The sequence below is a fragment of the Haloferax sp. Q22 genome (assembly GCF_001482285.1).
In the GTDB taxonomy this organism is placed as follows: domain Archaea; phylum Halobacteriota; class Halobacteria; order Halobacteriales; family Haloferacaceae; genus Haloferax.
The window spans coordinates 1-57671 of the sequence record NZ_LOEP01000004.1 but is presented as its reverse complement, the minus strand read 5'-3'; the positions used below and the strand labels follow the sequence as shown (position 1 = coordinate 57671).

The 57671-nt window shown below is 63.1% G+C and carries 53 protein-coding genes and 1 tRNA gene (1 of these 54 running past the window's edge); 23 read left to right on the top strand and 31 right to left on the bottom strand.

Translation table 11 applies throughout. From position 1 onward, the window contains the following. Positions 1-1205 carry the 5' portion of a DUF2070 family protein gene (locus tag AM590_RS00880; RefSeq protein WP_058825804.1) on the bottom strand. It extends 709 nt beyond the left edge of the window, so 1205 of the gene's 1914 nt are visible here — the first part of the coding sequence; the start codon lies at positions 1203-1205; the stop codon falls past the left edge of the window. Here AM590_RS00880 and AM590_RS20290 point away from each other — a divergent pair. Then, positions 1195-1404, top strand: coding sequence for a hypothetical protein (locus AM590_RS20290; RefSeq protein WP_157575399.1), 210 nt, complete (start codon positions 1195-1197; stop codon positions 1402-1404). The two genes, AM590_RS00880 and AM590_RS20290, sit on opposite strands and share 11 nt — an antisense overlap. Positions 1405-1411: 7 nt before the next feature. On the opposite strand, the gene AM590_RS00875 is transcribed toward AM590_RS20290, so the two are convergent. Both AM590_RS00875 and AM590_RS00870 read right to left on the bottom strand, forming a co-directional pair. Next, entirely contained in the window at positions 1412-1963 is a 552-nt protein-coding gene (locus AM590_RS00875; protein WP_058825803.1) for a GMP synthase subunit A, read from the bottom strand. A gap of 161 nt (positions 1964-2124) precedes the next feature. After that, positions 2125-2667 (bottom strand): hypothetical protein, encoded by a 543-nt coding sequence (locus tag AM590_RS00870; RefSeq protein WP_058825802.1) that lies wholly within the window; start codon positions 2665-2667, stop codon positions 2125-2127. Between the two features lie 101 nt (positions 2668-2768). On the opposite strand from AM590_RS00870, the gene AM590_RS00865 reads away from it, so the two are divergent. Together AM590_RS00865 and AM590_RS00860 are read left to right on the top strand one after the other, a co-directional pair. Continuing rightward, positions 2769-3116 (top strand): DUF192 domain-containing protein, encoded by a 348-nt coding sequence (locus AM590_RS00865; protein ID WP_058825801.1) that lies wholly within the window; start codon positions 2769-2771, stop codon positions 3114-3116. A gap of 252 nt (positions 3117-3368) precedes the next feature. After that, the gene (locus AM590_RS00860) at positions 3369-4907 is read left to right on the top strand and encodes a (R)-citramalate synthase (protein WP_058825800.1); all 1539 of its coding nucleotides are present in this window, start codon (positions 3369-3371) and stop codon (positions 4905-4907) included. Positions 4908-4987: 80 nt separating this feature from the next. On the opposite strand, the gene AM590_RS00855 is transcribed toward AM590_RS00860, so the two are convergent. Together AM590_RS00855 and AM590_RS20680 are read right to left on the bottom strand one after the other, a co-directional pair. Then, the gene (locus AM590_RS00855; protein ID WP_004972970.1) at positions 4988-5167 is read right to left on the bottom strand and encodes a hypothetical protein; all 180 of its coding nucleotides are present in this window, start codon (positions 5165-5167) and stop codon (positions 4988-4990) included. Between the two features lie 135 nt (positions 5168-5302). After that, the gene (locus AM590_RS20680; protein ID WP_172795728.1) at positions 5303-5452 is read right to left on the bottom strand and encodes a hypothetical protein; all 150 of its coding nucleotides are present in this window, start codon (positions 5450-5452) and stop codon (positions 5303-5305) included. Positions 5453-5555: 103 nt separating this feature from the next. Here AM590_RS20680 and bluB point away from each other — a divergent pair, with 103 nt between their 5' ends. Further along, complete coding sequence (bluB, locus tag AM590_RS00850) at positions 5556-6212, top strand: 5,6-dimethylbenzimidazole synthase (protein ID WP_058825799.1); 657 nt, start codon at positions 5556-5558, stop codon at positions 6210-6212. 402 nt (positions 6213-6614) lie between these two features. On the opposite strand, the gene AM590_RS00845 is transcribed toward bluB, so the two are convergent. After that, a tRNA-Ser gene (locus AM590_RS00845) sits at positions 6615-6699 on the bottom strand. 198 nt (positions 6700-6897) lie between these two features. On the opposite strand from AM590_RS00845, the gene AM590_RS00840 reads away from it, so the two are divergent. Further along, complete coding sequence (locus AM590_RS00840) at positions 6898-7848, top strand: MoxR family ATPase (RefSeq protein ID WP_058825798.1); 951 nt, start codon at positions 6898-6900, stop codon at positions 7846-7848. Positions 7849-7896: 48 nt separating this feature from the next. Here the strand turns inward: AM590_RS00840 and AM590_RS00835 are convergent, their stop codons facing one another. Genes AM590_RS00835 through AM590_RS00820 form a run of 4 tightly spaced genes read right to left on the bottom strand, consistent with a single transcriptional unit; the run spans position 7897 to position 11184 of the window. Next, positions 7897-8403: a hypothetical protein gene (locus AM590_RS00835; protein WP_058825797.1), complete on the bottom strand. Its 507-nt coding sequence runs from the start codon at positions 8401-8403 to the stop codon at positions 7897-7899. Next, positions 8391-9659 (bottom strand): DUF58 domain-containing protein, encoded by a 1269-nt coding sequence (locus AM590_RS00830; RefSeq protein WP_058825796.1) that lies wholly within the window; start codon positions 9657-9659, stop codon positions 8391-8393. The genes AM590_RS00835 and AM590_RS00830 overlap by 13 nt, the downstream gene beginning before the upstream one ends. Next, positions 9656-10228, bottom strand: coding sequence for a hypothetical protein (locus AM590_RS00825; RefSeq protein ID WP_058825795.1), 573 nt, complete (start codon positions 10226-10228; stop codon positions 9656-9658). Before AM590_RS00825 ends, AM590_RS00830 begins: the two co-directional genes overlap by 4 nt. Next, positions 10225-11184: a DUF4129 domain-containing protein gene (locus AM590_RS00820; RefSeq protein ID WP_058825794.1), complete on the bottom strand. Its 960-nt coding sequence runs from the start codon at positions 11182-11184 to the stop codon at positions 10225-10227. The genes AM590_RS00825 and AM590_RS00820 overlap by 4 nt, the downstream gene beginning before the upstream one ends. A 730-nt stretch (positions 11185-11914) precedes the next feature. Here AM590_RS00820 and AM590_RS00815 point away from each other — a divergent pair. From AM590_RS00815 to AM590_RS00805, 3 genes are all read left to right on the top strand, one after another. After that, the gene (locus AM590_RS00815) at positions 11915-13141 is read left to right on the top strand and encodes an orc1/cdc6 family replication initiation protein (protein WP_058568498.1); all 1227 of its coding nucleotides are present in this window, start codon (positions 11915-11917) and stop codon (positions 13139-13141) included. Between the two features lie 116 nt (positions 13142-13257). Next, a complete protein-coding gene (locus AM590_RS00810) occupies positions 13258-14712 on the top strand; it encodes an ATPase domain-containing protein (protein ID WP_058825793.1) in 1455 nt (484 codons plus the stop codon). Next, positions 14709-17318 carry a PAS domain S-box protein gene (locus AM590_RS00805; RefSeq protein ID WP_058825792.1) on the top strand — a complete coding sequence of 870 codons (2610 nt, stop codon included), beginning with the start codon at positions 14709-14711 and terminating at the stop codon, positions 17316-17318. The genes AM590_RS00810 and AM590_RS00805 overlap by 4 nt, the downstream gene beginning before the upstream one ends. A gap of 23 nt (positions 17319-17341) precedes the next feature. Here the strand turns inward: AM590_RS00805 and AM590_RS00800 are convergent, their stop codons facing one another. Further along, positions 17342-17755 (bottom strand): hypothetical protein, encoded by a 414-nt coding sequence (locus AM590_RS00800; RefSeq protein WP_058825791.1) that lies wholly within the window; start codon positions 17753-17755, stop codon positions 17342-17344. Positions 17756-17761: 6 nt separating this feature from the next. After that, the gene (locus AM590_RS00795) at positions 17762-18697 is read right to left on the bottom strand and encodes an ABC transporter permease (protein ID WP_058825790.1); all 936 of its coding nucleotides are present in this window, start codon (positions 18695-18697) and stop codon (positions 17762-17764) included. 253 nt (positions 18698-18950) lie between these two features. Between AM590_RS00795 and AM590_RS00790 the strand changes: the two genes are divergently transcribed. After that, complete coding sequence (locus AM590_RS00790) at positions 18951-20183, top strand: RNA-guided endonuclease TnpB family protein (RefSeq protein ID WP_058825789.1); 1233 nt, start codon at positions 18951-18953, stop codon at positions 20181-20183. Positions 20184-20296: 113 nt separating this feature from the next. Here the strand turns inward: AM590_RS00790 and AM590_RS00785 are convergent, their stop codons facing one another. The 3 genes from AM590_RS00785 to AM590_RS00775 form a co-directional block, all read right to left on the bottom strand. Further along, positions 20297-21316: an ABC transporter permease gene (locus AM590_RS00785; protein WP_058825788.1), complete on the bottom strand. Its 1020-nt coding sequence runs from the start codon at positions 21314-21316 to the stop codon at positions 20297-20299. Positions 21317-21340: 24 nt separating this feature from the next. Beyond that, positions 21341-23065, bottom strand: a complete 1725-nt coding sequence (locus AM590_RS00780; RefSeq protein WP_058825787.1) for an ABC transporter substrate-binding protein — start codon at positions 23063-23065, stop codon at positions 21341-21343. Between the two features lie 148 nt (positions 23066-23213). After that, positions 23214-25916 (bottom strand): ABC transporter ATP-binding protein, encoded by a 2703-nt coding sequence (locus AM590_RS00775; protein WP_058825786.1) that lies wholly within the window; start codon positions 25914-25916, stop codon positions 23214-23216. Between the two features lie 167 nt (positions 25917-26083). Between AM590_RS00775 and AM590_RS00770 the strand changes: the two genes are divergently transcribed. Continuing rightward, positions 26084-26593, top strand: a complete 510-nt coding sequence (locus tag AM590_RS00770) for a hypothetical protein (RefSeq protein WP_058568506.1) — start codon at positions 26084-26086, stop codon at positions 26591-26593. A gap of 55 nt (positions 26594-26648) precedes the next feature. On the opposite strand, the gene AM590_RS00765 is transcribed toward AM590_RS00770, so the two are convergent. Continuing rightward, positions 26649-28034 (bottom strand): FAD-binding oxidoreductase, encoded by a 1386-nt coding sequence (locus AM590_RS00765; protein ID WP_253805805.1) that lies wholly within the window; start codon positions 28032-28034, stop codon positions 26649-26651. 163 nt (positions 28035-28197) lie between these two features. On the opposite strand from AM590_RS00765, the gene AM590_RS00760 reads away from it, so the two are divergent. Continuing rightward, the gene (locus AM590_RS00760) at positions 28198-29466 is read left to right on the top strand and encodes an RNA-guided endonuclease TnpB family protein (RefSeq protein ID WP_058825785.1); all 1269 of its coding nucleotides are present in this window, start codon (positions 28198-28200) and stop codon (positions 29464-29466) included. Positions 29467-29584: 118 nt separating this feature from the next. On the opposite strand, the gene AM590_RS00755 is transcribed toward AM590_RS00760, so the two are convergent. Next, on the bottom strand, positions 29585-29806 hold the full coding sequence (locus AM590_RS00755; protein WP_058825784.1) for a hypothetical protein: 222 nt from the start codon (positions 29804-29806) through the stop codon (positions 29585-29587). Between the two features lie 203 nt (positions 29807-30009). Between AM590_RS00755 and AM590_RS00750 the strand changes: the two genes are divergently transcribed. Next, complete coding sequence (locus AM590_RS00750) at positions 30010-30834, top strand: winged helix-turn-helix domain-containing protein (RefSeq protein ID WP_058825783.1); 825 nt, start codon at positions 30010-30012, stop codon at positions 30832-30834. A 138-nt stretch (positions 30835-30972) separates the two neighbouring features. Further along, positions 30973-31284 (top strand): YdhR family protein, encoded by a 312-nt coding sequence (locus tag AM590_RS00745; protein WP_058568510.1) that lies wholly within the window; start codon positions 30973-30975, stop codon positions 31282-31284. A gap of 169 nt (positions 31285-31453) precedes the next feature. Here AM590_RS00745 and AM590_RS00740 read toward each other — a convergent pair whose 3' ends face one another. The 4 genes from AM590_RS00740 to AM590_RS00725 form a co-directional block, all read right to left on the bottom strand. After that, positions 31454-31849 carry a type II toxin-antitoxin system VapC family toxin gene (locus tag AM590_RS00740; RefSeq protein WP_058825782.1) on the bottom strand — a complete coding sequence of 132 codons (396 nt, stop codon included), beginning with the start codon at positions 31847-31849 and terminating at the stop codon, positions 31454-31456. After that, positions 31846-32046, bottom strand: a complete 201-nt coding sequence (locus tag AM590_RS00735; protein ID WP_058825781.1) for an antitoxin VapB family protein — start codon at positions 32044-32046, stop codon at positions 31846-31848. The genes AM590_RS00740 and AM590_RS00735 overlap by 4 nt, the downstream gene beginning before the upstream one ends. A gap of 185 nt (positions 32047-32231) precedes the next feature. Beyond that, entirely contained in the window at positions 32232-32705 is a 474-nt protein-coding gene (locus AM590_RS00730; protein ID WP_058825780.1) for a zinc ribbon domain-containing protein, read from the bottom strand. Positions 32706-32802: 97 nt separating this feature from the next. Continuing rightward, a complete protein-coding gene (locus AM590_RS00725; RefSeq protein ID WP_058825779.1) occupies positions 32803-33261 on the bottom strand; it encodes a MoaD/ThiS family protein in 459 nt (152 codons plus the stop codon). A 132-nt stretch (positions 33262-33393) separates the two neighbouring features. Here AM590_RS00725 and AM590_RS00720 point away from each other — a divergent pair, with 132 nt between their 5' ends. Continuing rightward, positions 33394-34287 (top strand): UbiA family prenyltransferase, encoded by an 894-nt coding sequence (locus AM590_RS00720; RefSeq protein ID WP_058825778.1) that lies wholly within the window; start codon positions 33394-33396, stop codon positions 34285-34287. Between the two features lie 116 nt (positions 34288-34403). Next, positions 34404-36179, top strand: a complete 1776-nt coding sequence (locus AM590_RS00715; RefSeq protein ID WP_058825777.1) for a histidine kinase N-terminal 7TM domain-containing protein — start codon at positions 34404-34406, stop codon at positions 36177-36179. 63 nt (positions 36180-36242) lie between these two features. Here AM590_RS00715 and AM590_RS00710 read toward each other — a convergent pair whose 3' ends face one another. Next, on the bottom strand, positions 36243-37364 hold the full coding sequence (locus tag AM590_RS00710; RefSeq protein WP_058825776.1) for a site-specific integrase: 1122 nt from the start codon (positions 37362-37364) through the stop codon (positions 36243-36245). A gap of 788 nt (positions 37365-38152) precedes the next feature. Between AM590_RS00710 and AM590_RS21350 the strand changes: the two genes are divergently transcribed. The 7 genes from AM590_RS21350 (at position 38153) to AM590_RS00675 (ending at position 47053) form a co-directional block, all read left to right on the top strand. Next, positions 38153-38590 (top strand): hypothetical protein, encoded by a 438-nt coding sequence (locus AM590_RS21350; protein WP_345775623.1) that lies wholly within the window; start codon positions 38153-38155, stop codon positions 38588-38590. Positions 38591-38642: 52 nt separating this feature from the next. After that, positions 38643-40283: a hypothetical protein gene (locus AM590_RS00700; RefSeq protein ID WP_157575398.1), complete on the top strand. Its 1641-nt coding sequence runs from the start codon at positions 38643-38645 to the stop codon at positions 40281-40283. Positions 40284-40346: 63 nt separating this feature from the next. Then, positions 40347-41459, top strand: coding sequence for a hypothetical protein (locus AM590_RS00695; RefSeq protein WP_058825773.1), 1113 nt, complete (start codon positions 40347-40349; stop codon positions 41457-41459). After that, positions 41460-42557: a hypothetical protein gene (locus tag AM590_RS00690; protein ID WP_058825772.1), complete on the top strand. Its 1098-nt coding sequence runs from the start codon at positions 41460-41462 to the stop codon at positions 42555-42557. Next, entirely contained in the window at positions 42544-44598 is a 2055-nt protein-coding gene (locus AM590_RS00685) for a VirB4 family type IV secretion system protein (protein WP_253805804.1), read from the top strand. Before AM590_RS00690 ends, AM590_RS00685 begins: the two co-directional genes overlap by 14 nt. Positions 44599-45314: 716 nt before the next feature. Further along, positions 45315-46760 carry a lamin tail domain-containing protein gene (locus tag AM590_RS00680; RefSeq protein WP_058825770.1) on the top strand — a complete coding sequence of 482 codons (1446 nt, stop codon included), beginning with the start codon at positions 45315-45317 and terminating at the stop codon, positions 46758-46760. Beyond that, a complete protein-coding gene (locus AM590_RS00675) occupies positions 46757-47053 on the top strand; it encodes a DUF3006 domain-containing protein (RefSeq protein ID WP_058825769.1) in 297 nt (98 codons plus the stop codon). Before AM590_RS00680 ends, AM590_RS00675 begins: the two co-directional genes overlap by 4 nt. Positions 47054-47084: 31 nt before the next feature. On the opposite strand, the gene AM590_RS00670 is transcribed toward AM590_RS00675, so the two are convergent. From AM590_RS00670 to AM590_RS00645, 8 genes are all read right to left on the bottom strand, one after another. Beyond that, positions 47085-48014, bottom strand: a complete 930-nt coding sequence (locus AM590_RS00670) for a transcription initiation factor IIB family protein (protein ID WP_058825768.1) — start codon at positions 48012-48014, stop codon at positions 47085-47087. 112 nt (positions 48015-48126) lie between these two features. Next, the gene (locus tag AM590_RS00665) at positions 48127-48351 is read right to left on the bottom strand and encodes a hypothetical protein (protein ID WP_042662508.1); all 225 of its coding nucleotides are present in this window, start codon (positions 48349-48351) and stop codon (positions 48127-48129) included. 48 nt (positions 48352-48399) lie between these two features. Further along, positions 48400-48876 (bottom strand): SWIM zinc finger family protein, encoded by a 477-nt coding sequence (locus AM590_RS00660; RefSeq protein WP_042662507.1) that lies wholly within the window; start codon positions 48874-48876, stop codon positions 48400-48402. A 213-nt stretch (positions 48877-49089) separates the two neighbouring features. Next, the gene (locus AM590_RS00655; protein WP_082256278.1) at positions 49090-49962 is read right to left on the bottom strand and encodes an ImmA/IrrE family metallo-endopeptidase; all 873 of its coding nucleotides are present in this window, start codon (positions 49960-49962) and stop codon (positions 49090-49092) included. 176 nt (positions 49963-50138) lie between these two features. After that, positions 50139-50765: a metal-dependent hydrolase gene (locus AM590_RS19655; RefSeq protein WP_082256276.1), complete on the bottom strand. Its 627-nt coding sequence runs from the start codon at positions 50763-50765 to the stop codon at positions 50139-50141. A 63-nt stretch (positions 50766-50828) separates the two neighbouring features. Continuing rightward, a complete protein-coding gene (locus AM590_RS20285) occupies positions 50829-51629 on the bottom strand; it encodes a hypothetical protein (protein ID WP_157575397.1) in 801 nt (266 codons plus the stop codon). Beyond that, positions 51626-54094 carry a tubulin-like doman-containing protein gene (locus AM590_RS00650; protein ID WP_042662503.1) on the bottom strand — a complete coding sequence of 823 codons (2469 nt, stop codon included), beginning with the start codon at positions 54092-54094 and terminating at the stop codon, positions 51626-51628. Before AM590_RS00650 ends, AM590_RS20285 begins: the two co-directional genes overlap by 4 nt. Positions 54095-54270: 176 nt before the next feature. After that, complete coding sequence (locus AM590_RS00645; RefSeq protein ID WP_042662502.1) at positions 54271-54771, bottom strand: hypothetical protein; 501 nt, start codon at positions 54769-54771, stop codon at positions 54271-54273. A gap of 287 nt (positions 54772-55058) precedes the next feature. Between AM590_RS00645 and AM590_RS20280 the strand changes: the two genes are divergently transcribed. Next, on the top strand, positions 55059-56813 hold the full coding sequence (locus tag AM590_RS20280) for a hypothetical protein (RefSeq protein ID WP_157575396.1): 1755 nt from the start codon (positions 55059-55061) through the stop codon (positions 56811-56813). Between the two features lie 22 nt (positions 56814-56835). Here the strand turns inward: AM590_RS20280 and AM590_RS19650 are convergent, their stop codons facing one another. Then, a complete protein-coding gene (locus AM590_RS19650; RefSeq protein ID WP_216635661.1) occupies positions 56836-57366 on the bottom strand; it encodes a M48 family metalloprotease in 531 nt (176 codons plus the stop codon). Positions 57367-57671 lie beyond the last annotated feature (305 nt).

Genomic DNA, 57671 nt, shown 5'->3' with positions numbered 1-57671 from the left:
TACTCCACGTCGTCGGCGAACTGCGGGGCGTACGTCGACACGAGGAGCGCGTCGTCGCCGAAGCGCTGGCCGAGCATCTTCGCGTCGCCGGACTGCACGCGAACGCTTTCTGTCACGTCCGGGCTGTACTCGATGCGCTCGTAGGCGTCGTCGGCCGCGTCGAGGACCACGTCGACCTCGCGCTCGGTCACGAGGTTGAAGTCGTGGCCGGCGGTCGCGTGTGGCGGGAACGCAAGGCCCTCGGCGCGTCGGGCGACGCGTTCGGGGAAGTTGCCGCCGCCGATTTCGCCCATCGGCCCGGGATGAATCATCGGCAGGACGAACCGGGCTTTCTCGGTGCCGTCCTCGCGCTCGAACGAGAGCACGGTGACGGGGACGATGGCCTCCTGGCCGAGCTGTTCGAAGAAGTCCTCCAGCTCGCGGGTCCCCTCGGCGATGTGGCCGATGAAGCCGCGGATGAAGTCGAGGACGGACACGCCGAGGCTCCGCCGCCACGGGCGGTCGACGATGCGGAGGAAGACGTAGACGCCGAGCGCGTACATCACGCAGGTGATAGCGAGGAGTTGGAAGTGACTCAGCGCGATGGCCGACAGCTCCGGCGGGGCCCGGTCGGGGCGGGCGAGATAGGGCATCAGATAGGCGTCGAGGATGGGGCCACCTACCTCGAAGAATCTGAGCGTCCCGCTGTAGACAAACAGGAGCACGGCGGACGTGAGCGTCTGGATGCTCGCCGGGACCGCCGCGATGAGCAGCGACGACCGTGAGACGGCCATCACGATGAGCAGGCGGAAGGCGAACACCGACGCGAGGGCGACCACGAGCGCGTCGAAGATGAACGTCTGGCCGAGGCCCGTGAAGACGGAGACGATGGCGGCTCCGGTGAGGAACGTGACGATAATCACCTCGCCGGCGAGTGCGAGGAGCGACGAGCGGTTGTGCGTCAGCTTCCCGCCGACGAACCGGTCGACGCCGGTGGTCCCGAACGCCGCGACGACAGTTGGAATCCCGATGAAGAAGATGCCTTCCCAAGCGTCTCTGCCGAGGAAGAAGATGCCCCGCCACGAGCCGGCGAGGTCCCCGGAGTCGAACGCCCCGATACCCGCCATCGCGGCGACGAGCAGGGCGAACCCGAGACTCGTGTACCAGCTGGGCGCGCGGAAGATGAACCGCGAGAGCCCAGCGAGGTCGCTCTGGGTGGAGGTCATTTCCCGAACAGACAGAACGGAGGCCGGTAAATGTCTCGGCTTGCTTCCGAGGAACGACCGTGAGAGACCGCGTCGTGTCGCCGGGATGCGATTTTCCGCCGCGGCGACGGAGAGAAAAAGGGGTGTCGCCGTGGCGAACGCGGTCGCGGTTGCGGTCGAAGGCGACCGACTGCTCGCAGTTGTCGAGTACCGCTCGTAGTCGTCGATTACCGCTCGCAGATGTCGATGAAGTTCTCGAAGACTTCCTCGCCCTCGGCGGTGTGGGCGACCTCGGGGTGCCACTGGACGCCGTAGAGGTCGCGGTCGGCGTCGCTCATGGCCTCGATGGTACACACGTCGCTCGTGGCGGTGTGGGTGAAGCCCTCGGGGACCTCCTTGACCTCGTCGGCGTGGCTGGCCCAGACGCGGGACTCGGGGGCGAGCGAGCCGATGAGCGGGTCGTTCTCGTCGAGGATTTCCACGTCCACGTCGGCGTAGCCGCCGTAGTCGCCGGAGCCGACGCGACCGTCGAGTTCTTCGGCGAGAATCTGCATGCCGAGACAGATGCCCAAGACGGGCACGTCGAGGTCGAGGTAGTCGGGACTGCGGCCGATGCGTTCCATGTCGGGGCCGCCGGAGAGGACGATGCCGTCCGCGTCGATGTCCGCGGGGTCGGTGTCGTTGTCGACGAGTTCGGTGTCGACGCCGAGGTCGCGGAGCGCGCGCCGTTCGAGGTGGGTGAACTGCCCGTGGTTGTCGATGACGACGATGCGGGTCATGTCCCGGATTGGACCACCGTGCCTAAAAGTCAATCGAAGAGTGGTCGAGATACGCGTATCCGTGCATCATATTGGCACGTCGGGGACGGTTGGGCCGCGGGCGGTCGCTTCGGTGGTTGGGTGGGTTCGTCGCCGCTTGTCACCTCGTCCGCTCCCACGACTCACTCGTCGCCGGCGCGGTCCCGCGCCGTCTGAAACCCGAGTTCGTCGAGTTCCTTCGTCCGGCGACCCTCCCGCTCGGCGATGGCCTCGACGTCAGGCGAGGCGTCGTCGTCGATGCGGGCGAACGACTTGTGGACCTTCGTGTGACACCACCGGCACAGCGCGACCGTGATTTCGTGGGAGGGTTCGTCGCCGTCGCCGTCACCATCACCGCCGCGGCCGCCGTACGAGAGATGGTGTTCTTCGAGCAGTGGGCGAGCGGTCGAATCGTGGGCCATGCGGACCTCTTCGAGGCCGCAGCGGATGCACTCGCGGCCGTTCGTCGTCGACGCGTAGTGCGGGCAGTCGCGGAAGTCACAGCCCTCCGCGGCCGCGACGCACTCGTAGTCCGCTCGGGCGCGCTCGCGGGCGAACGCCGGGTCGCGGTCGGCGTACTCGCGGGCGAGGCGACACGCGCCGTCGCTCGTGAGGTGGTCGCAGCGACCGGCGTGGTCGTAAGGGTCGTCGACTCCCACGGGCGTGCCTGTCGGCGTCCGCTCCATGGAGCGCGTTCGGGGCGGGGCGGGCCTAAACGTTGCTCTCGACGGGAGACGGCCCGCTCACTCGGCGGTGGATTCATCACGCCCGCCGTCGAAGCCGGGGCGTGAGACTCGTTCACCGACAGAACGGAGCCCAATCGACGCTCGCGTCGAACGTCGAGACGGCCGATTCGTTTCTCTCGCAGGCGCGCGGGCTGATGTTCCGCGGCTCCGTGCCGGACGACTACGCCCTCGTGTTCCGGTTCGACGACGCCGACCGCCACAGCCTCCACATGGTGTTCGTCCCGTTCGACATCGACGCGCTCTGGCTCGTCGGCGACGAGGTGACGAAGAAAAAGCGGCTGTCGGCGTGGACGGGCATCGGCTTCGGCATGGCCGACACCATCATCGAACTCCCCGCGGGCGCGGCAGACGACGTAGACCCCGGCGACTTGGTCGAACTCTCGCAGTGAGGGTCAGCGAAACCGACCGGCTGCGACGCCGACACCGCTGACGATCCCCGCGCCGCCAAGTGAACGCGCTTCCAACGACGGCCCCGCCGAGACACCAATTTCTGTCGGAACCATCTCTTTTATACACTCGACGACATATGTGTTCAACTACTATGTCGGGACCTACCACACCGACGGAGGATAGAGTAAGTCGTCGTGAGACGGCTGGCTGTGAAATTCGACGGTTCTAACCTACAAGGACACGATTCTACCGTGAACGAACGATTCGGGAAGACCCCCGAGCTACGCACTTCTGACTCAGTACAGCTCTTAGACACCACGCTCCGCGACGGCGAGCAGGCCCCCGGCGTCTCGCTGACGCCGGCCCAGAAAGCCGACATCGCCCAGGCGCTCGACCGCGCGGAGGTCGATTACATCGAAGCCGGGAGCGCCTGCACCGGCCCCGGCGAGCGCGAGACGATAAAGCGCGTCACGTCGCTCGGCCTCGACGCGACGGTGACGAGTTTCGCCCGCGGCGTCAAGAACGACGTCGACCTCGCGCTCGACTGCGACGTGGACGGCATCACGCTCGTCGTGCCGGCGAGCGACCGACACGTCGAGTCGAAAGTCGGGACGACCCGTGAGGACGTCGTCGAGACCACCGACGAACTCGTCGCCTACGCCAAGGACCACGGCCTCTGGGTCGAGGTCATCGGCGAGGACGGCTCGCGGGCCGCCCCGGAGTTCCTCGAATCGCTCGCCCGCGCCAGCCACGACGCGGGTGCCGACCGCTTCTGTTTCGCCGACACGGTCGGCCACACGAGCCCCGAGCACACCTACGAAGTCGTCTCCCGGCTCGCCGAACTGGGCCCGACCTCGACGCACACCCACGACGACCTCGGCCTCGCGATGGCGAACGTCCACGCCAGCCTCGCCGCGGGCGCGGACCTCGTCCACACCACGGTCAACGGCATCGGCGAGCGCGCCGGCAACGTCGCGCTCGAAGAGGTCGCTATCGCGCTCGACCACTGCTACGACGTGGAGTCGGTGAAGCTCGACGAACTGTACGCACTCGCCCAGAAGGTCGCACAGGCCACGGGCGTCGCACTCCCGCCGAACAAGGCGGTCGTCGGCCAGAACGCGTTCACTCACGAGAGCGGCATCCACACCGATGGGACGCTCAAGGACGACGCGATGTACGAGCCGTACCCGCCGGAGACGGTCGGCCGCGAGCGCCGCCTCGTCCTCGGAAAGCACGCCGGCCGCGCCGGCGTCAAGGCCGCCCTCGACGAACACGGCGTCGACGCCACCGACGAGGAAGTCGCGGCCGTCGTCGAGCGCGTGAAGGAACTCGGCGACCGCGGCAAGCGCGTCACCGACGCCGACCTCCTCGCGTTCGCAGAAGACGTACAGGGCCGCGAGCGCGCCCGACAAGTCGAACTGCTCGACCTTACGGCCGCCTCCGGTGGCGGCACCCCGACCGCGAGCGTCCGCCTCCGCGTCGAGGGCGAGGAACGCGTCGCCTCGGGCACCGGGTCCGGTCCGGTCGACGCCGCGGTGAAAGCCGTCCGCGAGGCGCTCGGCCCCGACGCCGACGCCCAACTCGACGAGTACCACGTCGACGCCATCACCGGCGGCACCGACGCGGTCGTGACCGTCGAAGTGACGATGTCGCTCGGCGACCGAAGCGTCACCGTCGCGGCGTCGCACGCCGACATCACGCGGGCGAGCGTCCAGGCGATGGTGAACGCGCTCGACCGACTGCTCGCGCCGAATCACACGTCGCCGACGCCCGCGTCGGCCGACGACTGAGAAAACGACCCTGTCGCGTCCGCGTTCGCTCCCTTTCTCGCGGACGGCCGATTTCGCTCTGAGACCGCAGTCTCTCCGAGTTACTGCGTGTCTTTGGCGACGAGGTAGGTCCAGCCGCCCCGGCGCTCGAACCCGATAGCGGCGTCGCCGAGTTCCGTCTCCGCGAAGTCGGCGACGCGACCGGTCCGGACCGTCGTCACGTCGATGCGTCGCGTCCCGTCCCGTTCGCTCGTGTCCGCGCTTGCTACGTTCGCACTCATACTTGCGCTGACGCGGGCAGGGGATATGTATCGAATCCTAGGAGAGTGAAAGTGAAATCGAGGGACAGCACGACCCCGTGCGAAGTCCTCACGTATCACCTGTGACGGCGGCACTCACTTCACCCGTCAACTCGGTTAGTCGGGACCGGGGAGGACGAGAACGATGGTGACGACCACGACGAACGCTGCGCCGAAGTAGCCGGCAACCCGGTAACTCTCGATGAGCAAGAGCAAAAACAGGAGGGAGATGATGACGTCGAGTTTGTATTTGTGTGTGGAGTCCATACGGCCCCCATTCGTGTCTGATTAGTAACTATTTTGGTTGGCAAAGTGTGAGCCGTCGGGCGTATCAGAACCGATTTACAAGCCAGTCTGGACTATCGAAACGATGGTTGCATTCACGGAGCGCGAGCGGGCGGGTGTGTACAAGTCGATATACGCGCGGCGGGACATCCGACGGTTCGGCGACGACCCGGTGTCCGAGGAGACGCTGACACGACTGCTCGACGCCGCGCATCACGCCCCGAGCGTCGGCTTCTCGCAACCGTGGGACTTCGTGGTCGTCGAGGACGACGAGACGAAGACGGCCGTCGCGTCAATCGCGGAGCGAGCGATTGCGGCGGCCCGTGAGGGCTACCGGGAGCCCCGAAAATCGGAGTTCGGTCGGTTGAAGTTGGAGGGAATCACCGACGCGCCGGTGAACATCTGCGTCACGTGCGACCCAACGCGGGACGCGCCGCACGTCCTCGGACGCAACACGATGCAGGCGATGGACGCCTACTCGACGTGTCTCGCCGTGCAGAACCTCTGGCTGGCCGCGCGGGCCGAGGGGATCGGCGTCGGCTGGGTGTCGTTTCTCTACCCGCACGAGGTCCGCGAGGTGCTGGGCATTCCGCACCATGTCGAGCCGATTGCGTATCTCTGCGTCGGCTATCCCGAAGACGGCTTCCCTGAGGAGCCGGTGCTACAGCGAGACGGGTGGCGCGAGCGCATCGACACGAGCGAACTCGTTCACTGGGGACGGTGGGAGTCAGGGTCGGTTTGAAGAACAACGTTTGAACTCGGGAAGGCGTTCGTCCCGCGCCTCCGAACCCCACGGGCATCGTCAGCTATCGACGAAAATCGCTCCGAGACGGTGCAGAGAACAATAGCACGGTATAGCCGACGACTCCTCCGACGAGCAGCGCCACGACTGCGCCAGCCGGCCCCCCGAGCGAAAAGCCTTGGAGGGCGACGACACCGAATAGTACCACGCCGAGTGCGTTGAGCCGCTGTTCGAGTGAGTGTTCCATGCCCGGGTTCGTGGTGGAACTCTAACAATTCTACCGGTCAGAAATCTGGCAGAGTGGGGTTGGGTGACGAAATGTAACCCTAGGCCGTCGCAGGCACAGCCACGGAGTCGCGGCGCGACGAGACGCGCCGCTCAAAGTGTTGTGGCCGCGAGAAGCGCCGAGGGTGAGATTTGAACTCACGTGTCCGAATGGACAGTAGATTTCGAATCTACCGCCTTGGCCGGGCTAGGCTACCTCGGCTTCCATCGTTGTCTCTCTCGCGGATAGTTTAATCCGTTTCGATTTCCGAGGGCCGCGGCGAGGAGTCACACGGACGCAGTCGGCGAGTCTGTGGCCCAACTGCGTCCGGGCGGGACGGGCGGAGTCGACGACCGGCGAGCGACCGACTAGAGCGCCACCGACCAATGGGAATAAGTCGCACGCAGACCCGGGAGGTGTATGGACATCGACACGGCCAGCGAGACGTGCACCGAGGTGCTCGACGCCATCTCGGAGGCCGTCATCGCCGACCGAGCCTTCCTCGAAACCGTCCTGACGGGCGTCCTCGCCCGCGGTCACGTCCTCCTCGAAGACGTCCCGGGAACCGGAAAGACCCTCACCGCGCGGAGCGTCGCCACCGCGCTCGGGCTGTCGTTTTCCCGCGTGCAGTTCACCCCGGACCTGCTTCCCGCCGACGTGACCGGGACGAACATCTACGACGAACGCGAGCGGACCTTCGAATTCTCTCCGGGGCCCATCTTCGCGAACGTCGTCCTCGCCGACGAAATCAACCGCGCGCCGCCGAAGACGCAGGCCGCCCTCCTCGAAGCGATGGAAGAGGGGCAGGTGACCGTCGACGGCGAGACCCACCAGCTTCCGAAACCGTTCTTCGTCATCGCCACGCAGAACCCCGTCGAGCAGGAGGGGACGTTCACTCTCCCCGAGGCGCAGGTCGACCGATTCGTCGTGAAGTCGGCCATCGGCTACCCCGACCTCGACGGCGAGGTCGAACTCCTCCACCGGCGCGCCGGCCGGAGCGAACAGAGCCCGAGCGTCGAGCGCGTCCTCGACCGCGACACGGTCGCCGCCATCCGCCGCGCGCCCGAGTCGGTCCGCGTCGAGGACGACCTGCTCGAATACATGGCGAAGCTCGCGCGAGAGACGCGCACTGACCGCCGGGTCCGAATCGGCGTCTCGCCCCGCGGAACCCAGCGGCTGTTCGAGGCGACCCGCGCCCGCGCCGTCATCGAGGGCCGCGAGTTCGTCACGCCCGACGACGTGAAACGCGTCTCGCAGTCCGTGCTCGCCCACCGCCTCGTCTTGACGCCGGACGCGCGGGTCGAAGACGTGCGGAAATCGGACGTCGTCGACGACGTGCTCGGCCGGGTGACCGTGCCGACGCTGGAGTAGTCGGGAGCCGTGAGGTGGGAGACGGGAGATGCGAGGCGGGCGCGCCGCTCAGCGCGTGACGACCGTCACGAGCGCGACCACCCCGACCAACAGTAAGACGACGGCCGTAATGGGTTGGCCGCCGGCGGCCGCCCGGTCCGCGCCGTAGACGACGGCCGCGCCGACCGCGAGCACGACGAGCGTCGCCGCCGCGTGGACGAGTTCGAGCCGGAGCGTGTCGGTCTCGCGGCCGAGGTGTTCGCCGACTGACCGCGCGTTCTCCGCGAGGTCCCACGCGAGTATCGACCCGAGCGCGGTGAGGAGGAGCGCCTCCGTTCCAGCCCCGCTCGCGCCCGCGAAGAGGAGCGAGAGGAAGAACAGCCCGCCCGCGGCGTCGACGATGCGACGCGAGCCCCGGAACAGTCCGGCGGCGAGCGCGACCGTCGCGACGAGACCGCCGACCGCCGCGGTCGACGTGGTGAACCCGAGCGTGAACGTCGTGAGCCCGGCGACCGACAGCGCCATCGCGGTCCCCGTCCGGGTCGGCTTGCGGGTGATTTCGCTCACCGCGACCACCCCGCTTCGGCCCGCGCGAGCGCGACGCCGAGCGGTTCGTCACCCCAGTCGAGGACGCGGACACCGCTCCGCCGGAGTTCGCGGAGCCGCAGGTCGCGCTCGATGCGCGCGAGTCGCGCCCCGACGGTCGATGTCGTCGTCGGGTCCGGGGAGACGACCGTCACGGCATGGCCGTAGGCCTCCAACCGGCGAGCGACCGAGACGCCGTAATCGTCTACGAGCGGCGAGCAGAAGATGACCTGCGCGTCGCTGGCGAGCCGACGCCGGAGTCGGCGGACGGCCACGGAGGGGAAGAAGGCCCCGTCTGGCGGCGTCGGCGCGAACGCCGGGTGGGTCGCGAACAGTCGTCGGGCGCGGGCGCGGTGGTCGGCGCCCGACGAGGGGGCGAGCCAGCACTCGTCGGGGCCGAACGCCGCGACGCCGACGCTGTCGCCGCTGTCGAGGAGCGCCGAGAAGGCGACGCTCGCGGCGTCCACGGAGCGCTCGACCGCGGTCTCCGCCTCGACGTCGGGGGCGACGTGCGCCTCCGGGCGGGTGTCGACGACGAGGACGACGGACGCCGCGCGCTCTTCTCTGAACTCCACGGTGGCGAGTTCGCCCGTTCGGGCGCGACGGTTCCAGTCGATGCGTCGAATCGGGTCGCCGTGGCGGTACTCGCGGATGGAGGCGAACTCCAGTCCCGACCCCGGCACGTCGGTCTCGACGCGGCCGGCGTACTTCGAGGTGAGGCCCCGAAGCGGCAGGTCGGCGGTCGCGGCGAGTTCGGGTTCACACCGGAGCGTCGTCTCGGCGCTGACCGTCTCGCGGGACTCGACGGCCCCGCTCGGGTCGCGGACGACGACGACCGTCTCGTCCCACGCGTGCTCGCCGCGGACGGCGGTGACGGTGTAGGTCGCGGTCGCGGTCGCCCCCGGTCGGAGCGCCGTCCCCAGTCGGGCGGGGCCGTCGGCGACGCCGAGTGCCGGCGGGACGCCGTCGACGATCCGGAGGTCGAACAGCGTCCGCGACCCCTCGTTTGTGACCCGAAGCGTGACTTCGACCTCGTCGTCGGGGTCGGGGGTCGCGTCCGAGAGGTCGCGCTCGACGCGAAGCGACACCTCGGGAATCGACGCGACCCGGACGTAGCCGAGCACGACGACGCCGAGGCCGGCCGCGAGGAGCAGCGACGGCTCGCGGGTGAACACGCCCGCGCCGGCCGCGACGAGGACGAGGCCGTCGAGGCCGGTCCAGCGTTCGGTGTCGAACCCGCGGCTCATCGGCGCTCACCCGCGGGACCGTCGCCGGTGCCGATTCGCTCTATCGCGGTGACGGTTCGCTCGGCGCGGTCGGTGAGCGACGACTGTCCCGACAGGAAGAGTCGGACGCGCTGGCGGAGCGGAAGCGAGACGGACGCGCCGAGAAAGCGCGCGGCGACCGGGTCGTCGGTCCAGCCGCCGGTGTCGAGGAGCGCGGCCGCTTCCTCGGGGTCGCGACCGTCGCGGGCGACGAGTGCCTGTGTCGCCCGCGCTTCGAGTCGGTCGACAACCCGCTTGCGGGCGGCCCAGCGAGTGCGCCGACCCGCCGCCGACACGAGGTCGTCGTCGAAGTCGGAGCCGGGTATCGGGACCGCGACTCTCGCCTCCGGGTCGCCGGTGACCGTGGTGTTCATCGGGGTTTCGCGGCGGTGCTGGACGTACCGAAGCCCCTGGAGCGCCGCGAGTGCCGCGACGAGACCGAGGAAGATATCCGTCAGTTCGAGGCCGAGCGAGACGCCGGCGACGACCGCGAAGCCCGCGGCCGTGGCGACGACGCCGACGAGCAAGAACAGCCGACGCGCGAGCGTCATCGGTCGTCCTCCGGTGCGTCGGCGTAGGTGGCTTCGATGTTCCTGAGCGCGTCGACTGCCCGGCGCTCGCGTTCCGGCGTCGCCTCGAAGCCGCCGTAGCGGACTTCCTCGAACAGCGTCGTCAGGTCGCCCACGTCGTCGCGGTCCATGCCCGCATCGACGGCCGAATCCGCGAACTCGGCGGGCGTCGCGGCGCGACGGTTCGGCACGTCGAGGAGCGCCGTCATCTCTCCCCACGCGCGGAACACTTCGTTTTCCACGTCGGCGTCACCGTCTTCGATGCGCTGGGCCGCGGCCCCGGCGGCCCGGCCGACGGCGGCGACGTTCGGTCCCTCCTCCTCGGCAGCCGGGTCGATTTCGTCGTCGGCCGCGGGCGAGTCGCCGGTCCCGGTGACGAGCAGGAAGACCGCGACGACGAGCGCGACCCCCAACAGGAGGCCGAACAGGAGCGTCGGCGGCGAGACGGCCTGTGCCGCACCGCCGTCGCCAAGGCTGCCGCCGCCGCCGGCGGGAAGAAACGACACGTTGCGCGCGGCAGCCGCGGCGCGAGACGAAAACGAGAACTCGCGGCGACAGGCGGTGAGGAGCGCGAACAGGAGGACGACCGGCGGGCCGACCGCCACGAAAATGGCGAGCGGCGGGAGCAGCGATCCGGTCTCTCGGTAGGCGTACGCGCCGAGGAGGACGAAGACGAGGGCGACCCCGGCGAGGATTCCGGGTGAGAGTAACCACGGGAGACACGGCGTCGGAATACTGAGACTGCCGGACGAATCACCGATCGGTCGGACGCCGGTCTCGTCTGTGTCACCAGCAACTGCGCCGCCGGTCTCACCGCCACCGAAACCGACTGGACCTCCGCTACTGACGACGGTCGAATCGATGGTGGCGGCGACGACCGAGAGGGCGACGACCGCGAGGAGGGCGAGTGCGAGTGCGCGGAGGGCGGAACGGTCCACGATGGTAGGTAACAGTATCCGGGGTAAAGACATTTCGAGGGACGAAGCGGTCGTCGGTGGGGCGAACGACGTTCGACCGACCGGACCAAGCGAGATTCCTGCTGGCTGCCCCGAAGATGACGCGGTCAGACAGGCCATCAGAACAGACCACCCGTGCAAGTGAACCAGCCGCGGGTACGGCGGACGAACGCCGGGGGTCACACCCACACACCACACTTGCAAGTGAATTGGTGGTGGGAAGGAGAGGCGGGGGAGACACACAGACACCACCGTTGCACGTGAAGCGTGGTGACGCCGAGAGGGGGTGCCATCGGCGGGCACTCGGAGAGAGCACGGGTGCAAGTGAACCTCGGTCGCGACTCGAACGTCGTCACCCACCACCGTTGCAGGTGATTTCTCCCGAGCTGGACCGTTTACGGGCCGTTCACGACAGAAACGTTTGACTACAAACTGCACCGCGGGCACCGAGACATGTCAACGGTTTAGTTGAACTCGCGCTCTGTTGTTCTACTAGCTACTCTCGTATCCTCCTATTCACTTGCAAAAGTGGTGTGTGTCTGTTCAAACTAGTTCACACGAACCATGATATGTGGTACCGTGACTTGATTAGAAGGCGACGATTCCGACCCGAACACGCCGCTCATTCCCCGACGACACCACCGCCGCAATTCACATGAATCAGATGAAATCGGGGTTTTAAATAAGGGGACGCTACAACGGACCGACGCTAATGCGCCGGTTCGAGCGAAAACAAAACGTCTTCACCAACAAGGACGCCCTCGGGGAGTCCTACAAGCCCGAGCGCATCGAGGAGCGCGACGACGAGATTTCGGAGTACATGGACGCGCTCCAACCGGTCGTCGACGGCTGGGAACCGAACAACGTCTTCCTGTACGGAAACACCGGCGTGGGGAAGACCGCGGTCACCGAGTTCCTCCTCGAGATGCTCCTCGAAGACGTCTCGCAGTACGACGACGTGGACCTCAGCGTCATCTCTATCAACTGCAAGACGCTCAACTCCTCGTACCAAGTTGCGGTCGAACTCGTCAACGAGCTTCGGCCGCCGGGTGCGGAGATTAGCTCGACCGGCTACCCCCAACAGACCGTCTTCAAAAAACTGTTTCAGGAGTTGGACGACGTGGGTGGGACGGTTCTCATCGTCCTCGACGAGGTGGACTCCATCGGCGACCGCGACGAACTCCTCTACGAACTCCCGCGGGCGCGCTCGAACGGCAAACTCGAAGACGCCAAGGTCGGCCTCATCGGCATCTCGAACGACTTCAAGTTCCACGACCAACTCGACCCGCGCGTACAAGACACACTCTGCGAGCGCGAACTCCACTTCCCGCCGTACCAAGCGCCCGAACTGCAGAACATCCTCGAATCGCGCGCTGAGGTCGCCATCGCAGAGGACGCCTGCGAGGAGGGCGTGCTCAACCTCTGTGCGGCGCTCGCCGCTCGCGACAGCGGGAGCGCGAGACAGGCGCTCGACCTCCTCCGACTGGCCGGCGAACACGCCGAGAACAAAGACGACGAGCGAATCACGCTCGACCACGTCGACATCGCCCGGCAGAAACTCGAACAGGAGCGCGTCGTCGAGGGGATGCGCGAACTCACAGAGAACGGTCATTTCGCGCTCCTCGCGGTCGTCTCGAAGGCCGCCCACGACGAGACGCCGTGTCGGATGCGCGACCTCTATCAGGAGTACCTCCGGCTGTGCAACTCCGCCGGTATCGACCCGCTCGCCCAGCGGTCGGTCCACAACCACCTCTCGGACCTCCGGATGCTCGGCATCCTGTCGGCGGAAGAGAACCGCACCGGCTCGCGCGGGAACTACTACAGCTACGCGCTCGACGTCCCCTTCGCCAGCGCGATGGAAGCGCTCTCGGACGTGCTCTCGCTCGACTCCGTCCTCGACGAGATTCGAAAGACCGCGACGCAGGCCGAAGCGGCCTGACGCCTACCGCACGCCACGGCCTTTCGCCCGCGTCCGCTTTCTGCGACGTGCTGTTCTGCGGCGTGGTTCCCTGAGCCTGAGGTGGTTTCTTGGTGTGGCAGAGAGATGTGGACACCATGACGAATTTCTCGCCACGACTCTCTACGGGAATCTCCGGGCTCGATGCAGTGCTGGACGGTGGGCTGGTCCCGAATCGGACCTACATGGTCCGTGGAGTCTCAGGTGCGGGGAAAACTATCGTCGGCTACCACTTCCTGACCGTGGGAATGGAAAACGATGAGAACGTGCTGTTCGTCTCGTTCGAGGAGTCGGCCGCTGACCTCCGGGCGAACGCCGAGACGCTCGGGTTCGATCTCTCCGCGGTGCCGACTCTCGACATGAGCCCGTCGCCCGAGGCGTTCTTCGACGACGGGGCCTACACGATGCTGTCGCCCAGCGAGGTCGAGGGGCAGTCGATGGCGACCGAGCTGCGGACCGCAATCGAGGAACACGACCCCGACAGAATCGTCATCGACCCGCTGAGCCAACTCGGTCGGCTCTCGTCGGACAGATACCAGTTCCGTCGGCTCGTCTCGTCGCTCCTGAGCTACCTCAAGCAGTCGGGGGCGACGACGGTGGTTACGAGCCAGCCGTCGAGCGACGACACCGACGAGACGCTCGCGTACCTCTGTGACGGGTCGCTGTCGCTCCTGCGGTCCGAGGAGGGACGGTCGGTTCGCGTCGAGAAGTTCCGCGGGTCGGACTCCCAGACGGGGCCGCACGCCATGCGAATCGACGGCGACCACGGCATACGCGTCTTCCCGCGCCTCGTTCCCGGGTCGCACCACCGCGAGTTCGCCATCGAACCGCTCTCGTCCGGCATCGACGACCTCGACACCCTGCTCGGCGGCGGCATCGAGCGCGGGAGCATCACGCTCATCAGCGGCCCGAGCGGCGTCGGGAAATCGACCACCGGAGCCGCGTTCGCGCGGGCGACCGCCGACCGCGGCGAGCGCGCCGCGGTCTACCTCTTCGAAGAGAGCAAATCGAGCTTCCGGCACCGCTCCAAGTCCATCGGCATCCCGATAGACGACCTCGTCGAGTCGGGGAACCTCCGACTCGACGAGGTGGAACCACTCTCGCTTTCGACCGACGAATTCGCCCACCGAGTCCGCGCCGAGGTCGAGGCGAACGGCACGGAGTTCGTGATGATAGACGGCACGGCCGGCTACCAACTCAGCCTCACCGACGAGCGAAGCGACATCCGCCGCGAACTCCACGCGCTGGCGCGGTACCTCAAGAACATGGGCGTTACCGTCGTGCTGACCGAGGAGGTACAGCAGGTCACCGGTGCGTTCCACGCCTCCGACAACCACGTGAGCTACCTCGCGGACAACATCCTGTTCATCCGGTACATCGAGGTGCGCGGCGAGATTCGCAAGGCCATCGGCGTCCTGAAAAAGCGGTTCGGCTCCTTCGAGCCGACGCTCCGGTCGTTCAAAATCGGGAGCGACGGCATCGTCGTCGGCGAACCGCTGGACGAACTCCGAGGCATCCTCACGGGGACGCCGACGTGGAACGAGGATGAGTGACCGTGAGCGAAGACGCGTCGCGGAACGACACACGTTCCGCCGGAGACGCGTCCGGGGACGAACGGATACTCCTCGCGGTCCGCGGCGCTCGCGACCGCGAGCTACTGGCTGAACTCCTCGACGCGTACGAGGTCATCGTCTGGGAACGCGGCCGCGAAAGCGGAGGCGAAGGCGGAGACGGAGACGAAGGTGCAGGCGAAGGCCCGCTCCCGGAGTTCGACCTCTGTATCGTCGACATGGCGACGTACTCGGTCGTCGCCGACGCGCTCGCCGAGCGCAAAGCCGACGCCGACGACCGGTTCGTACCGGTGTTGTTGACGGTCGCCCAAGACGAACAGGCCGTCGCCGCGCGACGACTCGAAGACGTTCCGGACGACGTGCTCGCGGTGCCCGCGCCGAAGGCGGTCATCCGGTCGCGGGTCGAATCGCTCCTCCAGACCCGGCGGCAGTCGCTCCAACTCGCGCTGTACCGCAGCGCGATGGACAGCGCGACCGTCGGCATCACCATCACCGAGGCCGACGGCGACCAACCGCTCACCTACGTCAACGATGCCTTCGAGGAGATGACCGGCTACGACCGCTCGGAGGCACTCGGTCGGAACTGCCGGTTCCTGCAGGGCGAAGAGACCGACTCGGAGCCGGTCGAGCTACTCCACGAGGCGATCGAAGCAGGGGAGAACGCCGCCGTCAGCCTCACCAACTACCGGAAGGACGGGACGCCGTTCTGGAACGAACTGAAGATATCGCCGGTGTACGAGGACGGCGACCTCACCCACTTCGTCGGGTTCCAGACCGACGCGACCGTCCGCCACGCGCTCAAGAACCAACTCGTCCACGAGACCCAAACGCTCAAACAGCTCTTCGAGACGAGTCCGGTTGGCATCGCGGTCCTCAACGAGGACGGGGTTATCGTGCGCGCCAACGAGGCGGCCCAGGAGGTACTCGGTCTCCAACGGTCGGTCGTGCTCGGACAGCCGTACGACGCACCCGAGTGGGACCTCGTCGACGGACGTGGAGAGCCGCTCGACCGCGATGACCTCCCCTTCGACCGCGTGAGAGAGACCGGCGAGACGGTCACGAACTTCGAACACGGTATCGGCGTCCCCGAGGAACGGCGGTGGCTCGTCGTCAACGTCGCCCCCCTGGACGGCAGTGATGGAGAGCGCGTCGGTTCGATTGCCGCCATCGAGGACGTGACAGCACAGAAGCAACAGGAGCGCGAGCGCGAGCGACTGCTCGACCTGTTCGACCAAAGCCAGAAGATCGCCTCAGTCGGCGCGTGGGAGGTCGACACCCACACCAATTCGGTGCTGTTCACGAGCGGGCTCGCGGAGCTTCTCGGCGTCGACTCGGGGGCGACGTTCGAACTCGCGGAAGCGTTTTCGTTCTACCATCCGGACGACGAGCCCACGGTCCGCGCGGCGTTCGAGCGCCTCGTCACGACCGGCGAAGAGCAGTCCGTCGAGTGCCGCCTGGAGACGATGGGCGGCGAGATGCGCTGGGTGAACGTTCGCGGCGTCGCGACGCAGGAGAGCGAACCCATCTACCGGGGGACCGTCCAAGACATCACCGAGCGAAAGGCCCGGTCGAGAGAGCTGGAACGCTACGAGCGAATCGTTGAGACGACCTCGGACCCGATTTACACGCTGGACGACAACCTCCGGTTCGTCCTCGCGAACAGCGCGACCGCCGACCTGCTGGGCCGCGACCCCGACGATCTCGTCGGCGAACACGTCTCGACTGTGTTCGGCGAACGCCACTCGCAAGCGCTCTTGGAGGCCATCGCGTCGCTTCTCGCGGGCGATAGCGCCGAAGAGACCATCGAGACGGTCGTCACCGACCGAAACGGTACCGAGCGGCAGTTTCAGACGACTATCGCGGCGAAGTCCTCCGAAGACGAGTTCGACGGTATCGTCTGTGTCGGCCGCGACGTGACCGAGCTCCAAGAGCGCGAACGGCGGCTGTCCGTCCTCGACCGCGTCGTCCGACACAACCTCCGGAACAAGATGAACATCGCGCAGGCGCATGCGACGATGGTGCTCGAACGCACCGACGACGACGGCGTGCGCGAGTCGGCGGCGGCCATCGAACGGGCGACGAGCGAACTGCTCTCGCTCGCCGAGACGGCCCGGAAGTTCAGCTCCGCGCTCGACCCCGATGTGACAGAGCGGGTGCAACCCCAGAACATCGCCGACTGCGTTCGCAACGTCGTCGAGGGCGCGCGCCTCAGCTACCCCGAGGCGGCTATCACCGTCGACGCGCCGGACGTCGCGAACGCGCAAGCCCACACGACGTTCGAACTCGCGGTGAACGAACTCGTCGACAACGCCGTCGTCTACGGCGGCGACGGCGTCGAAGTCGAGCTCTCGGTCTTCGAGGACGACGCCGCAGACCAGGTCGTCCTCCGCGTCACGGACAACGGGCCGGGAATTCCCCGGCTCGAACGCAAATCCATCATGACGGGACGAGAATCGCCCCTCCAACACACGAACGGCCTCGGACTCTGGTTCGTCCGCTGGGCGGTGACGAACAGCAACGGCTCGATGGATATCATTGACAACGAACCAAGCGGGACGGTCATCGAGCTGCGATTGCCGAACGTCTGAGTCGGCGGCTCCGCGCGGCCGGCTCAGATGACGGCGGCGCCGAACACGGAGACGGACGACCCGACCGCCGTCGCCCCGAGCATCACGCCGAGTCCGAACCCGAGAATCCGGGCCATCGCCCGGCGAGCGTCACGTTCTGTCCACCCCGTGCCGGTGTCGAGGTGGGTCTGCATCGATTCGATACCGCGGCCGAGCGCGACCGCCCCGGACCAGCCGAGGAGGCCGAACCCGAACGCGAGCGAGCCGAGCGCGAACGTCGTTTCGACGCTCCCCGCGAAGTCACCGACGACCAGCGTGGCGGCCAGCCAGACGGCGGCGACGAACGCGCCCGCGAGGGCCGCGGTGCCGACGAGGCGAACGCGAACCGCCGCCCGTTCGCGTATGGGGGGCGCGTCTGCGTCTGCGTCCGCGTCCGTCGGCTCCGGTGGCGCTGACACGGTCGATTAATCGACCGCTTCGCGCATCCGCGGGTCGAGCGCGTCGCGCATGCCGTCCCCGAGGAGGTTGAACCCCAGCACGGTGAGCGCGAGGAAGAACCCGGGGAAGAACGACCACCACCAGACGCCCGTGAGCAGGCCCTGACTCACACCGTTCGAGAGCATGAGCCCCCACGAGGGCGTGCCGGCCTCGGCACCGAAGCCGAGGAACGACAGCGCCGCGAGGTCGATGATCGCCAGCCCGAAGTTGAGCGTGCTCTGGACCGTGATAGGCGCGAGGCAGTTCGGCAGGACGTGCCGAATCAGCACGCGCGGGTCGGCCGCGCCGAGCGCGACCGTCGCGTCGATGTACTCGTTTTCGAGCACGGTCAGCGCGGCCCCGCGGACGACGCGGGCGAACCGCGGCGTGTAGACGAGCGTCAGCGCGGCGACCGCCCGCCACAGCCCGAGGTCGTCGGGGAAGATTGCGACGAGCGCCAGCGCGAGCAGGAGCGACGGGAACGCGAGCAGTACGTCCATCGTCCGCATGATGACGTTGTCGGTCACGTCGCCGTAGTAGGCCGCGACGATGCCGAGGCCGACGCCGAGGACGGTCGAGGCGGCCACCGTGACGGTGCCGAACAGCATCGCGTACCACGCGCCGTAGGCCACCCGCGGCAGGAGACTCCGGGCCTGTCCGTCGGTGCCGAACGGGAAGTCGAGACTCGGCGCGGCGCGGTTCGGGTTCGTCCCGAGTTGCGACTGCGTGATGACCTCGAGGTCCAAGAACAGCCGCGCGTACAGCGCGATGACCACCATCGCGACGATGATGGCGATACCGGCGAGCGCGAGGCGGTTCGACAGCAGTCGGGAGACGAACGGCGACGCAGTGAGGCGGTCGATGAGCCCGCGCTGGTCGACGTCCGCCGCCGTCTCGTTCGTGGTCGTGGTTTCCGTGCTCATCTTTTTGTAATTGACATAACCCGCTCAAAGGGGCATGTTCGGAACTTAGGTTCCTGTCTAACTATTACGTATCGTTGGTGTCTAGACACTTGGCACCTTCCAGCAGTAGTCCCTTCCATGTGAACCCCCTCTCGTCCTTTAATTCTGTTAGCCATTCGTGCTGTTCTTCGCTTACTTGTAGACGCACATCTTTTGGCATACATCTTTGTTGATTTTCGTGCACTTTATGTGCTTTGTTTTTGTAAGAATAACTGTGTCTTCCACGGTCACAAAAACACTGCAAGCCTCGCTCGCACCCCCGACAGGACACAAAGAGCAGCGGCTTCAGCGTACCGTGGCGACGTATCGCTGTGCCCTCTCCGAAGCATTCGAGAGTGGTGCAAACACGCAGACGGCAGTCAATGATGTAGTCACACCGTACACGCTCACCTCCTATGCGAAAGACGCGCTCAAGAGCTACGTCCCAAAACTCCGCCGGACGTACAACGCTTCGGAGTTGGGTGATGATCACCCTGTTCGATTCACAAACCGGGGGTTCCGGATCGACCACTCTGAAGATCGTAAACACGAGTTTTGCTGGCGTGTCCCCCAGGCTGGACGTAACAATGCCTTCTGGATCCCGCTTCGTATCAACCCTGCTCAGGAATCGCTCTGGGCTGACTTGCTTGATGGCCAAGTGTCCGTCGGGGAGTTCCGTCTGCAAGAACACCGTTCCAACTGGGTACTTCATGTCGCCGTTAAGTACGAGGTTATAGAGCCAGAGGTATCGGACGAATCGACGCCGGTCGGCTTCGACATCGGAGAGTCCAAACTCTTGACGGGCTGTGCCTGTCAGAATGGTACTCCAACTCAACCGTATATTTACGATGGCGGGCGGGCTCGACAGCTCCGCAAAGAGATGTTCACAACCCTCCGCCGTCTGCAAAAGCGAGATGCCGAGTGGCGCATTCAAGAGCGGTTTGACCACTACCAGAACTCGCTCACGGATATCGTCGAGAAAGCGTCTCGACAAGCTGTCGAGTACGCTCAAGGATTCGAGAATCCAGTTATTGTTCTCGAAGATCTCTCGTATATTCGCGAGCATCTGAACTACGGCAAGTGGATAAATCGCCGCCTCCATAACTGGGCGTTCGCGCGTCTCAGTGGACGTATCGAGGACAAGGCCCTCGACGCCGGAATTCCGGTCCGATTCGTGAACCCGGCGTTTACGTCCAAGACATGTCACGCTTGTGGCCACATCGGCTCGCGAAGTTCGCAGGCTGCATTCCAGTGCCAGAATCCAGAGTGCTGGGTGACGGAGTACCAAGCAGACATCAACGCGGCGGCTAACATTGCTAGCCGCCTCAACCCGTGGGGAGAGAGGTGTACACTGAAACCGCACGCCGATGACTCGCCACGGGATGGGAGTGCTTGTGACAGCACCACAGGACACCACGAGCAGAGTCGGAAACTCCGGCAGACGACGCTCGCGACGTTTCAGTCCTGAAACCTCTCTCAACGTGAGATTTCCCTTGTAGGGAGTCCCGCCCTCAAAACGGAAAGGTCGACTACACAAGACGTTCTGCGTCTTGTGAACGGCCTCTGGGGCGGGAGAGGATGTCACTGTTCGATCCTCGGGTCAAGGATGGAGTAGGTGATGTCGACGCCGAGGTTGACAAGCGTGAACAGGAACGCGAAGGTCAGGACCGTCCCCTGGACGATGGGGTAGTCGCCGACCTTGATGGCCTCGACCAGAAGCGTCCCGATGCCGCCGATGGCGAACACCGTCTCCGTGAGTACTGCGCCGCCGAGCAGGCCACCGAACTGGATGCCGATGACCGTGATGACGGGAATCATCGCGTTGCGGAAGCCGTGTTTCAGGACCGTAATCTTCGAGCCTTGGCCCTTCGCGCGGGCGGTTCGCATGTAGTCCTGCCGGATGACCTCCAGCATCGACGAGCGCATCATCCGAGAGATAAGCGCCATCGAGTAGACGCCGATGACCGACGCCGGGAGAATCATGTGTCGAACCGCGGAGACGAACATCTCCCAGTTGCCCGCGATGAGGGCGTCGACCGTGACGAGCCCCGTCACCCGGATAGCCTCGACGTTGTACAGCACCGAGATGCGGCCGCTCGTCGGGAGCCACCCGAGCACCTGCGCGAACAGCAAGATGAGAAGCGGGCCGCTCCAGAAGATGGGCACGCTGATGCCGGCTAGCGCGCCGATGCGGGTCAGGTGGTCCGTGATGCTGTCCTGCTTGACGGCGCTCAGGATGCCGAGCGGGATGCCCAGCGAGATACCGATGAGCTGGCCGTAGATGGCGAGTTCGAGCGTGACCGGCAGCTTGTTGGCGAGCACCTCGCGGACCGCGGTGTTCCGCTGGATGATGAAGGACTCACCGAACTGGAACTGCGCGGCGTCGAGGAGGAACCGCCCGTACTGCACCCATATGGGGTCGTTCAGGCCGAGACTCTCTTCGACCTGTCGGACGAACTCCTCGCTGGCGCGCTCGCCCGCGATGGTGAGCGCCGGGTCGCCCGGCGAGAGGTGCAGGATGGAGAAGACGAGCGACGCCACTCCCACCAACACGGGGACGAGCAACAGCAGCCGCTTGAGTACGAATCGTGTGGAAATCATGAAATCGAAAACGCGGTCAGTGCCTCAGTTCAGGCTGACCAGGTTGAGGTACGGACCGCTGATGGCGGCGATCTGGAACCCGCTGACGCGGTTGGAGACGCCGCGAAGCTCGTCCGCGTAGTCGAGATAGACCCACGGGGCCTCGTCGTGTGCGATCTGGTTCGCCTCGTTGTACAGCGACTCGCGCTCGGCCTCGTCGTAGGTGCTCTGGCCCTGTTCGACGAGGTCCATGTAGTCGCGGTTCGCCCACGCCGAGCGGTTACTGGTGTTGTAGCCTTCGGCGTCGAAGCTGACCCAGTCCTGTCCCTCCGTGAGTTCGCCTTCCTCTACCTGCGGGTGCAGGAGGACGTACATGAAGTTGTCCGGGTCGGCGTTGTCGGTGTACCAGCCGAGGAAACACGCGTCGTGGCGGCCCTGGGCGGTGTATTCGAGGAACGGCCCGAACGACTGCTGGTTGATGTCGACTTCGATGCCGACCTCGCCGAGGTTGGACGCGACGGTCTCGGCGGTCTGAATCGGCGACGGGTTGTAGCCGCGGGGGTTCTGGAACGTCGCCAGTTCGAACGAGAAGCCGTCACCGTAACCGGCCTCTTCGAGGAGGCGCTGGGCCTCCTCGGGGTCGTACGGGTACGGGTCGATGTCGTCGTTGTGACCGAGGACGTTCGGCGGAAGCGGCTGGCTCGCCTGCGTCGCGAAGCCCGAGTAGATCTCGTTGACGATGGCTTCGGTGTTGATGGCGTGGCTGACGGCCTGCCGGACGCGGCGGTCGCGGAACTCCTCGCGGCTCGCCATGTTGAACGCCATGTAGCCGATGTTGATACCCTCGGTGCGGACGAGGTTCGCGTTGCTGGCGTTTTCGACCTGGACGGACGACTGCGCGCCGAGTCCGTCGATGATGTCGAGTTCGCCCGACGCGAGCGACTGGGCGCGCGTCGAGTTCTGGCCGATGGTGACGAAGACGACCTCGTCCACGTTCGGCCCCTCGCCCCAGTATTCGGAGTTGGCTTCGAGGCGGATGAGCTCGTTCGCGTCGTCGAGGTTGCTCAGTTGGAACGGGCCCGTACCGACGGGGTTCGAACTGAGTTCCGTGCCGTACTCCTCGATTGCGGCGAGGGAGTGCACCGACGCCGCGAACATCGCCAGGTTACGCAGGAACGGCGCGTACGACTGGGTCAGCTGAATCGTCATCGAGTAGTCGCCGTCGACCTGAATCTCGTCGATCCACGAGCCGAGGGTGAACGGCCCGTACGCCGAGACGTAGTCGTCGCCGGCGTAGTACTCGTAGTCGCTGTCGACGAAGCGGCGATACGTCGCCACGAAGTCCTCCGCCGTGAACTCCTCGCCGTTGTGGAACATCACGCCCTCGCGGAGCGTGATGGAGGCCGACTGGCCCTCAAGGGAGTACTCGGTGGCGAGTCCCTGCGTCAGCGTGGACTGGCCCGGCTCGAAGTTGATGAGCGTGTCGTAGATCTGTTCGGTCACCTTCGCGACCTCGCCGCTCGTGCTGTTCTGGAAGTCGAGCGTCGGCGAGTGGCTGCCGCGACCGTAGCGGAGGGTCGACGTCGAACCGTCGTCTTCGGTCTCCGTCTGGGTCTGGTCAGTCTCGCCGTCACCGGTCGTCTCGCCCGACGTGGTGGTCGTGTCTTCGCCGCCACCGCCGGAACAACCTGCGAGTCCGGCCGTCGCCGCAGCGGTCCCTGCGGCCGTCAGGAACCGACGCCGCGAAAGTCCATTGCCATCTTGTGACATACGTGTACCTATCAATCGCCCCCTATAAAAATAACGAAGCGCTGAGCGCAGGAACGAGAGACGCCGTCGACCTATCCCGGTAAAAATACGAGACAATCAAAAAACGTCGGATCGGTGACGAGAGGCCCTATAGCCCCTGACGAGCCGCCTATTCGTCGATGAGATGACACGCTGCGGGGTGCGTCTGCTCGCCCAGCTTGGGGGCGTCGCGCTCGCAGACGCTCTCGAACCGCTCGCGGAGTAGCTCGTCCGCGGCGTCCCAGTCGTCGGCGACGACGCGTTCGAGCGCGCGGTCGACGACGCCCCGGAGTTCGGGCGACAGCGTGTGCGACAGGTGGGATTCGCGGAGTTCGTCCACGACGGCGTTTGCATCGGCGGTGCCGCCGTCGGTGCTCACCGTCGCTTCGGCGCTCGGGTCGCCCGCGTCCAGCGCCGCGTCGCGGGCGGTCTCGACGTCCAGCGACTCGCGTTCGACGCGCTGGCGGAGGTCCATCACCTCGCGGTAGGCCGCCTGCTCGATGTCGAGATCGTCCGGGGGGATGACCTGCGGACACCGCGTCCGGAAGTGACAGCCCGACGGCGGGTTGATGGGGCTCGGCACGTCGCCTTCGAGGATGATGCGGTCGTCGGTCTCGGCGGCCGGGTCGGGCTCCGGAATCGCCGACAGCAACGCCTGCGTGTAGGGGTGTCTCGGGTCGTCGAACAGCTCGTCGGTCGCTGCGACCTCCACGATTTCGCCGAGGTACATCACGGCGACGCGATCGGAGATGTGGCGAACCACGGAGAGGTCGTGGGCGATAAAGAGGTACGTCAGCCCGAAGCGCTCCTGGAGGTCTTCGAGCAGATTGAGAATCTGCGCCTGCACGGACACGTCGAGCGCCGAAACGGGTTCGTCGGCGACGATGAAGTCCGGGTCGACCGCGAGCGCGCGGGCGATGCCGACGCGCTGGCGCTGGCCGCCCGAGAGTTCGTGCGGGTAGCGGTCGTACTGGCCGACTTCGAGGCCGACCGCGTCGAGCAGTTGGTGGACGCGGCGACGGCGGCGCTCGCTGGTGGAGTCGCCCGGCGTGACGCGGACCGTGACGCCCGAGACGACGTCACCCTCGCGCTCGACTTCGACCTCGGCGCGGAGGCGCTCTTCGACGGCCACGTCGACCTCGCCGTCGGCGACCGTGACCGACACGGTGGCGGTGGCGACGCCGTTCGAGGAGCCGACGATGGCGTCGATTTCGTCGCTCGCGGTGACCGAGACGCGCTCGGCGTCGATGCCGGTCACGGTGACGTCGGCCTCGCCGCGCACGTCGGGGTCGGACACGGGCAGGTCGTGCACGTCGAGCGGCTCGCGGATGGTCTGGCCGACCGTCATCCGCGGGTCGAGCGACGACAGCGGGTCCTGGAAGATCATCTGCATGTCGCGGCGCATCGCGCGGAGTTCGTCGCTGTCGAGCCCCGAGAGGTCCGTCCCCGAGAAGACGACGCGTCCACCGGTCGGCGGCGTCAGATGCAAGAGGCTCCGCCCGGCCGTGGACTTCCCACAGCCCGACTCGCCGACCAGTCCGAGCGTCTCGCCCTCGTAGACGGTGAAGTCGATGCCGTCGACCGCCTTCACGCTCCGGTCGTCCGCCCCGAGGAAGCGGTCGAGGAGGCCGTCGGCCTGCTCGTAGTACTTCTGCATGCCCTCGACTTCGAGCAGCGGCGTGTCGGAGGGCTCGGTGCCCGCCGAGGCCTCGATGGCGTCGCCGCCGTACTCGTCGGTGTCGAAGTCGTCGAGGACGCACTTCGAGCGGTGGTCCACCGCGTCGCCGCCGTGTTGCTTGTACGGTATCTCGCCCGCGGTACACTCCGGTTGGGCCCACGGACATCGGGGCGCGAAGTGGCACCCTTCGGGCATGTCGATGAGGTCCGGCACGTTGCCCTCGATGGGCGTCAGGCGCTCTTTTTCCTCGCTCGGGAGCGATTCGAGGAGCGTGTACGTGTAGGGGTGTGAGGGGTTGTGGAAGATCTCCTCGACCGGCCCCTCCTCGACGATTTCGCCGGCGTACATGACCGCGACCCGGTCGCACGTCTCGGCGACGACGCCGAGGTCGTGGGTGATCATGAGCACCGACATGCCGAGGTCCGCCTGCAGGTCGTCGATGAGGTCGAGAATCTGCGCCTGAATGGTCACGTCGAGCGCGGTCGTCGGCTCGTCGGCGACGAGCACGCGTGGCTGGCAGGCGAGCGCGATAGCGATGAGGACGCGCTGGCGCATCCCGCCGGAGAACTCGTGGGGGTACTCGTCGACCCGCGCGCCGGGTTCGGGGATGCCGACCGATTCGAGCACCTCGATGGTCCGCTCGACGATTTCGTCGTCGATGTCGCGGCTGATGCGGGGGAGCAGTTCGCGGACCGCGTTGAACCACGAGTCCTTGCGGCGGCCGCCGTACTGGTGGAGTCGCAGGCTCTCTGCGACCTGCTCGCCCACCGTCAGCGAGGGGTTCAGCGAGGTCATCGGGTCCTGGAAAATCATCCCGAGTTCGCGCCCGCGGACGGCCCGCAGCGCCTCCTCGGGGGCGTCGACCAGATTGACCACGTCGCCGTCGACGAAGGCGGGGTTGTTGTACTCCTCGCGGAACTCGTCTGCGAGCCGGGCGCTTTCGAGTTCGACCGACCCCGAGACGATTTCCCCCGGGTCGTCGACGAGGCCCATCGCCGAGAGCGCCGTCACACTCTTTCCGGACCCGGACTCACCGACCAGCCCGACCGTCTCGCCCTCGCCGACCGTGAGGTCGAGGCCGTCGACGGCCTTGACGCGACCCCGGCCGGTCGAGAACTGGGTTCGAAGGTCCGAAAGAGAGAGTAGATTCCTCATTGAATGAGAAAGACCAGCATGGAGTGAAATACCTTTTCAATTTTTGCCAATTGATAGATAACGGTCATAATGGTCATTGGCCTGCGGTCGCCCGCGTGACGCGCGAAAGCGGGCGACGGCGGCGGGAGAAGCCAAAGTTTAGGTAGCGGACTCCGACACCATGCCGCATGGAAGAACATCCGCTCTCGGACGAGTCGGGCACGTGGGAGACGGTGGTCGAAGAGTGCGAGGCGCTCGCCGACGACTATCGGGAGCGAGACTGGACCGTCGTCGTCGCCCTCCCGGGTGACGTGGTCCCGGTCCCCGGGACGGGCGACGAAGTGGTCGAACACGTCGGCCTCGACGTGGTCGTCGGCGACGACGTGTACCCCGACCTCGAAGCCGCCGTCGAGGGCGCGACGTTCGACGAGTACGAGGCGTTCCGCGCGGTCACCGGCGGCCTCGTCTACCTCGCGCTCGTCGTCCGCGCCACCGACGACGAAGTCGCTGTCTGTCTCCCCTTGTACTACCGTCTCGCGGAGTCCGAACGCATGTTCTCGCTGCTCGACGCCGGCGAGACGATGCGCACGAAGGTCCACCCGCTCGACCCCGACAAGGGCGTCGAGTTCGTCCACGAGGACCCCGACCCGCTGCTGCCGCCGGACTGGGACGCCGACCTCTCGGACGAGTTCGCGTAATCGTCGCGTCGCCGACGGTCGAAGACGCTTTTTGGCGCACTGGAATTCGGCGCTGTCAGGCCTGTGGCGCGATATTCTGATTCACCCGGAACAGGTTCTCCGGGTCGTACCGGCGTTTCAGTTCGACCAACCGGTCGTAGTTGTCTCCGAAGGCGGCGCGAACGCGCTCGTTCCCCTCGCGGCTGAGGAAGTTCACGTAGACGCCGTCGGTGAGGTGGGGCGCTATCGCCGCGAAGAACGCCCGCGTCCACGCGATGTGTTCGTCGTCCTCGTCGGCGTCCGCCCACCGCGTGAAGATGTTGAACGAGTAGCTTGCGTCGCGGTGGGGGTACGCGGACGCGTCCGAGTCGGGGCGCGAAATCGCGCCTCCCAGATGCTCGATGACGATGGACGTGTACGGCGACGTCACCGCGTTCGCGTACTCGACGAGCGTCTCGATGGCCTCGTCGGAGAGCCCGGCCTCGCCGACGAACTGTGACTTCCAATAGTTCCGGTACCCCGGCGGGTACACGTCGTCGAAGAGTCCCTGAAACGCCGTGTACCGGCGCGGCTCGACGAGGTCGACAAGCGGCTCCCGAAACTCCCGGAGCGGCCGAATCGCCGGTTCGCCGTCCTCGGTGGGGCCCGCGTAGCACAGGTAGGCGGTGACGATTCGCTCGCCGCGGATGTCCGCCGGGACGAACGACGCGGACGGCGCGGTCCTGACCGAGGCGTAACAGCAGAGTTCTTCGGGGGCCGAGGCCGTGAACTCCCGGTGGAATCGCAAGAGGTCGCCGGCGGCCTCGAACGGATAGACCAGCACCCCCGCGAGGACCATCGGCCCGACCACGTGAAGGGCGAACTCGAAGGCGGTCACGACTCCGAAGTTACCGCCACCACCACGGAGTCCCCAGAAGAGGTCCGCGTGTTCGTCGTCGCTCGCGTGACGGACCTCGCCGTCGGCCGTGACGACTTCGACCGCCCGGAGGTTGTCGATGGCGAGCCCGTACGAACGGCTGAGCCATCCCCACCCGCCGCCGAGGGTCAACCCGGCGACCCCCGTCGTCGAAACGATGCCACTCGGCGTGGCGAGACCGTGGGCCTGGGTCGCGCGGTCGAACTCCCCGACGGTGACGCCGGGTTCGACTCGAGCAGTCTTGGTCTCCACATCCACCTCGACCGCCGTCAGCAACGAGCAGTCAATCAGTAGTCCGTCGTCACAGACGCCGTTCCCGGCGACGTTGTGGCCGCCGCCCTGCACCGCGAGTGGCAGTCCGTGCCGACGGGCGAACTCGACGGCGACGACGACGTCGTTCGTGTCCGCCGGCCGGACGACGACTGCGGGGTAGCGGTCGACCATCGCGTTCCAGACCGTACGCGCCGCTCGGTAGTCGCCGTCTGCTGGACCGAGTGCATCGCCGTGGAGACGAGCGTCGAGGTCGCGGATGGTGGTGTCGTCCACCGTTGGGTTATGGAAGTTACAAGGCTAAAACCCCGCCCTTCAGGGCGGGGATACAGCCGACAACTCCTACACAATCCACCCTCGATGGCACAACCAGATATTCCACGCCTCAGTCGTTACTTTTAAAACTCTATTTTTCATAAGTACTTATGAAGACAGTCCGATGCTGGAAACAACCCGCACCTATCGAGCGAAAATCGTCAACCACTCACAGGTGAGTGACGACCTCGATGACTGCGGACACTCAGCATCCAAACTGTGGAACGTCGCCCGCTACCACGCCCAACAAGAATGGGATAACACTGGCGAGATTCCGTCCGAAGCCGACCTCAAGCGCGAATTAAAAGACCACGAACGATACAGTGACCTCCATTCTCAGTCAAGTCAGCGCGTTCTTGAAGAACTCGCTGAGTCGTTCAACGGTTGGTTCAAAAAGCACAAGAACGGCGACACTGACGCGAATCCACCCGGCTACCGAAAGCGAGGCGACAAGCATCCGCGCTCAACCGTGACGTGGAAGCAGAACGGCATCAAGCACGATTCCAAGCACAACCAACTCCGTCTGAGCAAAGGCTTCAACCTGAAGAACCATCGCTCGGACTTCATCCTCGCAGAGTACGAGACACGCCCCGACGTGACCGTGGAGAACATCCAGCAAGTGCGGGCCGTGTGGAACGGCGACTGTTGGGAACTTCACCTCGTCTGCAAAGTCGAGATTCCTGTCGAGGACGCACCCGGCGACAACACCGCTGGAATCGACCTCGGCATCAAGAACTACCTCGCTATCGCCTACGACGACGGTGACGCTGAGTTGTATCCGGGGAACGTTCTCAAACAGGACAAGCACTACTTCACCCGTGACGAGTACGATACTGAGGGCGAGAACGGCCCGTCGCGCCGTGGGCTTCGTTCCCGGCAGAAACTCTCGCGTCGGAAAGACCACTTCCTGCACGCCCTCGCCAAGCACACCGTTGAGCAGTGCATCGACCACGAGGTTGGTCGCATCGCCATCGGTGACTTGAGCAAGATTCGTGAAGACGAAAATGGTGATGCTCGAAACTGGGGCAAGCGTGGAAACAAGAAACTCCACGGATGGGAGTTCGACCGCTTCACGACCTTGCTCGAATACAAGGCAGAGGAACACGGCATCCTCGTTGACCGAACGAGCGAACGAGACACGTCGAAGACGTGTTCGTGCTGTGGTCGGAAGCGTGATGCGAACCGTGTGGAGCGTGGGTTGTACGTCTGTGGGTCGTGCGGTGCGGCGATGAACGCAGACGTGAATGGTGCGGTGAATATTCGCAGAAAGATAACTCAGAGTCCTCCTACGGGGGATATGAGTAACGGTCGTTTGGCACGGCCAGCAGTCCACCTGTTCAACCAAACCTCGGGGCGTTTCGCACCGAGCGAACAGGTTGGTTGCAAACCCTAATATCCCAACGCTCGGGAATCCTCGCCCTTCAGGGCGGGGAGGATGTCAACTCGGTCCATACCGTGTTTACAGACGTTGTCCGTGGGAATATGCGTTCCTCAGAGAAACGGGAGTTGGTTCAAGACGTGCTGACAAGTGGTGAGGTCCGCGTCGCCCGCTCGCCCTCGGTCTCGGTCAGTTCGGGTTCAGTGCCGCTGTGCTCTCGGAGGAGCGCGTTCAGTTCGGACGGGCTGAACGTGAGCGCCTCGCAGACGATACACGCCTCGGGGGCCGTCGGCGACGCGGTCGCGTGGACGACGCCGCAGTGCTGGCACACGTGCAGGTGGTTTCTGTCTCCCATGTGCACGTTCACAGAGGCGCTCGGACCACGTCATGATGCTTCCTGCAGAATCTACAGGGGCTGTGTGGCTTTCACCTCGTGAGCACGGCGCATCTGCGCTCCGACGTAATCCCGCGTCACGAGGAGTCCGACGCCTGCTAGCGCCGTGCCCGCGCTCCCGTCACAACGCGAACAGCTATGGATATAGCGTGCTACTGTGTACCATGGGTGGGGCGCTCGACGATATCAGGTACCTCGCGGACTCGCAGCACCGTCCGGTGGTGATTCGGATGCTCGCCGATGGCCGGTGCTCCAGAGCGGCGCTTCGGGATGCGACCGGTGCCTCGTCGGCCACTATCGGCCGAATCGTACGGGCGTTCGAGGAGCGTGGCTGGCTCGTACGAGACGGGTCTCACTACTCGCTGACGGCGCTCGGGAGGTTCGTCGCAGCGTCGTTCTCGCGATTCCACGGCGACATGGCGGTCGCACACGAACTGAACGAACTCCTCCCGTACGTGCCGCTCGACGAGATCGGTATCGGCGTCGAGCAACTGGCCGACGCGACCGTCACCCGCGCAACACAGTACAACCCGTTCGCCGTGGTCTCTCGCGTGCGGGAACTCGAACGAATCTCCGAGGAGGCGCGCAGCCTCACCGACTTCTTTCCCGACCCCTGCATCGAGGGCCGATACAAATCCATCGTCCACGGCACACAGACGTTCGAAGCGGTGTTCGCCCCGGTCGTCTTCGAGTCCGCGCTGGCCTCGGACTTCGCGGACGAGTTCGAGGCAATCGTCGCCTCGGACCGGACTGACGTCTACGTGTACGACGGCGAGATTTCCCATCCCGTGATGGTCCACGACGGGGTCGGGTGTCTCGTCGTGCGGAACGACGTCGACGTCTCGATTGGCATGATCGAGACGGACGACGACGTGTTCCTCGAGTGGGTGACGGACGTGTTCGAGAGCTATCGGGCCGACGCGACCCTGTTGACCGCTGAATACCTCACGGCACCGCTAGAAGACGTGCTCGCCCAAGTCTGCGGCTGAGCGCACCGACCGCTCGCGACCAGCGGTCTCGGCTGTCCCGCAGCGAATCGCGAGTCACAGTCGAGGATTTCACCTAGTGAGCACCGCTCAGCAGGAATCATGACAACTGTTCGCACCGAATAGACCGGTCGAAGCACCATGGAAATCGTCTTCGCCACGTTCGAATCCGAACTCGACCACGACGCAATCGAGGAGACCATGCGCCAGCGGGCACAAAAGTTCCGGGAGGTGCCCGGACTCGTACAGAAGTACTTCGTGCACGACCGAGAGAACGACCGGTACGGCGCGTGTTTCATCTTCGATTCGGCGCAGTCCCGCGACGCGTACTTCGAATCGGACCTCAGCGCCGGCGTCGGAGCGGCCTACGCGGTGACGGGCGAGCCAGCGGTCACAAAAGCCCACCTCCTGTTCCCACTCCGCGAGGCCGACGGGCTGCCAGACCCCGCGTGACTCGACTGTGAGAGGCGACTCAACACAGAAAGTGGCGTTGCGAGCCCACCCGCCCACCGAACTCGAATCCACCGTGGCTGCCGTCGGTTCGAATAGCTCTCGTGTACTCGCGAAGCGGAGTTCTCGGTGCGCGTTGTCGTGTCGAAGCCGTCCGAATCAAACACCAAACTCAATACGGTCCGAGTTTCCGGACAGAGAGTAGTTCACGAAGTCCTTCTGTATCGAAGTCAGCGTCCGAGACCACCAGTTCTTTGCCTTCCGATCTAGCTGTCGCCGCAATCATGAGGTCACGTGGTGACATCGGGTCGCCTGATTCGAGAAGGCGGTTCTGCATCCGGGCTGCTTCAAATGCGACCTCTTCGGAGAAGTCGAGCGCGGTGACTCGTCCGAAGTTCTCACGCGCTCCGACGAGATCTGTCTCACCTGCGGTAAACACCTCTCCAGCGAGCACTTCGTAGACGCAAATACTGGAGGTGACTATGACCGGTTGTTCATCGACGAACTCGACGACTTCCCCGATACCATCGAGGTAATCGATGATAACCGATGAATCGAGAAAGGTCACTTCTCGTAGCTCTCTCGAGAACGCTTGATCGCCTCGCGCGCCTGTTCGGCTTTGTCAGTTCCCTTCCACGCACCAGCCTTCATCCCCGACCCTTCGTTCGCCAATCGGTCGAGAAACTCATCCCAACTCTCATCTTCACGCTTCAGCCTCGCCAGTTTCTCTTTTGTCTCGTCAGAGACGCGAATTGACGTGCTCATGCGCATACATTGCGTATGCAATCGGAAGTAGTTTGAGGACCTTGGTCTCGATGGACTACGAACTCCGAGTTCAAGGCTGCTAAGTCCGTCAATTTCAGGGAGGACCACATCAGTTACACCCACACTCTCGACGCCGCACGACGCCCAGAACAAAACCTTCCCAACGGACACTCGACTTTTCGCGTCTATTCCTCGCGTTCCTCGTGCTCGCCGTCCGCCTCGCTGACCGAAATCTCCGTCTCCTGTCCCCGCTCGGCCTCCCGCCGTAGCTCCTCGGCCCGGAGTTCGGCACGCGTGTAGGCGTCGTACACCGCGTAGAGCCACACGGCGGGCGCGAGGAGGAAGCCGATGAAGACCATCACCGAGACGGAGGCGACGATGAAGCCGACCGCGAAGACGAGGCCGCGTTCGAGCTCGCGGTTGTACAGCTGTCCGAGACCGGGGAAAATCGCGGACAGCACCGCCGCGACGAAGGGGTTGCCACCTTCGAACAGGTCGTCGAGCGCCGAGTCGACCGACGACTTCGGCGGGTCGCGCTGGCGGACCCCGCATTCGGGGCAGATTTCTGCGCGCGCGTTAATGACCGCGCCGCAGTCGCGGCAGAACGCCTCGTCCGGGCCGCGCTCACGAGTCGAGTCGTCCGTAGAGGGCGATGACATACCTGTCTTCTGTCGGCCGAGGACGTTAGTCCTGCGGCGGTCGGGCGTCAGGACGACCCGCCGTCACGTCGGGAGGGTCCCTTACGGAGACCACCGCTCACACACAGTACAGAAACGGCTTCATGAGCGCGACGCGGTCGCCGTCGTCGAGTCGCGTGTCGAAGCCGTCGAGGTTCTCGTTGAACACGCCGTTGACGAGGACGCGGGCGTAGGGCTGCGTCTGCTCTCCTTCGGGGTTCTTCCGCCACGTGCCCGGCGGTCGCTCCACCCGCGCCCACCCCCGCGTCGTCGCGTCCGCCTCGCGCTCTGCGATGACGAGGTCGCGCACGTTGTAGGCTTCGAAGAACGCGTCGAGGAACGCCCGGAGCGTCTCACCCTCGAAGGTGAACTCCATCTGATGGGTGCCCGCGGCCGTCCTGACATGTCCGGTCAGTTTGACCTCGACTGTCGTCTCTGGCGAGTCCGCCGTCTCCGACGCCGCGTCTGTCGCGTCCTCTGTCGCATCCGCCGCACCCGTCGCGTCCGGCGCTTTCCGCTCGGCTGTCCCTGTCTCCATACGTCCCATTACGCGCCGAATCCGAATGAGCGAGGTCCCGAACACGTTCGACCGCAAGCGAAAACCGGATTCCCGGGGAAAACTGTTGCCTGGCTCACAACTAATCTGCTCGCGCCACGACACGAAGGTGCCATGCGAATCGTTCCAACTCGCCTGTACGGTGCGGTCGTCCACAGCTCGGTGTTCCTCGGCGCGTCGACCATCGCCGAGGTGTTCGTCGCGTCCGCGCTCGCCGGAATCACGCCGAACGCCGCCCTCGTCGTCGGCTTCCTCATCACCATCGGCATCTACAACTTCGACAAGCTCGCCGACCTCGACGCCGACGCGGAGAACTACGCGGAACGGACCGCCTTCGTGGCGTCTCACCCGCGGCTGTACGCCGCCTGCTCGGTGGCCGTCGTCGCCGTCGCGCTCTGGCTCGCCGTCCGGTACGGCGGCGTCTACGCCCTCGGGCTGACGCTGTTTCCGGGCGTCGTCGCCGCGTTCTACACCGTCCCGCTCGTCCCGTTCTCGTCTGTCGACCGGCTCAAAGACGTGTTCCTCGTCAACACCGCGACGGTGTCGCTCGCGTGGGCGGTGCCCGTGGCGTTCATCCCGCTCTCGGTCGCCGCGACCGCACCCGACTACGCCGCCGGCGCGGCCGTCGCGGCGGGCTGGTTCTTCCTCCGCTCGGCCATCTCGGTCGAAGTCCACAACGTCCGCGACGTGACGGGCGACGCCCGGAACGGCGTCGAGACCCTGCCGACGGTCGTCGGCGTCCGCCGCACGCAACTGAGCCTCTACGGGTTAGAACTCGTCTCGCTCGGACTCGTCTCGGGTGCGGCGTGGGTCGGCGTCGTCCCCGCGTGGGCTCCGGTCGCGCTCCTTCCTTCGGTCGCCTATTCGACGTGGATTACCCACGCGCTCACCGGGTCCTCCCGGTCGGTCGAGCGACTCTGTACGCTCCGCGACGGCGAGGGCGTGCTGATGGCCGTCGGCGTCGCGGTCGTCGCCGCGGCTGTCGGAACCGGCGGGGCGCTCGCGTGACGCGTCAACCGCTGATACAACGCCGCTGAGACGAGTTCGGAGGCGGCATCGGGGTGAAACTCCCCGCTCAGATTCTCGAATACGTTTTTGTCACCTGGTGAATGACTATTCAGTTAGTGTTCCCGAGCATCGAGTGGGTCCCCTTCGAACAGTTGGTGTTCGGAAGCGACGTCAGCGCACGCCTGCTGATACAGCCGGTCTCACTCATCGTCGTCGTCGTCGGCCTGATGGTTATCACCGGCGTCGTAAGCGGCTACGTCGCCCTGTTCGCGTGGCGACGGCGCTCGACGCCCGGCGCGACCGGGCTCATCGTGTTCGGCCTCGCCAGCGGCTGGTGGTCGGCGGGCTACCTGTTGGAACTCCTCGTCGCGGACCTGACGCTCAAACTCGTCCTTGCGAACCTCCAGTGGGCCGGCGTCCTCGTGGCCCCCATCGCTTGGTTCCTCTTCGCGTTCGCCTACGCCGGTCGGGACCGATTCACCGCGTCGGGGTCGCTTCTCGTCCTCTCGTTTCTCCCCGTGGTCGGCTTCGTCGCCGTCTGGACCAACCCCGCACACCACCTGATGTGGAGTTCGGTCACCGTCGTCCCCGCCATCGGTCGGACGATTACCGTCCTCCAGACCGAGTGGGGACCGCTGTACTGGGTCCTGTTGGGATACAGCTACCTGCTGTGGCTCGCCGGGGCGATCGTCGTCTTCCGGACGGCGCTGGACATGCCGACGATCTACCGCCTCCAGGCCGCGATCCTCATCGTCGGGGCGCTGATGCCCGTGCTCGGAAACGCCGCGACGACGCTGCTCGAACTGTACGGCCCGGCCATCGACATGACTCCCGCGGCGTTCGCGTTCGCCGGCCTCGCGTGTACCGTCGCCGTCAGTCGGTTCGAACTCCTCGAAGCCCGACCGATCCCTCGGTGGGTCGCCCGCGAACGCGTGGTCGAGACGATGACCGACGCGGTCATCGTCACCGACACGAAGTGGCGCGTCACCGACGTGAACCAAGCGGCCGCGCGGATTCTCGGCGACACCGCCGCCGAGCTCAAAGGCAACCCCGTCAGCGACGTTATCGAGGCGTTCTCGCCCGACCAGCGGGACACGGACCACCTCACGGTCAGACTCGGGTCGGGACAGCGCTACTTCGAACTCCGGACGAGCGCCTTTACTGACCACCACGGCCGCGATATCGGCCACGCGCTCGTCTTCCGCGACGTGACCGACCGCCGGCTGAACCTCCAGCAACTCGAGGTGATGAACCGCGTCCTTCGACACAACCTCCGGACCGAGGCGAACCTCCTCGAAGGCTACGCGAACCTCGTCTTGGACGACATCGACGCCGGCGAACTCGACGACGCGCGGGACCACGCCCAGACCCTCCACGACCACGCGTCGACGCTCGTCAACATCAGCCAAAAGGCGCGCAAACTCGGCGCGACCCGCGAGGGCGACGACGACATCCGTCTCCTCCCCGTAGCCGTTCAGATACGGGCCGCCGCGGACACCGTCCGCACCGAGTTCCCCTGTGGGAATATCCGACTCCACGAGCTTCCCGCCCACGACTTCGTCTGTGCGCCCACGCTCGAACCCATCGTCCGCGAACTCGTCGAAAACGGCGTCCAACACAACCCAGCGGCGACGCCGGTCGTCACGGTGACCGCGAGCCACGAGACCGACGAACTCGTGATTCGCGTCGAAGACGACGGCCCCGGCATCAACGCGAGCGAACTCGCCGCCATCGACGCCCACGGCGAGACGCAACTCAGACACGCCAGCGGCCTCGGTCTCTGGCTGGTCAAGTGGGGCGTCGACCAACTCGGCGGTACCGTCGCCTTCCATCCCCGCGAGGAGGGCGGGACCGAAGTGGTGCTTCGGCTTCCGGCGTTGCGGGAGGAGTAGAGGGATTCAGCTATCCGGTGAGATAGTAGGGAGGATCGACAATAATTTCTAAAAAGTACAGTACTACGCCTCCTCGATTAATTTGTAGATATCCGCTCGGTATGTTGCTTCGATATCTTCGTAGTACGCGTGAAGATATGCATCGATCCCACTACTGTTCGTAAAGCTACCAGTCCGGTCGCCTCGGAGATATTTCACGAGTTGCCGGTTCAGGTTTTGTTCGACACGCCAATATGTGGTGAACCGGTGCCGACCGAAATGACTTGTAATCGGCCGATGCGCGTCCGTTTCTGCATACTTCGGATGGAAGTTTTTCTTCCAGACCTTGTTCACACCTTTTACAGTCATCTGGGTGTGGCTCTTTTTCGACAGAAACAACCACGGCTCACCGTTCTTGGGCCGTGCGTATAGATAGCGGTCCAGAAGCGACCGTATTTCTGTATCTAACGGGAGGAGACGCGGTCTAACCGATTTATTCCCGTCCCGCTCATCCCGCGACGGGATGTACACGAGATTTGTCCTCGTGCCTAATGCTTCATGCGACCCCAGCGTTGGATATGCTTCATTTGTAAGCGACGCTGTTAGGCTGATGTCTTCGAGACGGAGGTTCGAAACTTCACCAGCGCGCAGGCCAAGCTTCAACTGAAGCATGATGAGTGCCCTCGCCCGGAGATTGGTTACCGAGGCAACCATATCCCGGAGCTCTGCAATCGTGACCTTTCGATGCTCCTTAGTCTTCTTGACACGCAACGAAACCCGTTTCTTGGCTAGCTCGAATGGGTTGTAGCCGTCTTTATGTGGGAATACGGGGTCGTCCTGCCAGTACTGATATGCCCGGTTGAGCTTGCGCAGTTTTTCTTTAACCGTTCGTGCCGTGTTTCCGCGGCCACCCTCTTTTTTTGGTGTACGCTGTATCTCAATGTAGGCCTCGACGTGTTCGAGCGCAGGACAAGCTGGGTGTCGTCCCATCTCACACATATGTGAGCGCCACTCGTCGAAGACATACGCAAAGTGTCCTCGAGTTGCTGATGAGAGATCCCGTGCGTTTAGCACTTCCTCAAAGAACACCTCGAATGGGTCGACAGTCGTCTTGTTGAACGTTGGTTCAAGCGCGGCAAGTGGGTCGGTAGACTGACCGAATTCCTCTGCTAACATCTCACGGGGGGTTTGCGGCTGTTCAGTCACGCGGAATCGCCTCCCTCGTTCCGTGGGCGAACAGTCTCCCATTTCTTAATTTTCACATCCCAAATGTCACCAGCTGCGCCACCGGCGACAACAGCAAGCATTACTGGAGAATACCGATGTGGGTGGTTGGTATGCCACAACAACCAATCGTAGAAGCGCTTGATACGAACCCAGTAATTGTACGCGGTTGCAGCTGACTTATCATCCAAAAGACGTCGACACCAACGCTCAACATGTGTTGGCGTCGCAAGAGCATGATGACGCTGCAATTCGTCCATATGTTCGAGCCAATGTGATCCAGCCCGATCGACTGCCTCGTTGTACCGTGAACCAGAGCCACGTCCGTACTCGTATTCCTCACAGAATTCGGACCACGTATCTTGACCCTGGTACGTCGGCTGATGCCGTGACAGCCGGTGAATCTCAGGAACGTCGCCAATACGAGCGTATATCCCAACGCGATCTATCGCTTCTCTTGATTTCGTTCGTCTCATACGTAATCGCCGGCCGAATACAGCCGGCACCCTTGTCGGCTGTTATAAAATTACAGTACGATGCTCCGTTGATTATAAATATCAATTCTAAGTCTTTCAATTAGGCCTGTAAGTAGTAGAATACATCGGTTCCGTTGAAATGTGGGCCGTCAGTATCATAGATGATATCTCTGCGCCAAATTTATAGCTAGCTATCGAGAAAAACAAGCGATAGTCTCCGACTCCTACCCAATCGGTGACAGTTCGATGGCAGCCACCACTCGAACGCGGTGAAAGCCCGTCTACCCAAGAAGTATGACTCGCCCATTCGCTCGGGTCCGAAGAGCAGCAGCACACGCTCGCTCTTCTGGCCATACGCACGCTGTACCGACGGTTAGACATCTCGCTCGACATGGACTGATTGGAGTCGTCTTGCTCAGTCTCATTGCTGTCGAACCGGCACTCGCCCAAGAGAGTGTCATCTGTCAAACAGACCGAATCCCGACGATGATCTCTGGATTCTTCCAACTCACGACGACGGTTGGACTCATCGGCCTCGTCGTCGTCTGGCAGGGGAACTCGCTGTCTGAGATTTTCACGCTCAGCCCAGACCAACGAGAGAAGATCAAGCGACACAAGCGAACCGCACTCAAATCGACGCTCACGCTCGTCTTACTCGGCCCGCTCTACACCGTCGCTGGAAGTACGATGGGCCTCCCGCTTGCGACGTGTATCGACCTCGTCCCCATCTAGCGGTCGCGTGAGGTCTCACACTCCGAGCGGTTCTACAGCTTCGCTCCGCCGTGTGACCTGCGTCCTCGCCGCCGTGGCGCTCGTCGCTCTGGTTGGCGTTGGAGCAGCAGCACCCGGAAACGCGTCGCAACCGGCCCCCCACACAAATGCGACGCGCTGGTCGGACGACGCGGACGCCTGTCTCACAGCAGACGGCTACCGCGAGCAGTACGGACGCGACCCGCAACCAGCCGAATTGCTGGCAACGTGTACGGACTTCACGTACGAGACACCGCCCAACGTGACGGCGGCGAACGACCGTCTTCGGCAGTCGATGACGCCGGGTGACGAAACCACGTCGCTCGGCCCATCGTCGGCCACGGTTGGCTCCGATGGCCAACTTCGAGACGTTCGAGTGTCGCTGCTGACGGTGTCGCCGTCGACGCTCGTCCACGAGACCGCGACGACGACGCGATTCGTTCGACCGACAGGGACCGTCCATGGCTATGTCGATTATCGAGTCGACACCACACCGGTCACGACCGGCAACACGACCGTCTCGTGGCGACTGCGTTCACACCGTGTCGAATCAGTCTCGTTTGCCACCGACCGAGGTGTCATCGCAACCGACTCGAACACACAACAGCCGACGTTCACCTATCAGCAGGTCCCGACGGGGCGAACGCAGTTCCGACTCACGGCAACCGTCACCGCCGCGTTCGAACGGACGGTCACAGTCACCGCAAACGGCACGCGCGAGACGACGACCGAACTCGTCACGGCGAACGTCACCGTCAGCCAGACGCAGGCTGTCGTCGTCACACGGCCAAGTGCAGACACGGCTGTCCTCGCGCACCACGACGACACCCGCCAAGTCATCCTCTCGAATCTGACGCCATGGAGTCGCTATGCACTCGCAGGGACACCCGACCATGCAGTCCAGAACATCTGGCGGTTCTATACCGCCGCAGAGCCAGCGTGGCAGACGCTCGACAAGGCAACTGCGACGACAACTGCGGTGGTTCGACCGACAGCACGACCGCTCGTCGTCCATGCCGTTCCAACGCGCCCGCGTCCGGAGCCGGACCGGCCGTGGGGGCCGCTACAGATCGAAGACCGAACGGGAACCCAGCACGCGCGCCCCCAGTTCGACGACTCGAATCTCACGAGTACACCGACGGCGTACCAGCACGTCGACAGGCTCCGCCTCCGACAGCCGGCGGCCTCGTCGATTACGCTCACCGGGCTCGTTGCCGGACCACCGACGACACGTTCGCTCCCAGCAACGCCACAACGCGCTCGGAACGCAACGCTCACACTCACGACCGTGTCGCGCTCGCTGACGGACGCGACGCTTCGCGTCACCCTCACCGACGACACGACGGGCGCACCGCTGTCGACCGGGGCACCCGGAACGAACCACACCGGTGGCGTGGTCACCGTCGCTGGGACGCCGGTGTCACTCAACGAAACCGGCCAAGCGACGGTCGTCGTTTCTGAACCCGGCAGCTACCGGGCGACGTACCGGCCGGCGACGTGGCGACCGGGACAGCCTGCCTACGTCGCGACCGAAGCGACTGCCACCTGGCACCCGCTCACGACGACCCACGGCCTGACCGACGCGTTCTGGGAACTTCTCAAACTCCTGCTCGCCGTTGGGGCCGTGGTGTACGCACTACACCAACTTGGCCGACTCAGTACTCCAAACCCATGATACGACGCAGTACACGATCCGTTTCACAGTTGCATCGACCACGACCTCGAACCCGGAGGCGACATGGCTGACTCGACGCTGTCCGAACTCGGTAGTAAGTGGTTCGCCGACATCCTCGCCGCCATCACCGGCTGGTTTCAGCGCGGTATCACCGACGGCTACGAGCAGTTGAGCGCGGCCGCCTTCGGAACGCCAACCCCAGAGACGGGGAGCGTCCTCGGCATCGGCGTCCCGACGAACGAACCGTGGCAGTCACTCCACGAGACGCTCGTCGCTGGTGAAACCACCTTCCTTGCACTGTTGCTGCTCGTGATGGCCGTCCAAGCGAGGAACACGATTCGCGTCTTCAATCTCGGAAATCCGTTGATTGCGAGAGCGACATCGCGGTCTGCTTGGACGGGCGGTGTCCTCATCGTCTGCTGGTATTGGATTGCCGCAGCGTCGCTCACGCTCGTCGATGCGGTCACGCTTCTGTTGTTGCCGCCGGTGACGAGTGTCGGCACGCTCCTGTCCGACCTGCTGGTCGTGACGATTACGAACCCGATTCTCGCGTTCGGACTCGGGGCGCTCGGGGCGCTCGGCATGTGGGGCCTCCAAGCGCTCTTTGTCGTTCGCGACCTGCTGTTGTTTGGCTACATTTTCGCGATGCCGTTCGGACTCGCAGTCACGTACGCCAATCTCCCTGTCGTCTCGCGACTCACGGCGTCGCTGTGCCGGCGGTTCATCCCGCTTTTGATTGTCCCACTTCCGATTGCCCTGCTGTTTGGTGCATACGACCTCGTGCTCGCGCCGCTCGTTACGTTCGACCTCGTGCCAGGGAGTGCGTTCGCCCGCTACCTCCTTGCGACCTCGCTCCCGCTCGTGTCGGTCTACATCGCATGGCGACTCTTTCGTGACGTCATCCCACGAACGACGCGGGCAGTCCAGCGGACCGGGCGACTCACAGCCACCGCTGGCACGGTTGTCGCTGCGGGTGCCGTCAGCGGGCCTGCTGGTGCCGCCTCGGTCGCGAAACTCGGTGCGCGGTCTGCGGCGGTCAACGCGGTTGAAACCACACTCGAACCCTCCGCTCCCCCAGAAACGGCAACGCAACACGACCACGTCGCCGCCGATGCGAACGGCCAGCGCGGCGTCCCCACGTATCGCCGAACTGAGAACGACCCTGGCTACTACTGAATGTCACAAGAGACACCTGCTGAACGACGACTGTTGAAAACGCTCGGTGAAGCGGTTCGCATCCCGATTCTGAACATCGAGGAAGGCGACCTCTACCCGCTCGTTGGCTTCCCAATCGTGGGGGTCTTCATCGCTGGACTGACCGGTATCGATTCACTCCTCTGGCCGCTCGGCCTTGGGGGACTGTGTTGCGGCCTCCTTACCGTCTACGCGACGCCGTCACACCGAACGACGACCGCCTGGCTCGGCGACCTCGTCCACTACTATCTCGGCCGGCCGTCACTCACGACGGCGTACGCCGACACCGACGCGACCGGGCGTGACGCACAGACGCTTGGCGATTACAACCCCTTCGTCCCCGCCGAGGAGACACAAGACCTCACCAACATCGCCGCGGCGTGGCCTGGTGCAGGCGCACTCGAACGGAGTGATGGGACGATGGTCGGGATGGTCGAACTCAACCCGTCGAACATGGATTTCGCGATGTCCGGTGACTGGGCCCAACGACAGCACGTCGCCGAGACGTTCGCGAACAACGAACTCGACTTTCCGCTCGTCCTCCACGCGACGACGCGACCGTTCCCCGTCGACCGACTCATCGACCGCATCGATGACCGACTCACCGACGAAGACGTGGCCGAAAGCCCGGCGTTCGAGCGACTCCTCTCCGAGTATCGCGACACGCGGCCCGAAGAGATGGCTGGGACACAGGAAATCTGCTACTACCTCGGCGTCGAAGTCGACCCGTTCGAGGTCTACAGCGATCTCAACGAAGAGGAGACACCGCTGCAGCGACTGACCGCGCTGCCGCTCGTGGGGGTGTTGTTGACGCCGTTCGTGACGCGGCGTGAGAAACTCACCGAGGCGGAGGTCCGCGCTCGCCTGTTCGACGCCGTCGACACACGCTGTCGGACGCTCGAAACGGAACTCATCGGGAAACAACGCGGCTGGGCAGCCCGCCGGCTCTCGACGACCGAGCAGTTCCTGCTTTCGGTTGAATTCTGGAACGGAGCCGTCCACGAGTACGGCGACCCGGAGGCGAGTCTCCGAACGGCACCAGCGCTCGGACACAGCCAACGGGAGGATGCCGATGGTTGAGCAGCTGCTGCTCCAATCGGCGCTCGCGTCACCACCGGAACCAGTTCTGTGGGCCGTCCTTGGGAGTGGGCTTGCGTTTCTCGCTGGCGTCGCGCTCACCGTCGGCTGGCGACGCCTGACCCACACGACCGAGGCGTTCGACCCGACTGCCGTCTTCGATGAGTCGGTGTTGGAGCAGGCGGCCGCCGACCGCTCGATTCTGGAGGCAATCGATACTGCACACGCATCGATGGCCGCGCCCGCTGCAATCGAGTGGGACACCCGCGCCGCACGTGTCGGCGACCAATGGACGACGACGCTGTATCTGGCGTCCTACCCGGACTATCCCAAAGACGGCTATCTGAACGAGCTGTTCAATCTCACCGATATCGAGTTCGACTGCACGGTTCGCTTACAGCCGAAAAACCAAGCTCGCGCTCGCGACCAACTGCAGACGCTCGCCGATAACCTCCAAGTCGACGCGAAGCTCGAACAGACCGTCCGTGGCTCGTATCTCCAGACGCGGGCTGACGAAGCAACGGCGACCTACACCGCCGTCGAAGAGGGCCAACACGTCTTCTCGCAGGCGATGTTTCTGACCGTTCGTGGTGACACCCGCAGCGAACTCCGCGAGGCGGTTCGAACCGTCAAGCGACGCCTTCGCGACCACCCCGCAAATCTCACGCCGAAGACGGCGACGTGTGCACAGGACCGCGGGCTCCAAGCAGCCGCTCCCCTCGGTCCGAACCCGTTCGACGAAGACGTGGTTGCCCTCGGCGGGGCCGTGGGGGCGTTGCTTGCGTCACCACACAATCCAACGATTCTCGAACCCGACGGTGTCGAAGTCGGGATTCACCGACACAACGACAGCCCGGTCGTTATCGATGCGTTCGCCCGCGAAAACGGGTATGCGATGTTCACCGTCGGCGACCCCGGCTCCGGAAAGTCGTTCGGCGCAAAGCAGAACTTCATCCGCTCGATTGCGAACTCGAAAGACCGCATCGGCATCATTCTCGAACCGCTCAACAACTGGGCCGGTGTCGCCGAAGCCCTCAACGCCCACCGGATTACGGTTGGTGGGAAGATGGGACTCAACCCACTCGAAATCAAGCCGACTCCGCCGCGCGTCCAGCGAACACTCGGCGACGACGCCAGTCCGTTCAACGAGAAAATCGATAGCGTGCTGAGCTTCCTGACCAACTTCTTTTCGCTCCGTGGCATCCACCTCGGTGACCACCGCACGACGCTCGAACTGGCCATCACCGAAGCGTATCACGAACAGGGGATCACAGACGACGTGGCGACCCACGACAACGAGAGCCCGACGATGCGTGACGTTCTCGACGTGCTGACGACGATGTCCGAGACGCCCGACGACTTCGTCATTCGCAGCTCTGTCGAGACGGCGAAGCTCGAAGCCGACGCGGCGTGGCTCATCGACCAGCTGCGGCCCTTCGCGGCCGGCGGGCGATACGAGAATCTCGGCCGGGAGACCGAGTTCGAGATTCGCGACGAGAAGCTCATCTATCTCGACCTCGGCCAACAGGAAGGCACCGTCGGCGGCAGTACGAGCCTGCTCATGCAGTTGCTCATCGCCGCCGTCTACGAGCGGGCCAAAGAGACCGACAACGAGGTCGTCTTCGTCATCGATGAAGCCCGCTACATCATGCAGGACACAGAGAGCCTGTCGTTCCTCGAGACGGTGTTCCGCCACCATCGTCACCACGACCTCTCGATTCGCCTCGTCACCCAGACCGTCGACGAATTCTTCCAACATCCGGAGTCGGAAGCGATTCTCGACCAATGTGCTATCAAGCAGTTCCACCATCTCGACGGGATGGACGAGACGTGGGCGAACGAGTTCGGGCTCAACTACGCACAGATGCGATTCGTCCAAGACGCCGTCCCCGGGTCTGACCGACTGGGGTACTCACAGGCGCTCGTCGGCCTCGATGGCGAGTGGCGCGGGATTGAGGTGCGGGCGATGCCCGACGAGACCGAGGTCATCGATTACGACCCCAGCGTACACGACCGTTCGGACCGTCCCCTCGCGGACGACTAACGCGGCTCTGTTGGTCTTGTTGAAACCCTCAATCGGTGATCGGTTTCAGCAATCCCGCTGAATACAGAGCGCAAGTCGGTTACCAGTTCCGTACTCGATCTCACCAGACACAGAGGTTAATGAATTGACGCTTGCTTGGCTTGAAATTTCATTTAACGCACAATTATTCTATCAGACACCACAGTAAATAAAAGTAATCAGCGAGAGCGTCTACACTTTCCCTTGAGTTCGATTCGGACAGTTAGGGCAGTTGAACTTATAGTAGGTCGTCGATCTAATCAGCCCACTATCTTTTTTTATTTGTAGATGCCCCCCATTTCTCGCACAGTCAACGTGGAACTTTGTTCCACAGTTACTGCATTTCTCTTCAACACCTGTATCCCCACAGTAGTAACAGCTTGATCTTAACAGCCCCATGGTACATTAGACCATGATATTTGTTGACACTTATTTGTTACTGTATTTGTATTTTCTATTGTCACTAACTTCCCTAACCTGGGAGCAAGATCTGATCGGAGGTATTCTAGTGAATGGCCTCTGAGCCCTCCATTGAACTGAAAACACCCCCTTCTAACCGGTGGTTCTGATAAATCCAGGAGAAGTAAATAGACTCCCATGCTGCATACACCCGCTACATCCAGCACGCCGTGTGTATCTACTGCCACGGATTTCGCAGGGCCACGAAAACATAAACCACCTGCCGGCCATGTCGTCGTATGGCTCCCCAGGCACGGACGATTGCGGTCGTCCTCCTCGTTTTCATCGCCGGCTGTACCGGTGCCGGTGGCCCCGCCCCCGACACAGGAACAACGGCGTCACCGACAGCAACGTCCACGGCAACGACGACGGCGACGACACAGTCGACCCAAACTGTCGCGTCGGTCAACGGGACGCTCGAAGTCCATTTCATCAACGTCGGCCAGTCTGTCAGTACGCTCCTTGTCGCCCCCAATGGAGAGACGATGCTCATCGACACCGGTGATTTCCGAGACGATGGTGAACACGTGCTTTCGTACCTCCAAGCACACGAGATCGACCGCATCGACTATCTCGTGACCTCACATTCTGATGCGGACCACATCGGTGGGAACGCGGCCATTATCAACTACTTCGAAACGCAGGCTGACGGCATCGGTGCGGTGTACGACCCCGGCATCACCTCCACCTCCCAGACGTACGAGGCGTATCTCGACGCCATCGAACAACACGACGTGCCGCTGTACCGCACGCAGGCCGGCGACGAAATCCAGCTGGGAGACGTGAACTCCCAAGTTCTGTCGCCACCCGAGGGCTACCTGGCAAACGAAGACCGCAACGAGAACAGTATCGTCCTCATGACCCAGTTCGGGTCGACGCGCTTCCTGTTTACCGGGGACGCCGAACACGAAGCCGAAGAGTATCTCGTGGACACGTACGGCTCACAGCTGCACGCGACGGTGCTCAAAACGGGCCACCACGGCTCGGCCGGAAGTACGACGGCCCCGTTCCTCGAAGCGGTCCAGCCGAAGGTCGCCGTCGTCTCGAGCGCGTACGACTCCCAATACGGCCACCCGAACGAAGAGACGCTGTCCCGGCTGGCAGCGCAGTCCGTGCCGACGTACTGGACGGCAACCCACGGCACGATTGTCTTCGAAAGCGATGGCCAGCACGTCACCGTGGGCACCCAACGAGATGCACCGACTGACCCGACACAACTCCGCGAGGGGACGGCGATTGAACCGGGGACGACCGGGGAGGTGACCGCCCGGACGACCATCACGACCAACGGAACGGCCGCGACGCTCACGCCGGTCGCAACTGACGGCGGGACCGAAACCGAGACCCCGGCCGCATCGCTCGCAGTCGCGGACGTCCACGCCGACGCCGCGGGAGACGACACGGACAACCTGAACGACGAGTACATCGTCTTCGAGAACACCGGGAGTGACGCCCTCGATATCTCCGGCTGGACAGTTGCCGATGCCGCAGGCCGGACCTACACCTTCCCGTCGGACACGACACTCGCCGCAGGCGAGACCCTCACCCTCCACACCGGAACGGGGACCGATACGTCCACAGACTACTACTGGGGCTCCGGCTCGGCCATCTGGAACAACGGCGGTGACACCATCACCGTGACCGATAATACCGGTGCGGTCGTACTCGAAGAGACGTACGCATGATTCCAGACGGGACATACACGGCGACAGTCGACCGATTCGAGGACGACCACGCGGTGTTGCTCGTCGAAGCCGACGGTCGGGATATCGACCAACTCGTCGTCGACCGCGACGAACTGCCGTGGCGAGCGAGAACCCAAAACGCGGTCTTGACGATTACCGTCGCTGACGGCGCATACGACGGTGGCCAGTACGAACCCGACGAGACCGAGGCGCGAACCGAGGCCGCTCAGTCACGCTTCGACCGACTCTCGCGCCGCCCGCCGGCCGCTTCCGATTCGGACGACGACACCTGAGCAGACCGGAGCCGACTGTCGCCGCCGGTTCTCACGCCAGTTCGGTGAGTTCGACATACCGCGCTCTGAGCGTTGGGACCGACACGTCCGCGAGTGCGGCGAGTTCGGTCTGTGTCGGGGCGACATCGAGTTCCGTTCCCGCGAGATAGAGACACGCTGCGGCGACGCCAGCCGGATTCCGCCCGTTTGTAATCCCGCCCTCGTCGGCACTTGTCGCGAGTTCGTACGCCCGTGACTGCACCCGCGTCGAGAGGCCGCTGTCCGACCCGAGCCGAGTGACGTACGTCCGCGCGGTGACGACCTGCGCATCGATTCCTAACTCGCTGTTGAGTGCTCGATAGCCCGTCTGCACCTGGGCACACGAACAGCGCGCGACGCTCGCGATTTCATCACGTGGGCGCGGCAGGCCACGCCGCCGACACGTCGCATACAGGCACCCCGCGGCAATCATCTCGACTGAGCGCCCTCGAATCAGGTCCGCGTCTTGGGCACGCCGGTAGAGCTGACTCGCCTCTTCGATGAGATTCCACGGGAGATCGAGGGCGCTCCCCATTCGGCTAATCTCACCGAGCGCCGTCGCGAGGTTCCGCTCCGCTTTCGACTCGAAGCGTGCCCGCCGATGCTCGCGCCGAAGCCGGTAGAGTTGCCGTCGTTTCTTACTCGACACCGTCCGCCCGTTCGCATCACGGTTGTAGCCGATTTCCGCTGAAACGCCTCTGTCGTGTCGCGCCGGGGTGATCTGGCCACCCGTTCGGGGAACTGAGTGGGGGTCCTCGTCGAACACACGCGGCCCATGCGTGTGGTCGAAATAGTACTGGTCGACGATGAGGCCGCACCCCTCGCAGGCTGTTTCACCGCTGTCCGTCGTGAGTCGCCCGTCACATTCGGGACATTCGCTGGCGTCGATGGATTTTCCGCACGATTCGTCGAAGGTTCGGTCGTAGATTTCTCTCAGAGACATTGTTGTCGGTCGTGAGGTGGCTGCTTCGCCACCCCGCACCCCTCAGGGGGGAATAAAATTGGCAGGCGGTGCGCCTCGGATTGTAGCGTGTCGTCGTCGCGGCGATCGCGACCTACACCGGTTGGTTCGGACAGCCCTGCTCGAACCCGGATGGCTCGTTCCGTTCGTCTCCGCAGTTCACACAGCGCCAGACGCGCCGCCGGCCCTGGTCGAACTGCGCGAGTGTTTCGAGCGACGGTGTTCCGTCGTCGTCCCACTCGGTGACGACGAGAATCTCGTGTCCGGTCGGTGTGCGCTCAGCGATGCCGCTGTCGTGTTTGGTATGATTCGTTGCCATTGGAACTACGAGGGAAGTTCCCCCGCACCCCTCAGGGGGAGATAACACTCACCGCGATTGCTCGAACGCACTCGTCTCTCGTCGCGACTCCGCCACACACCGTGCGAAGCGCCCGTCCGGCTGAGGCAGGATGCGCGTCCGGAGTTCGAACAACACCCGTCTCAGGTGCTTGCACTCGACACCGCGTTTCTGGTGGTCCGGGCAGCTACACGTCCCTGCCGCGATATCGACCTCGTAGGTGTTCCCGCTCGACGACTCGACGTCGTAGCGCGGGCCGACGGTCCCGAACCGGACCGTCATCGCTTCGATGAGTGCTTTCCATGTCCGCGAGTCTTCGACTGCGTAGCCGCCGTCGCTCACGAGCGGGCGGCCGGGTGTCGAACGACACGGTTCGCGGAACTCGTCGCGCCGGTTTCGCTCGTGACCGCAGTTCCGACAGCGCCAAAACCGCGTTCGATAGCCGTCGCCGTCGGAGAGTTCGAGAGCGTAGTCAGTTGGCTCGCTTCCCGGCAGCCACTCGGTCACACGGACGAGGTCGTGACCGCGGTGGGTCGATGTCGCTACGGACCGTCTGGTGGGTGGTCGTTTCGGAGTCATTGGAACGGCGAACGCTCGTGGTGAGCCCCCGCACCCTGTGTGGGGGCGATAAACTCTCTCGGCGATTGCTCACAGGCAGCGAGTCAGCGACGTCTCGGTCGTCGCTGAACGAGAGGCGACTGTCGCGCAATCGCAAGCGAGCTAGGGACGACCAGCCGAGTCACCAACCGCCCCAAGTATCGACACCGTCACCGACCGAATCCGGTTGAGACGTTCGAGAACCGACGCGGCGTCCTCGCCCGCCCAGGCAGCGAGGTAGAACGCTGAGTTACTGACATCCAACCCGAACTGTCGACCGACGAGATACGCGACTGCTTCTGCTTCGACTTCGCGCAGCGACCGCTCTGGCAGGCTCGTCCGGTCTGCATGCAACAGCCCATGAGCGAACTCGTGGACGAGCGTCGTCGCCATATCCGCCTCGTTCGGCCGCTGTCTGACTGCGACGCTCGGTCGGTGTCCCTGCGGGAACTCACACACGCCGCGCGCAGCGCCGTGGGTCCACTCACTCGGAGACACGAGCGACACGTCCACCCCGAGTGACTCCGCCGCGGCACAGAGCATGGGAACGAGGTCGCTCGCGTCACCGTGTGTGGCGGTCTCCAACGACGGCAGCGGCTCGCCCGTCGTCTGTGACACATCAAACACGGGAACCGGCTTGAACGAACGCAGTTGACTCGACCACTCCGAGTATGGCACACCGTCGCTCTCGCAGTCGTCGTCGTGGGTGGACTTCGGTTCGCCACAAGCCGGACACACTTTGGCCGTGATCGGAGCCCAGATCCAAATCGCCGACTCACCTTCCGAGACCTGTCTGTCGAACTCGGTTTGCCACGTCCGGTAGCCTGCGACGTGCGTCGCGTCCGGACATTGCAACGAAATGAGCAGGCTGTTCCGCGCTGAGTAGTCGTGAAACCGGCTCTGGACGTCAAGCCACCGCTGGAACGCCTCGCTTGCGTGTGCGGTGGTCATCTCGGCAAGGAGGTCTTCTAACCATTCCTCGACGGCAAGTTGCATCTCGTCGGCACGGGTGGGTGCGTCGCTGAACGTCGCTGTCTGCATGGCTGTGTCTGGCTGTGACATTTCGAATCAGCAGGGCGAGGTGCCGCCCCGCACCCGAAGGGGGCCGATAAAATAGTACAGTTAGCCGAGACAGGCGTGGAACGTGGGTCAGGCGAAATATCCGAGGAGATCTAATCTTCCTTCGTCTGTATACGTGCCACGATTGAGAATCCACGGTCGCTCAGTAGTCCGTCGGCTGCGAGGTGACTCACAACCCCAAGAAAGAACCCAAGCGAACAGACTGCAATGAGGACAAACTCTCCCTCGGTGAGCGTGCCATCACCGCCAACGAGTAAGCACACAGCTGTCGCGACACACATCGCGGCGACAATACCGGTCGAAAGACGGTGCGTGATCGTCCGATGTGGTGGCCGAAGCAGCGGAAACAATGTCCGTATCCCTTCCCACGATCCCCACGCAGCAGAAGCGACAAAAAACCCACTCACGAAGGCACCAGCGCCACGCGCATTAGTGTCGACGAGCGCTACTGCAATAGGGTGTCGGTAGCGGAGGCCGATCACCGTTACAAGAACAGCTATGAACACCGGTAGGTAGCGTTTTCCACACCGGTATGGGATCGAAGACGGATGGTCAAGATCTGGAAAGAGCGCACCAACAAGGGTTACTGGAAATACTGCGGCGGTGAGCGCAACCACACCAAGGTCCCACAGCCCAACCAGATACGCGAGTGTCGTTCCAACGACGAGCACCACGTGAGCGACGGACCCATATCTGAGATGGCGTTCGTATCCTGGCATTAGCTACTCCGGTGGTGACGCCACGGTGTGCATTGGCGCTGTGCAACTCTCGTCGAGAGACAATCACTCATCGAAATCGAAGAGTGGCTCTTCATCCGAGGTTTCGGGCGTCGTAGTGTCGAAGTCAGCCGTCGACGACGGTGGATCTCCTCCAAGCTTGGCGAGTGTTTTTTCGATGGCTCGCTTTGTGCCGCTACTAGCTGCTTGTTCGTGCGCGGACCGGAGGAGGCCACAGAGCGTCTGTCGCCGTTGTCGCCGGTAGACGAGAGCGATACCCAACGTACCGACAGCAGCGACTGTCGCACCGATCCCACCAGCTTGAACAGGTGAGATTGGCGGTGTCACAGCGTACCCCGCATCCGATCGATCCACAACGGGTACGACAGGCGTTGTTTCAGACGCGACACGCTGGGTCTGGGTAAACTGGGTTTGTGCGGAGACTGTTGCGAGCGTCTCTCCTGCAGGGAGTACTGCTTTCGGGTACACACGGAACGAGATTGTAACACGTTCCCCAGGCTCCATTCGGTCCAACTCGAACGCAGTAGGTCGACTCCGATTTTGTCGCAGGACCTGTGCACCTCCCGTCGTCTCGTTCGTCGAGATACTCGATGGGTCAATGAACGACGTATCCTCGGTGTTGATCGTGATGGCAGTATTGTTTATTGGACCGGTTTTGTCGGTCGGTGAAACGATAACCGTTACGACGACAGCGTGTTCGCTCGTCTCACTCGTTCCCACGAAGGTAGTGTCGACAGTCAGTGGCACGGCAGGACTACTCGAACCAACAGCCGCAACGGGTGCGGTGAGTGCAGCAACGAGTACAAGCGCCGCAACGGAGAGGACCCAAATAGGCGTTCGAGTCATCGGTCTTCACCCCACTTGGGGAGGTCGGCATTGTCGACCTGACTCTGCAGCGACACCGGATGATCTTCTGGCAGCAGTTCAGGATACGCGTAGCAGTCCGCGAGGTCGATGCGCTCTCCCCAGAGACTGGGCCGGCCACGGTGGAGCGAATCTCGGAGTTGGCCATGGTCGAAGTTATCGAGTGCAAGTTCACCATGAACTGCGAGGAGACCGATACGGTGGTCGTCAGTACACAGAACCGTCTCTGGTTGTTTGTCGAATTCGTCGCTTGCAATCGTCTTGGGCGACGTCCCAGACGGAGCATCCTCCCAGATCAACTCCCGAGCGGGCTCCGTACAGAACACGACTGGGCGGCTCTGGCTTGGTGCACGTGACTTCGCACGCGTTTCGAGACAAGCCCCGAGGACGCCGTCCTCGTAATCGTAGAGTGTCTCCTGGAGACGGTTCACAACCACCTCGCGGTCGAGAACACCGTCTTCGATGAGTTCCGTGATTCCCGGATTGTTCTCGAATCGTGATTCGCTCAGCTCAGCCCCTGATGCGACTGGCAGGGTAACGAACCGTCCAAGCGGAGAACTCTGGATGGCCTCCGTGTGACGGTCAAGAGAATGCTTCGATGCCCGCTTTCGCTGCTGGCTCGTGTTGAGTTTGCTTTCGGCGTGTTCTTTCGCAGCGACGAGTTCGCTTCGCGTTGATTCGAGTGCTTCATTTGCAGCGTCTCGCTCATTCTCGACCGATTCAGCGAGTTGCGCGATCTGGTCACGCTCATCGAGTGCATTCCGAAGTTCCGTGAGCGTCGACCGAAGTTGCTCAATCGTCTCTTTGGTAGAGGTGTACGTCTCTCGCTCTGTGAGCCGGCCAGTAAGGCCCATACTGTCGAGTTCAGACGAGAGCGCCTGAATACGGTTCGTGAGCATTGGCTCAATTGTCTGCAGGAACTGAGCTTTGGGATCTGCCGTCGACGTGAACGACGGGTCTGCCTTCTGGATCTGGCTATCGTGGCGCTCGACGAACTCGTGTACAAGCGTGTCGAAGCGGTGGCTCCGAAGTGACGATTTCACTTCTGTAAGGACGGCAGACATGAAGATTGCGCGTTGGACAGTATCTCCATCTAGCGACGCATGGAACGAGTACGTCCGACGGTCCTGGAACTCGCTCAGTTCGTCTTTGATCCCGTCGATTCGCGACGCCCGCGGTGAAAGGTTACTGGCGACTTGCTCAGCACGCTTGAATGCGGTCACCATCACTTCGGGCGCGACACGACCCTCATCGTCAGCCCCGCGAGCATCATGATCCGCAGCGACAAGATCACCACTTCGAATGAGTGACTCCGCATCAAGCGCGATGTCGAGCTGTTCGAGTGCCGCTTCGATGTCACGTTGCTCGTCAGTAATCCGTGCAACGTCTTGGGTGGCAGTTTGGTACTGCTTTTTCACCTCCAAGAGTTCTCGAACACGCTCGTTGGGGACCTCGAAGCTGGCACCTCGAACCTCGTAGAACGTATTCGTGAGGTACTTTACCTCGTTTTCGAGGTCCTCGAATGGGTCTTGGTTTTTCCGCATCCACTCGACGACGAGTCGGGCAGTCGTGCGGCCAACTCCTTTGCGGTACGTACGGTCTTCAGCTTCGTCTTGATTGTAGCGGAGCAAGAACACCCCAGAGAAGGGGTTCTCATCGATGGAATATGCCGACCGGCGGTTGTTCGTTCGATCTTGAGACGACAGCAGCGGAATTCGTAGTGGGTAGTCGACGTCATCGTACCCAGTAATCGCCCGGAGTTCGTCAAGGAGTGCGAGTGAGTTCGCTGGGAACCGCCAATGGATGTCGGGTGCATCCCCCCCACCGTCGAAGTCTGACGTCGTCGCAAGGCTACAGACCGCCCAGTGTTCGAACCCGGGTTGGAGCGTATTCTCGAGTTCGTTGAGAATGTTATGGAGGAGCCCGGTGATGAGCGGCATGACGCCAGAACCAGTTCCACCACCTGCTCCAACGAGCTGGAAGATGTTCACGCCTTTTGGCCCGTCAACGTCGGGGTCGTTTTGGAACTGTTCGACAAACTCAACAATCGTCCGACGAATCTGATCGTGGTAACTCCCGACCCGCTCTGGATTATCGAAGTGGTACCGTCCGATGCGTCGAATGCGGCCACTCCCATGGGCTCCTGAGATGATGTCCGTTGGTTTGAGGTAGTGCCGCTGTTTCTTATCATGTTCGTGGAAGCGCCGCTCTGGCGTTCGTAAGGTGACCGTTTCGGCATCATCGGGAAGGTCGCCAAACTTTCCGGACCCCGAATTGATTGCAACCATCTTCACTCGGTCTTCGATTCCTTCTCGCTTGGCGAGCGCGAGAACTGCTTTTCCTTTTTCAATTCCGCCGTCCCCTTCACACACGATGAGCGTCGGCGTTTCAGTAAGTGCCGCATCATCGTTGTGCTCCGGCATCGTGACTGCATTCGTTTCGGTCATGGTGGGTTAGTGGACGATGTGATCCAACAGACCCAATCCGTCTGTCTTCACCATCCTCACCCACAACAACGCAGCACATGTATCAATAAGTTGGCAATTTTCATGCAGTAGAATGAGTCTCGACTGCTGGAACAGTTTCTACTCGTAGAAACAGGCCGTGAGAAGAGCAACGACCGCTAGAACGGCGAAGATGGCATGAACCCCGGATTCTTCGAGATCGCTGTACCCACGTCATCAGGGCCAGTACCGCCTGCACCAGGGAGAAGTGACGTAAACTGCGACCACGACAGGACCCATGCCGACGGATTCTCGTCAGTAAGCATCTCTGGGCTGGCAAGGTACACCATGTAGGTACCTTCGATTTCGAACCGCTCGCGGATTTGTACTGGAAGTGCCGCAGGTGCACGAATCTTCGGCCACTCACTCATCGGCTCTTCGACGACGTTCCGGTCTGCGTACGTATACCCTTCCTTGTATGCTGGTGCTTGAGAAACGAACACAAAGCCAGAATCCACATCGTAATTCCAGTGAACTGCGACACCGTCTTCGAACCCGACAAGATATTCTTGCGCCATCGACGGAAAGCGGAGCTTCCGATTGCTCAGAACTTCGCGTGGTTCCTGCAAGGGCCACGGCTTATCAAATTCATCTGCGCTCTGTTTTCGAGACACGGTCATTCAGCTAGTCGACACGTTCGCCACAATAGAATATAGCTTTGGGAGCAAGTTTCGTATCAATCAAATGATTTGAAACCCATCAAGAATAGTTGCTCGGACGAGAGTTGGAGTTTGTGCTCACAATAGACACATCACGCTGGGTCAAGTGGATTCGGTCGTCTGTAACATCGCCACACCGTGCGTACGAAGTACGATGGGCAACGCAGACCCCCACCCGAACTGCACTCGAGAACCAACTTGACGATGCGTATGAACGTGTTGTGTCTGAGAGCGGACGTATAGAGTGGGTGGCAAAAAATCGGTTCGTCCCAAACGAACGATTCTCCATAACTAACGAGAATGAAGTTCGTGTCGAGCGTTGGTTACACGGATCTATTCAGTCGCTATTCGTTGCGCTCGTCGTCTTCGCTCCCTTTTTGCTGACTACTGTTTGGTCGCTTCCGGGCTACCTCGCCGCACTTGTGCTTCTTGAAGGCAAACATAATACGGACGCACCAGTCAGCGTCTGTACCGAGATTGTATTCGAAAATAAGAGTGGGTTCGTCTCAGTAATGGGCTTGTTAGCGCTTGCAACCGTAATCAATCACCTGCTCAGTATTACCGACTACTGGCCTGTACTCGTATTCTGTGCCGTTGCAGTCGGTATCCAGTTAATGTTATTCTATTTGAGTGACGAGCTCCCGTTTGTTCGTCCGGATCTCGCAAAACGACCAATGGCGATTCCGTACTCAATGGCAATAACATCGTTTGGAACCACGCTACTGTTTTTTCCAGCGGTCCTTGCAGCAACGTATGTCGCGCGGCTTGGGGCGGTTCTGAGTACGTACGCAGTCGGTGAGACCAGCCGTGGGACAGCCTCGATACTTTCGGACCTCACGGGCGGACAAACAGCAGCACCTGAGACACTCTCTCCAGCAGTCGTCCGAGAAGCAGTCTTTCAGATTGCGACCCCGCTATTCACGCTCGTTTTTCTGTGTGCACTCGTCATGTTCGGACTCTGGGTTTGGGACTGCAGATATACTACGAGCGTCCTGCACGACTACCGGCTCACCCCATTTGAGTCAGCCACACAGCGATTCGGGACGTTTGTCGGGTTTGTTATATTCTCGGGCGTCATCTATGCAGTAACGGCTGTTGCGATCTCGATTCTTCTTTTCGGTATTACGGGGACGTACTATCTCCCGTCGTCAACCCTCCAACCACTTCTTGTGATACTGCCGGCTGAACTCACGACGTCAGTACACGGGTTTCTCACGAGCATGTACGAGACGCTTGATCACGCGTTTGCGGCGTTCCCTGGGTCAGCACGTCTCGGGAGTCTCATATTCCTTAGTGGATTGCTTTGGCCGTTCGTGTTCGTCGCGGTTGGGACAGTTACAGAGATTCTTGGGCGACCGTATCGGGCGCTCCGCGTACTCGCGCGGTCAACACCACTTACGGACGACGCTGGCCAGTCGTTGGTTCCGCCCGACGTTCAAGTTCGTCGGATCAGCTGTGACGGCTATCCAGATATTCGTCCGTTGTCGCTACTATTCGGTGTGCGAAACTACATCATCGTGAGCGATATCGTGGTTTCAGAATGTTCTCGCGATGAGTTACAGGCATTGTTGCAGCATGAACTGTATCACATCCGAGAGCGACGGCTTGGCTACGCGACGGTGATGCTGTCGTCATTCCTCGGTGGAGCGAACGCGTTACCTGCGTTCTTCGACTACCGAAAAAGCGAGCGAAACGCGGATGCCGCAGCTGCAGCGGTTGTTGGCGCAAAAACAGTACGGCATGCAATCCGACGAATGTACAGCCTTCGGGCACGTACGACGCCGAATACGATTGGACTTCAACATCCAGGAATCATCGGGTCTGAGAGTTTCTCGATGAGATACCAACGTCTCACTTCGGATGCAGCCAGTCGGGTTGCATTGCTTCGTGCACACGCCCAAATGTTTGTAGCAGCCCCGTACAAGCTGTACTTTGGATCTATCTTGGTCGACACAGCACACATGGACAAAGACGAGCGACTGGCTGCACTCTTCGAGGAGTGAACGACTACTCCTCAAGAACGGTCTAGTCACGACGACGAACTTCACAGATCCGTTCGTGGTTTGATGGATGGACCGCACCAGCGAAGTGACCGTGAAACACGGTGAACGCACGTTCAGCCACACCCTGCGCCGTTTCGGTGAGCGCGGTTGTCTGTAATGTTGGAAGGAACGTCAGAACAGACCCCTCCAATACTGTGGTCTCATTTTTGAAAAACCGTTGTAGGAGTCCAACCATCACGTCGGCCCCGCGGTTGGTGCCCGTGGCGTCGTTTAGGCGTCGGACAGCATACTCATCCGCGGTGAACTCTCGGGCATGGAAGTCATAAATGCTGTACACGACGTTCTTCCCCATGAGTGCGAATGCAGGTAGAAATGCAAACATAAACTGTAGTTTTGCGCCTCGATGCTCGAAGTGGCTCTCTTCATGGGCGATGAGAGCGGCAATTTCGAGATCATCGAGATGTTCCAACGCACCTGTCGAAAGGACGATTGCATGGTCAAATGGGTCCCAATATGCACCTGCATAGAACCGCTCTTCCGGCAGGACCCACACCGGAACGGTGGGTTCAAACGGGATGGCGTATGGCTCTAAATCAGGGTGTCTATCGCACCGCGTCCGAATCTCTCGAACGAGGAGTGCTAACTGACTAAGTTGGTAGCACGAACCCATCAGTAAGTATCCAAATGGAAGCGCGAGGCTGCCCCCAAGCAACCAAACAACGAGTGAGACGCCCTGTCCGAGAAGTGACCAACTGACATAGGCCACGAGTCATCCGTCTTTAGCTAAGCGAAGAACCGCATGACTGCGGCGGCTTATCGGTGTTACTTTTCGGAAGGAATGAGGAGGCAACGAGTGTG

Excerpts from the sequence above, each read along its gene's own strand:
- AM590_RS00875 (WP_058825803.1), bottom strand. The coding sequence starts at position 1,963 with ATGACCCGCATCGTCGTCATCGACAACCACGGGCAGTTCACCCACCTC.
- AM590_RS00870 (WP_058825802.1), bottom strand. The coding sequence starts at position 2,667 with ATGGAGCGGACGCCGACAGGCACGCCCGTGGGAGTCGACGACCCTTAC.
- AM590_RS00855 (WP_004972970.1), bottom strand. The coding sequence starts at position 5,167 with ATGAGTGCGAACGTAGCAAGCGCGGACACGAGCGAACGGGACGGGACG.
- AM590_RS20680 (WP_172795728.1), bottom strand. The coding sequence starts at position 5,452 with ATGGACTCCACACACAAATACAAACTCGACGTCATCATCTCCCTCCTG.
- bluB (WP_058825799.1), top strand. The coding sequence starts at position 5,556 with ATGGTTGCATTCACGGAGCGCGAGCGGGCGGGTGTGTACAAGTCGATA.
- AM590_RS00840 (WP_058825798.1), top strand. The coding sequence starts at position 6,898 with ATGGACATCGACACGGCCAGCGAGACGTGCACCGAGGTGCTCGACGCC.
- AM590_RS00830 (WP_058825796.1), bottom strand. The coding sequence starts at position 9,659 with ATGAGCCGCGGGTTCGACACCGAACGCTGGACCGGCCTCGACGGCCTC.
- AM590_RS00825 (WP_058825795.1), bottom strand. The coding sequence starts at position 10,228 with ATGACGCTCGCGCGTCGGCTGTTCTTGCTCGTCGGCGTCGTCGCCACG.
- AM590_RS00815 (WP_058568498.1), top strand. The coding sequence starts at position 11,915 with ATGCGCCGGTTCGAGCGAAAACAAAACGTCTTCACCAACAAGGACGCC.
- AM590_RS00810 (WP_058825793.1), top strand. The coding sequence starts at position 13,258 with ATGACGAATTTCTCGCCACGACTCTCTACGGGAATCTCCGGGCTCGAT.
- AM590_RS00795 (WP_058825790.1), bottom strand. The coding sequence starts at position 18,697 with ATGAGCACGGAAACCACGACCACGAACGAGACGGCGGCGGACGTCGAC.
- AM590_RS00785 (WP_058825788.1), bottom strand. The coding sequence starts at position 21,316 with ATGATTTCCACACGATTCGTACTCAAGCGGCTGCTGTTGCTCGTCCCC.
- AM590_RS00780 (WP_058825787.1), bottom strand. The coding sequence starts at position 23,065 with ATGTCACAAGATGGCAATGGACTTTCGCGGCGTCGGTTCCTGACGGCC.
- AM590_RS00775 (WP_058825786.1), bottom strand. The coding sequence starts at position 25,916 with ATGAGGAATCTACTCTCTCTTTCGGACCTTCGAACCCAGTTCTCGACC.
- AM590_RS00770 (WP_058568506.1), top strand. The coding sequence starts at position 26,084 with ATGGAAGAACATCCGCTCTCGGACGAGTCGGGCACGTGGGAGACGGTG.
- AM590_RS00760 (WP_058825785.1), top strand. The coding sequence starts at position 28,198 with ATGCTGGAAACAACCCGCACCTATCGAGCGAAAATCGTCAACCACTCA.
- AM590_RS00755 (WP_058825784.1), bottom strand. The coding sequence starts at position 29,806 with ATGGGAGACAGAAACCACCTGCACGTGTGCCAGCACTGCGGCGTCGTC.
- AM590_RS00750 (WP_058825783.1), top strand. The coding sequence starts at position 30,010 with ATGGGTGGGGCGCTCGACGATATCAGGTACCTCGCGGACTCGCAGCAC.
- AM590_RS00745 (WP_058568510.1), top strand. The coding sequence starts at position 30,973 with ATGGAAATCGTCTTCGCCACGTTCGAATCCGAACTCGACCACGACGCA.
- AM590_RS00735 (WP_058825781.1), bottom strand. The coding sequence starts at position 32,046 with ATGAGCACGTCAATTCGCGTCTCTGACGAGACAAAAGAGAAACTGGCG.
- AM590_RS00730 (WP_058825780.1), bottom strand. The coding sequence starts at position 32,705 with ATGTCATCGCCCTCTACGGACGACTCGACTCGTGAGCGCGGCCCGGAC.
- AM590_RS00725 (WP_058825779.1), bottom strand. The coding sequence starts at position 33,261 with ATGGAGACAGGGACAGCCGAGCGGAAAGCGCCGGACGCGACGGGTGCG.
- AM590_RS00720 (WP_058825778.1), top strand. The coding sequence starts at position 33,394 with ATGCGAATCGTTCCAACTCGCCTGTACGGTGCGGTCGTCCACAGCTCG.
- AM590_RS21350 (WP_345775623.1), top strand. The coding sequence starts at position 38,153 with ATGACTCGCCCATTCGCTCGGGTCCGAAGAGCAGCAGCACACGCTCGC.
- AM590_RS00695 (WP_058825773.1), top strand. The coding sequence starts at position 40,347 with ATGGCTGACTCGACGCTGTCCGAACTCGGTAGTAAGTGGTTCGCCGAC.
- AM590_RS00690 (WP_058825772.1), top strand. The coding sequence starts at position 41,460 with ATGTCACAAGAGACACCTGCTGAACGACGACTGTTGAAAACGCTCGGT.
- AM590_RS00685 (WP_253805804.1), top strand. The coding sequence starts at position 42,544 with ATGCCGATGGTTGAGCAGCTGCTGCTCCAATCGGCGCTCGCGTCACCA.
- AM590_RS00680 (WP_058825770.1), top strand. The coding sequence starts at position 45,315 with ATGGCTCCCCAGGCACGGACGATTGCGGTCGTCCTCCTCGTTTTCATC.
- AM590_RS00675 (WP_058825769.1), top strand. The coding sequence starts at position 46,757 with ATGATTCCAGACGGGACATACACGGCGACAGTCGACCGATTCGAGGAC.
- AM590_RS00670 (WP_058825768.1), bottom strand. The coding sequence starts at position 48,014 with ATGTCTCTGAGAGAAATCTACGACCGAACCTTCGACGAATCGTGCGGA.
- AM590_RS00665 (WP_042662508.1), bottom strand. The coding sequence starts at position 48,351 with ATGGCAACGAATCATACCAAACACGACAGCGGCATCGCTGAGCGCACA.
- AM590_RS00655 (WP_082256278.1), bottom strand. The coding sequence starts at position 49,962 with ATGCAACTTGCCGTCGAGGAATGGTTAGAAGACCTCCTTGCCGAGATG.
- AM590_RS19655 (WP_082256276.1), bottom strand. The coding sequence starts at position 50,765 with ATGCCAGGATACGAACGCCATCTCAGATATGGGTCCGTCGCTCACGTG.
- AM590_RS20285 (WP_157575397.1), bottom strand. The coding sequence starts at position 51,629 with ATGACTCGAACGCCTATTTGGGTCCTCTCCGTTGCGGCGCTTGTACTC.
- AM590_RS00650 (WP_042662503.1), bottom strand. The coding sequence starts at position 54,094 with ATGACCGAAACGAATGCAGTCACGATGCCGGAGCACAACGATGATGCG.
- AM590_RS00645 (WP_042662502.1), bottom strand. The coding sequence starts at position 54,771 with ATGACCGTGTCTCGAAAACAGAGCGCAGATGAATTTGATAAGCCGTGG.